We start from the raw sequence: 57671 nt of genomic DNA on the forward strand, positions 1-57671 counted from the left end.
ATTAAAGGAGGTAATATGATGGTACTAATAATTTCAAAATGTATGGCTCTTTTTTCTTTATTGAACTAACGGGGCAGTTTAGTTGAAGAAGAAAAACGAATAATGCTTATTTGAACCAAATTATTCATTAAAGAAAGGTGAGAAAAAATGTTTGTAAAAGCAAAAAGAGATTTTAGGGCGAATAAATTAGATGTTAAAGAAGGCACACTTTTTTTGGTTGAAGAAGAAGAAGGTGTAATGGTTAATGAACAATTTTTTTGCTCAGTAGGTAGTCCAAATTTCTATGCCTATTTTGAAATAGTTGCATAAAATCTGATGTGTAATTCAAATAATATATCTAATATATGTCTTCATTCGATTCAATTGTGAAGAAATGTACTTAAGCTAACGGGTGCTTTACTTGAAGACCATTGAGTTGCATAAGCAGCTCTTTTTTTTCTTTATTGAACTAACGGGGCAGGTTATTTTAATAATAAATGCCAGTTCGGATATACTATTTTTCATTAAAATTAATTAGAATCGAGGTAGTAAATTGGTAGTTCCAGTTCGTTTATTCATTGCCTTAATACTTTTAATTAGTTATCCAATGATAATAGTAGCTAAAGAAATTAAGTATAATCACAATAGCATTACTATTCCAGAAATAAAGAAAAAAGTTGACTTTACTATTTTAACTCCTAAAAAAATTCCAGATGATTGGACATTAGATACAAAAACATCTCCTTGGATAATGCTACATTATATCAATAGTAAGGATACAAAGCTGATGGTTGCGATTCATTTGAGAATAGCACATCCATTATCCGAGGAAGATTTTCCGTATTCTCAGCAAGTTGATATAAACGGAAATAAGGGTTATTTCCAGGATTGGACAGAAAATGGAGAAGTGGATAATAAGGGAGACACCATTACTGGTGGTTTACTTAGATGGACACAAGATGGAACGTATGTAGAAATGAATAGTTCAAGATTACCGAAAGAAAAAATGTTAGAAATTGCAAGATCTATGAATTAATGTTCTTCAACTATAGGCGTCTTTACTTCAATAAGGAGTAGAGACTTTTTCTTATTGAACTAACGGGGCAGGTTAGTTGAAGAGTGTTGTTTAACTTGTGTTCAACAATCGGGCCAAATTGTTGAATAAGGGGTCTAGCCAGATTTATACCGATTCTCAATGGTAAACAAAGAAATATCCCCAAAACGACGCTTTGGCTGCATTTTTTCAATTAACGAAGTGGGCGTTACAACTAAAGTTAAATTAATCATTTTATATCTAAAATAAACATGCCATCCTTTGCAGGATGGCTCTTTCTTTGACATCGCTTTGTTCATGATTAAGGTATAGTAATAATAATTTTCCCTAAGATACCACGATTTTCAGCATGTCGATGAGCTTCAACAATTCGCTCCATTGGATAGATTGAATTGATGACAGGAACTATATCACCATTATCGACCAACTGTGCAAGGTGTGTAAGGTTTTTACGATTGGGAAACGCAATTACCAAGCGAGTTCGATGCTGTCCGTGCCGTGTAGAAAGAGCAACGCTGATTAGTTTTGAAACACTAATTGCAATTGTGAGCAATTTTCCATCTGGTTTAAGCTTCTTTCTAAAAGCATCCTGCTCGGTTCCTACGGTATCAAAGATGATGTCAAACAATTCGAGTTCTTCAGGTGATGTTTTGCGATAGTCGAATACTTTATCTGCACCATAGTTCATTTATTCGTTCATTGTGGCTTTTGAACCGAGTACAGTAACATGGGCTCCAAGTGCTTTTGCAATCTGTACAGCAAAAATACCGACACCACCTGCTCCGCGTATAAGGACTCGATCACTAGCTTTTAATTTCCCTTTATCTACTAAAGTAACTAGAGCGGTGGTTCCTGCACACGAAAATGCAGCAGCTTCTGTAGGAGATATTTGAGAAGGCATTAATGAGAACTTGTTTGCATCTATAACAACATATTGAGCTGCAGCATTGGTACTCGTTGTAGTATTTCCCACACCATGTCATAATCTTAGATATATTATCAAACGCATATCAAACCGAGCTGGAATAAAAAAGAGTATACATCCCCATCAACTACGCCATAGCTATGCAACGCATATGATTAATAACGGTGCGCCAATTGATGTCATTCAAAGTTTACTTGGGCATGAAAAGTGTGAGCCTACAAAGATATATGCTCAGCTAAGCGGAAAACTAAGATAGGATTATTACAGTAAATACTTTTGAAATTAAACTTTTAGTGATTTAAGACACCCATGTAAAAGTGCGTGTCTTTCTGTTATAGGGACAAATTATTAAATAACATTCTTCTGTAAGAGATTCCTAAACGAGAGTTTGGTGACATTGCTTTTACATCCAATAGATTTCAGAAAAATTTATTAACCTTCGGAAACAGCAGTTGAATTGTAAAACCACGCTTATATTTTGACTCAACCTCAATTTCAACTTGCAAATCGTCACATAATTTTTTCACTAAAAACAATCCAATCCCTGTAGATTGCTTTTGATTGCTAATTTCTCCTGTAAATCCTTTATCAAATATAAATGGCAAATCTGATTGCAAGACGCCTACTCCATTATCAGCTACTTTAACGTAATATCTGTCTTTGGCATGTTCAAAACCTGTTTCTAGCCAAATCAAACTTTCACTCTCACTATCTACATTTCGATATTTAATTGCATTTACAAGCAACTGGATCAAAATAAAATGAAGCGCTCTTTCATCAGATACAACGGGTATATCCTTTATCTCCGTATGTACACTTACATGCTGCTCTTCCAATAACGATTGTAGCTCTAGTAATACATCTTCAAAGCATTCCTCAATAGAGACCTTTTTCAAGCTATAGTCAACATGCACAGCTTGTAGCTTTGCATAAAATAATATGCGTTCTACGTGATCATGAATCGTTATGTTTGCATGATCTAGCCGTTGATAAACCAGCGGGGACATTTCGTCTTTCCTATTTTGTAATATAAAATGAAGTAACGATAGTGGTGTTTTAATTTCATGCACCCAGCTTTCGATAAAGGTTTCATATTCTTTTGACTGGTACTTTGCATCTTGTAATTCATCATATAGATGACGTAATTGATTAGCCAAATCATGCAGTGGTTCCTTATGTGTGTCACCTAAAACTTGTAGCAACTTAGCCTCATGCTCAGCGGAAGGCTCTTTTGAAAATTGATAAAACGTGTTTCTTTGCTTTCGTTGTTTTTTCCATGTAAAAAGCACACCAATCAAAATGGTTACAAAAGTAAAAATGAGCATCTTCAAAACTAAAAGTTTAAAGGTCTCTGGATACGCAACCCACGCTAAAAAAATAAAAAAACCGCTATTTACACATAAGAGTAAAATCCACTGACGCGATTGCTGTAAAATATGGAGCCAATCTAATCGCCTCAAGGGGTTTCACTCCTTATTAATTGATAGCCAACGCCTCTGACCGTTTTAATATGATGTGACATACCTACTTTATACAATGTTTTACGAAGTCTAGTCATGTTTACTTGTAGTATATTTTCGTCCACAAATTCACTACTTCCCCACAATTCATAGAAAAGCTGCTCCTTTTCCACAACTGCCGGTGCATGTTGTATTAAAAGCTTCATAATTGCGCCTTCATTTTCAGATAATGAAAGTGAATTATGACCAATATATAATTCATTCGACTTCAAATCTAATTGGAAATTTCTCCAATTTAAAAACATCGGCATTTTGGCATATAGCTGTTGTAGCTTTTGTACTCTTGCAATGAGTCGTTTCGGATGACAGGGCTTTGTTAAAAAGTCATCGGCTCCTAACTCTAATGCATGCAACTCATCTCGTATCTGATTACGAGCAGTTAAAATTAGAATCGGACCAATTCCTTTCATTTTTAAAGTATGACAAATTTGAAAACCCGATAAGTTAGGTAAATTTAAATCTAACAAGACTAATCCGGGCTTGGCAGCGATGATTTCTTCAATAGGTGTATCAAAAGAAGAGATACTCACTACAGAGTACCCCTCCTTTTCTAAAATATTTTGTAATTCTTCGCGTAGGAAAATGTCATCCTCTACAATGACAATATTCGCCATGCCATCACCTCTACTCAATTTCTTTTAACTTTCGAATTTCTACATCACTTTTTCGTTGTATCATTCGAATATAGCCAACTTCATTTAAAATAAATAATAGCACCACTAAACCAATGACGATACCATTTTTAAGACTGAAAACAGTTGTAGGCATGGCAGTTAATAAAGACCAAATACCAAAAATTCCACTAACAAATGCAACCGAAATAGCTAAGATGAAGTATAGCCAAATTTGCTTGCGTGCTGATATACAAATTGATTCCACATCTGCACCGAGCATCGCTAACGTTTGATAGCGACTATGCGTATTTCTTTGCTGCATTAAAAAGTTTAAGCCTAGCACCGTATTGGCGATAATTAAAAACATCACACCTAAATAAAACGTTGTATAACTGCCTGCTACCGTGTAAAATAGCTGTCTGCCCATACTTCCAAGATAGCTCTCATACTGCAAGTCTGTCGAATTAAGCACTTGATCGACTTCAAGCATCGCCTGCATAAGCCCTTTTTCTTCAATGAACTCGTCTTTTAACGTCATATTCCAAAGCCAAGTTTCATCAGCGACAAAATATTGCTCGAATAATGAATCCGGCACAATTAATGAATACATTAACGTAATGGCTCTATCCGCCACAATCTGATCCGAATATAACGTCGGCAATAATGTGTATTCATTTTCAGCTATTTCTACAGTCGGACACTTTTTCAATATATCTTTTAATATATCATAACTAGCGCCTGTATCGTCACTTGTATACATGGCCACCTCATTATCAGCTAACTGAATCGGCTTCTTTCCAGCTGCCTCAAGCATCGCATTATAGCTCGATAATGAAATAAAATACGGCGTATTCTGCAGCGATAAATTGTTTAATAAGATCTCTTTTGGCTCTGAATCATCTTGACTCGATACGGTTTCTATTAAGCCCATCCATGCAAAATGATAATTTAATACTGGCTCATCTTCAGGTGGGTAGAAATTATTTAACGCCATCCCATAATAACTATCAACGTAAGGTGCTAGCTCATCGGATTTAATCAAAGGCTTAATTTCATCTTCATTACCATTAAACGTATAATCAACCGTTCGATTAGATACAGCGCTATTCGTTAACGCTGTCGACGTACCAAACGCGAAGCAAACCATCGCCATTAAAATTAGTAATGATGATATTGCTAGTGAACTCCATTGATGCAATACATTTTCCTGTAGCTGTCTCGCCGTAAACATCGACAAACCTGTTGAAGAGCTGCCTTTTCGCTTCACATAAACACCAATCAAACTTCCTAAGCCACGGAATAAAATAAATGTCCCACACACACCAACAAGCAAAATCAGCGCAAATACGCGATAATCAAAATTTCGTAAATATAAAATTGACATGCCGTAAGCGATGCATAAAAAAATCGTCCCGAATAATAAAGCCACTCCAGACAGTAAGCTCACGGCGCCCCATTTAGTCGTCATTGTACTTTGCGATTTTTCCTTTTCCTCATGAAGTAATTCAATTGGCTCTTTGCGGCTCATCGTAAAGCTTAAAATAAGCATGGCTAGTAGTTGCACAAGGAAGAAGCCACATATCGTCAAGCTAATGCCTGTCCATGAAATACGGAATGCATGGCCTATAATCCCCATGCCAACTAAACGTGATGTCGTTAAATTAATAAGCTCTGTTAAAAACAATGAAATCGGCAGACCAATACACAGGGCCACAATGCCATTCCAAATCGTTTCACCCATGATCATGAGAAACAGCTTACTTTGCTTCATCCCCATCATTAAGTACAAGCCAAACTCATGACTGCGTTGCTGCAGCTGGTAGCGATTCGCAAAATACACGAGGAAAAACACGAACACTAATGAAACTTCATAAAGCACTGGAATTAATAACAACAATCGCTCTACCGCATCACTTTCAATCGTCTTCAAATACAGCATCACATCTTGCTCACCTAACGACAAGATCACATAAAACGCCACAATTGATACGATGAGCGATGCGAAATACACACCGTTTTCCTTCCGCGTTTTGCGACTATTGTGTTTCACAAATTCAAAGAACATTACTACTACCTCCAGCAAGCTGCGCCATCACCATAACGATTCGCGCATAAAACGCCTCCTGCGATTCGCCCGGTACATTTCTACGCAGTTCATGGAAAATGATACCGTCCTGGATAAACAAAATTCTTGAGCAATAGCTAGCCGCATTCGCATCATGGGTCACCATTAAAATAGTAGACTCCTGTTGTTGATTATGTTCAGATAGCTTCTCCATTAAAATCTTGGCGTTTTTCGTATCTAACGCACCAGTCGGCTCATCCGCTAACACAATGCAAGGATTTGAAATAAGCGCTCTCGCTGCTGCAACCCGTTGCTTTTGACCGCCAGACAATTGTGACGGAAATTTATTCAACAGTTCTTCTATACCAAATAGTTTCGATAATTGCAGCAACGCTTGTTCCTGCTCCTTTAAATTAATCCCATGAATCGCTAACGGCAGCATGATATTTTCCTTCGCCGTTAGATTATCAATTAGTTCAAATTGCTGAAATAAATACCCTATTTGATCGCCTCTATATGCAGCGAGTTGGGATCCTTTGAAGGACGAAATATTTTGCCCGTCTAGAAATATTTTTCCTGATGTAGGCTTCATCATTGTGGCGATTACATTTAGTAGCGTAGTCTTACCTGAACCACTAGCACCCATAATGCCAAGAAACTCGCCTGGTAAAACATCAAAAGTTACGCCTTTTAATGCCATTGTTTCATTTTGTCCCTCACCAAAAACTTTACGTACTTCCTTCACTTCGAGTAATTTATTCGAAGCATTCATCTGTTTAGCCTCCCGTTTTTATTCATAGGAATACCTTACTACAAAAAATCGGAAAATTATTCTTACAGTTGTTGTAAGATTCGAAAGAACTCTATATTTCCTTATAACTTTAGGCGACTTAAAGGAGAGAATGCTTTATAGACAGGGCTAGAAAAGGAGAATCATGTACTTACCGATTACATCTACAATTAAAATCATAGATGTAATCTTAGATGAAACATCAAAAATTATTCCACCTGATTATTTATAATAAAGTTTGATTAAAATCATCGCGCCTCTATAGATTAATTAGAGGTGAGATGATTTTTTATTGGATATTTATGTTAATATCACTATAAAGATTGTGAAGCGATGTACTTAAACTAACGGGGCAGTTTAGTTGAACAAGATTACATTAGAATATTGAAGTTTCACCAATATATAAAGGGTAGGTGTAGTTCATATGGCATTTGAGAATGTAGTTTATCCAGCATTTATTAAGCAAGAAGAAGGAAGTTTCGGCATTTATTTCCCAACATTACTTCCAGATTACGGGTGGGAGGATTACTTAGTCTCGGGCCCATCGAAAAAGGAAGCCATTCAAAATGCAAAGAAGGCTTTAGCTTATTTGTTAGCAGGTGCTCTATATGATAATGAAGATTTACCAAATCAGGCACCCATTCCTACTAATCTTGTGACGGAAGAGACGGAACTTGTTTTTATTAAAACATCTTATAGCAATTATGCGAGGGAAATTGAGGAGCATTTACCTGGCCGACATTGGCATATCACTTTTAACAGGGATTGGGGAAGTGATTTTCAAGCAGTTGCATATAAGAATACGCAAGGATTTTGGGATGTAGAGGTAGATGGTGATTTACCTATTGAAATGGAACAGGAGAGGTTGTTACAACTTTGTCCTACATATCCTGTAATTTGTACAGTACGACGTCGAGTTGAGGCGGAAGAAGCGTTCGATAGTTTTATACTCAGAGTAAAAGAGATGTACAAGCAATTGTAAATATTCATCATATTGCTTCAAAAACAGAAACGTAACAATTAGAGAAGAAATATTGAGAAAATAAATAATATCGGTGAAATTCTTTAGGGGACATATTGCCATAAAAGTACAGTCGTTTTATAAGATTGTGAAAAATTGTACTTCAACTAACGGGTGCTTTAGTAGAAGAGGTGCTTTAGTTCAATAAGAAGTAGAGCCTTTTCTTATTGAACTAACGTAGCAGTATAGTTGAACAAGAAATTTGTTACCTCACGTGTCGAAGAATCATCTCACGTATCAACACCTTAAATTCATACCGCTAACTCTTTAGTCAGAATATACTGTTGAAGCATTAAATAGAATTTTTTAACGAAGTTTGACTTAGTAAATCAAAGGGGAGTTCATATGAAATTTACAAAGACCTTATTTGTTTCATTGGCAATGATTTTACTTGTTATTACTGGGTGTTCTAATGGAAAAGAAGACTTAGGAGAATATATAAAAGTTCAAAAAAGTATTGGTGATGAAAATAAATATGAAGACTTCAAAGAAATTACTGATAATAAACAAGTTCAAAGGGTGAAAGATATTATATTAGATAGGGATGAATGGAAAAACGTCAAAGTAGATATGGAACGTCTTGCTGATTACAAGTTTTGGTTTCAATTTAAAAATCCTAAAATACAGGCTAAAACAGTGTTATATGAAATTTGGGTAAGTCCAAATAAAGATAAAGTAGAGGTTGTAAGGGGGGATGATCAGTATGTTCAATTAAACGAGGAAGATTCTACTGATTTATTTGAAATATTTACAGGTGGAAAGTTTTCTGATTTGTGATTGGATAATACGGATCCTTATTCAACTAACGGGTGCTTTACTTCAATAAGGAGTGGAGCATTTTTTTGAACTAACGAGGCAGGTTAGTTTAATAATGTTGTTGTAGTTAATAGGAAAAAGATTCTTTAGCAGGTTACCAAAAACTAATTCATATTTTAGAAACAAGAAAAAACCATTTTGATAAGTTATTTATCAAGATGGTTTTTTAATTTTCATTATATAATTAAAAGTCAACGTTTTTACGACGTTGATCCATATTAGTTAATATTTTTTGACTATCTGCATTGGCCATATTTGTAATATCATTATGACCGAGTTAATCACGAAGAAGGTGAATGTCGCCACCATTGCGAATGAAGATTTCCTTAAACTAAATTATTTATGACAAGTAATTTAAAAAGTTTATTTTTTAAATTATGGGGAATATTAAAAAGCGAGAAGTTAAATACAGAAAGGAAGATATAAATGAAACACTTGAAAATGGCATTAGGAGTACCACTTTTATTTGGGATGTTGTATGGTTGTAGTTCTAACAAGGCAACAGATGAAACGGGTAATACAACTGTTAAACAAGAAGAAACGGATACTAATACGAATACCGACACGAATACCGATACAAATACAAACACGGACACTAACAAAGATATGAATAACAATGGACAAGCAGGGACAACTCAAAATTTACCTTATAATTTTGCTGAGTTTTCGTTAGATGTTGATTATTCACCGACAGAATCTTATGAAGTTGATTACGAATATGAAACTACAGGTGTGGAAGTTGAGCTAGATGATGACCGCAATAATATAAAGCTTAGAGGCGACGAAGCTTTGGCTAAGTTAGAGCCTATGTTTAAGAAGCTTAAATTTGATGCATCTACAGCAAATGATGAAGTAATCGATCATGTAATTTCTGTCTTTGGCATAGACAAAAACTATACTTCGTTTGAACTTGAAGTCAAATTCGCAGATGGAACAGAGAAGGAATATAAGAAAACAAAATAAGCTAAATTAGAAATGTCTCACGTTTATTGTACTTGTGAGGCATTTTTTTGTGGGAATATGGGTGCCGAGCTCAATTTTGAGTGCATAACGAATTTATTAGTCATAAAAGGAAGTGTCTCCTGTATACTAGTTAGAGGAAATATTATACATAGAGAAACTTGATAAAGGGGTGAATAAATGGAGATTTTAGCGATTCTACCGGTTTTGTTATTTTACATATTACCAATTGTATTTATTATTTGGTTTGCAGTGAACATGGTGAAATTACAAAAAGAAAAAAATGAAATTTTGAGAACTATTGCGAAAAGATTAGATAATAAAGAGATATAGTGGTGTCGAGGGCTCCTTTTAAAGTGAACTTCTAATTTAAATCATATATCCTGTTTCTAAGGAGCATACAACAGAAAACAAAAGAGCCAATTCATTCTAATTGAGCTCTTTTTGTATAATGCAAAATTCAAACGAAACGAATTTCTTGAAGTATCGAGAAAGTAGGAATCTATGATGTTACCTTACTTATATATAGTACTTTTGGTCGTATTTATCTTTTTTGTAATTCATAACATGGAGAGAAGAATAGGAGGAATCAAGTTTCTTATAATAATCGCATCATTGTTTTTAAATATACTTAGTTTAATAATATTAGATATATTAACATTGGAAAATAATAGGGGAGGTATGTCTGGTAATGGAAATCCTGCTATTTTAGTCTACCCTTTTTTTCTTCCATTGCTCTTGATTTTTCTTTGCACATGGGTTGCTATAGTGTATAAGGACTTTGCTCTTAAATCGTTATCAATGGTAAATAAATATTTACTCGCTGGTTTAAGCTTGTTAATCGTCGGATTAATTTTCGGTGAAACTTTTATGAATAATGCTTTAAAGCCACTAGAAAATACACCGTACCATCCATTTAAAGGAGAATACGGATCAGTGATCAACATATATACAAACGCGATTTTTTTCAATGGTATTACGTTTGGTGTCTTAGTATTAGCGTTATTTGTAGGGATATTACTTTGGGTTAAAATGCTTGTACTTGCAAGAAATACTAAGGTTAGAAATAAAAATGTTTAGAATATTAGAGTTCCTACCTGTGTTTAAAATAATGCCACAATAGCCAAAAGCTCCTTGCAATTTTTTTTAGCAAGGAGCTTTTTCTCGAAATTATCCATATTTATTAACTAAATGAAATATCTACTCTTCAGAATTTATTAGTACTTGTTTTTTCGATTTATTACGAGACCACACTACTACTGGAATCAGTAAAAGAGAGAGAGTACTTCCTACAAAGGAAAGTGTAGCATAACTAGAACTTGCTACGACGATACCTGACATTACTCCGGCAGATGCTCCAGATAAGGCAATTAAAACATCTACTGTCCCTTGTGTTTTTGCACGAGTAGTAATAGTAGTTGCATCTACAATAAGTGCTGTCCCACTAATAAAGCCGAAGTTCCAACCCATTCCAAGCAAAACTAGCGCAAGGATTAGGAACGGCAACGAATCTCCAGGTGCAAGAGCTGCTACTGCACCAGATGCTAGCAGTGTGATAGCAGCAGCAATGGCCATCGTGATACGTCCCATTTTATCTACTAGTATACCCGTTATGAGAGAGGGGAGATACATAGATCCAATATGAAAGCCAATTACCAAACCTATTGCATTTAACCCGTGACCATGGTGCCCCATATGTACTGGAGTCATAGTCATTATTGCTACCATGACTACTTGTGTTAAAACCATTATTGTAGCTCCAACTATTATGCCTCGCTTATTCGCTGCTTGAACCGTAGAATCTGTATTTAAATTATTACTAATATTAGTTTCTTTAGCTTCTGCAATTGCTTTTGCTACGATGAAAGGATCTGGACGAAGAAAAATCAGTAGTACTAAGCCTGCTAGTATAAAGGCCGCTGCACCAAGTATAAATGGGCCAGCTAATGGTGGAATACCTAAGGAGATGGCCACACCTCCCATTACGCCTACTAAATTTGGTCCAGCAACCGCACCTAATGTTGTTGACACCATGGCTATACTGACCGCAGTTGCTCGTTGAGAAGAATTTGCTAAATCTGTACCTGCATAGCGTGCTTGTAAGTTAGTCGCTGTGCCTGCACCATAAATAAGTAATGAAGCAAAGAGCAGAATGATGTTATTTGTAGTAGCAGCTAGTATTACCCCTAATGCCCCAACGCCTCCAGCTAAAAAGCCAGTTGTGAGACCCATACGGCGTCCAAACCGTTGAGTTAAGCGACCTACAATTAGAGCTGCACTTGCTGAACCTAAAGTTAGGAATGCTACAGGCAATCCTGCAAAACTATCTGTCCCCAGCATATCTTGAACTAAAAGTGCTCCAACAGTTACTCCCGCAGCTAAACCAGCACCACCAAATATTTGTGACATAACAATAATGAATAATGTTCTCTTATACAATTTTCGCTGTTTTTCTGGAGAATCAATATAACTTTGTAACCACGAAGCTTGGGTTTTTAATGCTTTGGAATCGTTATCTTCAATAGCCAATACAAGTCCGCCTTTCAATAAATAGAAATTAATTCACATGTTTAGTTGCGAATTCATATTTTTTTCGCAGTCTTCTTTCAATACACTTCGACTATATAAGATATTCTTCGGATTTAACAATATACAAAGCTTCTTATTTTTAAATAGGGTTATTTAACCACTCTAGTGTTCTTCTAGTTTATAGGTGATAGAGGAATTAATCAATAATTCAGTAAAATTTTAGAGTTCAATCAATTAAAAAATAATCCTTTGAATAAGAATAATGCGGTACACCATATAAAGATACTTGAGCATTTATTGAAAAGATTCATTAGTGTACCTGAGCTATCAAGTTTTTTCATCGTTGCACCTGCTAATGTAAGACCGAAAAACCAACACCATGACACTGCAATACAAGTAACCGTAAAGATAATTTGTTCCATGCCAGTGTATCGTAAAGCACTTGTTCCAATTACACCTACTGTATCTAAAATAGCATGTGGATTTAACAGCGACACAGATAATGCAAAGATGATTTGTTTCTTCATCGGTAAGCTTTTTCCTGTCTCAACTGATGCCGGTTTAGAAGTCCAAATTGAATACCCCATATAAAATAAAAAAATGATTCCAACACTCATTAACCCTAAGCGTAACCATTCAAATTGCAATACGATGGCAGATAAGCCAAACACCGCAAGTACAATAAGCAAAGTATCACAAAGTGAAGCAGCAATAGTTGCTGGAAGTGCCTTCAATAAATTTGGTTGCGAAGCACCTTGCGAGAAAATAAAAACGTTTTGTACACCTAAAGGTAAAATAAGTCCAAATGCTAGTAAAAATCCATGTAATATAGCTTCCATATCAAAAAACTCCCTTCCATTACAACTTTACCTATGTTACAACTAAAGGAAAACATCCAATTGGTTGGTTTTTAATCCAACCAATTTTGCGAGAGGAGAAGATCATTTTGCAATGGAAACCAAAACGACATTCACAACTATCCCTTCATAGCCAAATCGTTGATTGGATAACTTCTCTTATACAACAAGGTGAATGGACGATAGGGATGAAGCTACCACCTCAAAGAAAGTTAGCTGAAATGTTGGATGTGAACCGTAGTACAATTATTCAAGTATTGGATGAGTTAAAGGCTGATGGGTTACTTGAAACAAAAAGAGGTGGGGGTACTTTTGTGGCTAATAATAGCTGGAATGTCCTACTAAATAAATCACAGCCCAATTGGCAAAAGCATATTCAAACGAGTATTCATAAGCCTAATTACCATACAATTCAACTAATCAATGAATATGAGCAAGATGCATCTATGATACGGTTAGGTACTGGAGAACTGTCTCCTGAATTATTGCCAACCAATTTACTAGAAGAATCACTACAATCCATGTCACTTAATGCTCGTGATATAGGTTATTCAGAACCGAAAGGGAGTAAAAGGCTGAGATTAGTTTTAAGAGATTGCTTGCGTAAACAAGGTATTCATACATCTCCTGAAAGTATTTTAATCGTTTCAGGTGCGTTACAAGCACTTCAATTAATTTCAGTAGGTTTACTTGAACAGCAATCCATTATTTTTCAAGAGCATCCTTCATATTTAAATTCTGTTCACCCATTTCAATCTGCTGGAATGCAGATGGTGTCTGTACAAAGCAATGAACGATTAGAAGAAACATTAAAAGCTTTAAAAGGAAAAAGACAATCTCTTTTCTATACTGTCCCAACATTACATAACCCTACTGGAAAAATAATGTCAGTGGATGAACGCCATCGATTATTGGACATCTGTAGTACGTTGCAAATACCAATTATCGAAGATAATGTATATCAAGAATTATTATTTGAAGAATCTGTACCCTCTTTGAAATCATTTGATCAGTCAGGACAAGTTTTGTATTTGGGCAGTGTATCAAAGACTTTAAGTCCGGGGCTCCGAATTGGCTGGGTCGTCGCGCCTGAACCGGTTATCAATCGACTCGCTGATATTAAAATGCAAACTGACTACGGCTCCAGTGCTTTTTCGCAAGAAATCGTCGCACTCTGGTTAGAGACTGGTTTATATGATCAACATCTTGGACAATTGCGCCAACAATTACAACAGCGTTCTTCATTTGTTGAAGGGATATTAGAAAAAGATTTTAATGAAGTGGCAACATGGGAGAAGCCAAAAGGGGGCTTTTATATTTGGCTGAGATTTAATGACCCTATAGTTAATAAAGCATTGTTTTTAAAACTTATAAAGCAAAAGGTTCTTATCAATCCTGGCTACATATATGATCCTAATGATATGTATCATATACGCTTGTCTTATGCATATGCTTCATTGGCTGAATTACAAGAGGGGCTTGCTATATTGTTATCCAGTATTAAGTTACATTAAAGTCAATTAACACAGGAGTCTATGGGATAAAGTTATTACTCAAAAAGTGAAAATGTACTTAGGAATAAATAAGATTTAAAAAGCAATCTCATCCTGAGGTTGCTTTTTTGTATCACTTAATGATATATTACTTTTAGATATATCATTAAGTGATACATATGGAGGTGCTAAGTTGAAGTCACTTGAACAATTAACAGATCCAGTATTTTATATTATGGCAGCATTAGCAAAACCAAAGCATGGCTATGCAGTGATGAGCTTAGTGGAGGAAACAACGAATGGCGCATTTGTCATTGGACCTGCAACTTTATATACGATTATTAAGAAATTATTAGCCGAAGAATTGATAGTGTTACATGACGCATCAGATTCTCGCCGTAAGGTATATGTACTTACGGAAAAAGGGAGAACCGTTTTAGAAAAAGATATTGAACGACGCAAAATAATGCTTACGTTAGCGGAAAAAGAACTTACAAAGGGGGACTAAGTATGACGAAAATGAAATATATGATGTCTGGGGGATTAGCGTTTTCCGAGCAAAAAGATATGCAAAAGTTACAGAAGAATGCACAAAAAGGATGGCATCTAAATAGTTTTGCAACACTTGGTTACAATTTAGAAAAAAAGGAAGCAGAGGATGTACAGTATAGTATTGATTATCGTAAGTTAGAAAAAGGTGAAGAAGAGGAATATTTTGAATTATTTTCTACAGCCGGTTGGACACATGTTTGTTCAAGTTATGAAATGCACATTTTCAAAGCTTCACCTAATATAAAACCAATCTACACTGACGTAGAATCTAATATTGATAAAATTGAACGATTAGCTAGACCAGTTAATATTTCTACCATTTTTGTTGCACTAATTGCTATGTTATTTTGGGTAATCATGACTTTTACAAATAGTCCGTTTCAGCAAATAGGTACCTGGTTATTTATTTGTTCATATGTATTACTGATGCCGATGCTTGGGATGCTAGTTGTTCTCCAATATCGTAAGTGGATTAAAAAGTGTTAAATGCAAGATCTTATCTTTAAATATTATAATAGTTGTCAAGACGATAAACACCCCAGTGGTTGGAGATTAAATCTAACCATTGGGGTGTTTGTTATTACCAAATATAATAGAAAATAATTCTCATTTATACATGCTATCCCATTACTAATTTATGTTGTAGAGCAGAGGTTAAACTTCACCTTTTAACTGCATCATTAGTGAGGATTGGATATGTAATAAATTAATAATTCGACGAGCCATCTCGGAAGGGGATGCATCGTAGTCGTTACGAATCCATTCGAGAATAAAACCGCAAATGCCATAAGAGCGATATTGAATAAAATAGTCGTCATTAATTTCAAGATACTTGTCGCTGACAAATGACATTCGCTCTTGGAAGATGTATTGTAATTTGCCAAGTAATAATTCTCGAATATTCGGAATGCGATCTTCCATAACAATTAAGTCATAATAATCGCGATTGTCGACGATATATTGAAATACATCTGTCCCATCTGGTCTCATAAGAGTTAAATCGAGCAATGGATTGTCGCGAGTTGGCTTACAAAACTCGTACTCAAAGTCAATCATTTCAAGATGGATTAAATCTTTTGCCAGCTCCTCCTTGCCGTCATAATGCACATAAAACGTTGTGCGATTATAATTGGCTTCTTCTACAATATCCTTTACTTTTACTTGTGAATAACCTTTTTCTTTAACGAGTTTTTTAAACGTTTGACGCATTGTTTCTTTCGTTCTTTCAACACGTCGATCTTCTTTTTTTGTCATATACTTTCTCCTTTTTAGACATTTTAAAAAAACTGTTGAATAGATATACAAAAAAACTTTTGTGTTGAAAACCTGTACATAAAAGATTTTTTGGTGATTGATAGAGATAGGTTATTAGTTATACACTCAACACGAGTCAGTGTTATGACTTTTCACGCTTAACATGAGAATAACATACAACATAAAAAAAGTGAGGTTGAATATATGGAAATTCAAGCTATGGTAACAACAACTGAAAAAGACTTTGTAAAACAAACTTTATTATTAGACGATCCAAGAGCAGATGAAGTGCTTGTGAAAATCGTCGCTTCTGGTGTATGTCACACAGATGCAACTGTATTAGATGGTACGCTTCCTGTACCGCGCCCAGCTGTATTAGGGCATGAAGGTTCAGGTATCGTTGTAAAAGTTGGATCGAATGTTTCAACTGTTCAAGAGGGAGACCACGTTGTACTAGGGTTCGCATATTGTGGACATTGTGATAACTGTTTGGATGGTAATGCAGGTGGATGTGAAGACATGATACCGTTAAACTTCTCTGGTCGGAATAAACATAATTTAACACCAATTCACACACATGACCATCAAGATGTATCGCAATTTTTCGGACAATCATCGTTCGGTACGTATGCAACAGTTGATGAGAAAAACGTTGTCAAAGTTGATAAAGATGCAGATTTACGTTACTTGGGCCCACTAGGTTGCGGTTTAATGACTGGTAGTGGTACTGTATTAAACTCTCTTGCACCGGCACCAGGTACAAGCCTTGTTGTATTCGGTACAGGCGCTGTAGGTTTAAGTGGTTTATTGGCTGCTAAAATTGCAGGTTGCGATCCAATTATTGCTGTTGATATTCACGATAGTCGACTTGAACTTGCAAAAGAATTAGGTGCAACACATGTTATCAACAGCATAAAAGAAAATCCAGTTGAAAAAATTAAGGAAATTACAGATGGAAAAGGCGCACATTACTCATTCGAAACAACTGGTGTACCAGAAGTAACACTTGCTGCACTTCATTGCTTACGCGTAAAAGGTACTTGCGCAACGGTTGCAGTAGGTAAACGCGACTTAACATTTAATGTAACAAACGATTTAATGTTAAATGCTTTAACTTTAAAAGGTGTAATCGAAGGGGATGCTGTACCACAATTATTTATCCCGAAACTGGTTAAATTCTTTAAAAATGGTCACTTCCCAATGGATAAACTAGTTAAATTCTATGATTTAGAACAAGTAGAGCAAGCATTTGAAGATTCTAAAAATGGCTCTACAATTAAACCAATTTTAATTTTAGATAAAGAATATAAAGCTTAATTAGTGAGGAGCGATTGGCATGTTCAATTATAAAGAACTAACAAAAAGCTATATTAACGGCAAATGGGTTAGAGGCGAGAGCGAAAAACAATATACGTTAACAAACCCATATGACGACTCAGAACTATCAACATTCCCAATTGCTTCAAAAGAGCAAGTTCAATACACGTATGAAGTAGCAGATAAAGCTTATATTGCATGGGCAAAAGATGCTGTAAAACGTCGCGAAGTACTAGAAAAAGTACTTGCCTTCTTCACAGATAACGAAGAAGAAATCGTTCGAGTACTGGCTGAAGAATCTGGCTCAACATACGTTAAAGGGAAAGTGGAAGTGGGCTTAACAATTGCCTGCATTCAAGAAGCGTTCAAGTATGTTGATTCATTAGGCGGGCGTGAATTACCAGAAGTATTGCCTGGTAAAGTCAACAAAGCTTATCGCAAACCATTAGGTGTTATTTCATCCATTTCACCATTCAATTTCTCACTTTATTTATCAATGCGTACTATTGTACCTGCGCTTATGCTTGGTAATAGTGTTGTGCATAAAGGCGACATTCAAACAGCTTTAACAGGTGGTACAATCATAGCAAAAGCGTTTGATGAAGCGGGCATTCCTGCTGGAGTATTTAACGTTATCTTAACAAAATCATATGAGATTGGCGATTTAATGATTGAACATCCAACTGTTAAATTAATTAGCTTTACAGGGTCTACACCAATGGGTTGTCATATCGGTCAAGTAGCTGGCGGTCTATTAAAACGCGTTGCATTAGAGCTTGGCGGTAATGCACCGTTTGTCGTGTTAAAAGACGCGGATGTTGATCAAGCAGTAAAAGCAGCAATCTTCGGAAAATTTTTACACCAAGGTCAAATTTGTATGATGATTAATCGTATTATCGTTCACGAATCACTGTACGATAAATTCGTAGAAAAATTTATCGTACATGCAAAAGGTTTACCATATGGAGACCCAAGTGATAAGTCAGTAGTAATCGGTCCGCTAATCAACCATTCACAACTTGAAAATGCATTGGGCTTTATTGAAGAAGCGAAAAAAGATGGCATTGAAGTACTATTAGAAGGCGAACGCGTCGGTAACATTTTAACACCAACAATCTTCGGGAACGTATCTCCTAATAGTAAGCTTGCACATACAGAACTGTTTTCACCAATTGCTTCTATTATTAAAGTATCTTCTGATGAAGAAGCAATTGAAGCTGCAAACAATACAGAATTTGGCCTAAGTTCTGCTATCTTCACATCAGACTTAGTAAAAGGTGAAGAGTTAGCTGCAGGTCTCGAATTCGGCATGACTCATGTCAACGATCAAACGGTAAATGCTATTGAAAGTTCACCATTTGGTGGTGTGAAAAACTCAGGTATGGGTCGCTTCGGTAATCCATGGGTAGTAGAAGAATTTACAGAAACAAAGTGGGTATCTGTACAAACAATAGATCGTGAATTTCCATTTTAAGATTAGCTAGCTGAAAAGTGATTCGATCACGTCATTAATTCGTAAGATGATCTGAAAGCTTTAAATCATAATATGAAACATCTATCTAAAGTTAAGATTTATAAAAAGCATTAGATGTTTCAAAATGATTGTATGAATCAAAAAAGAATTAGATAAAAAAAACAAGAATGTTGTTAAATCAACATTCTTGTTTTTAATGTTACTTTGAATACGATTAAATATTCCATCAGTTTTTTTGTTGTACAAGTATTTCAATTTTAATGAAATTCCTTGCAATGTATTGCTGAATGATAAGAAATAATGCGCCAATCGTCCAGTAAAGTGGCAATACTGCTGGGCTGCTGAAGCTAAATACGGTAATCATAATAGGGGAGAGTAAACCCATAAAACGCATTTGTTTTTGTTGTGTTTCATTCATATCTCTAATTGATAATTTAAACTGAATATAATAAAGTAAGCCTGCTATAAGTGTCATTACAATATCTGGAGTCCCTAAGTTAAACCAAAGAAAGCTCTGTGAGGAAAGAGTTTGATCTCCTCTAATGGCATAATATAACGCCATTAATATTGGAGTCTGAATTAATAATGGTAAGCAGCCAATATTCAGAGGATTGACATTATGCTTCTTATATAATCCAAATATCTCTTGCTGAAGTTGTGCTTTTTCTTCAGCATTGTTAGTGTTTTTAATTTTATTTTGTAAAGCATCCATTTCAGGTTTTAAATTATGCATCTTTTGTTGCATTATTTTTTGACTTTTATAATTTTTGAGCATTAAAGGTAAGAGCAAAAAACGAATGATCATGGTAATAGCAATGATGGCAAGTCCATAGCTACCACCAAAGTGTTTTGCAAAAAAATGAATAATATTAATGAATGGTGCAACAAAATGGTCATGCATAAATTCAGAGTTGCTAGTTCCGCTATTACCTTCAGAACAGCCTGTTAAAACTATTAATGTTAATAAAACAAAATATAAACGCCAAAACTTAATTTTCAATTATAGTCCTCCTTTTGATTTACAAAATGCTTATAAATCAAAAGGCATGTTCTTCTGTATTATCTTGATCCGTACAAATACATTTAACTAGCCAATGTAAGATTGGAGGGAGCCATTTAACAATGACTTGTGAAGTATTAGATTTCATGTCCAGTACTAAATCGTCGGTACTTTGATGCCAAGAACAATTATCGTCTAAATGTATATAGAGCAGCATAGAACTAACAAGTATAGGAATAATTAAATACATAAAATCTATGTAATTCATAAAATACATCCAATCACTTATCAGACCGATTAGTATCTCCATCTCCACATGTATCCCTCCCTCGTAGTATTGTTTGGTTAATTGTTTAACGAATTCACCATTTTATATTATTATAGATAGATTGTGCATATTCTAATGAAATAATATACTTTATCAACTGAAAAATCTAGTAAATGCCATTGTTAATCTGTTATCTAAATTAAGATTTATTCAAATACTTACTACATTGAGAAAATTGATCAAGGTAATAATAAATTGGTAAATTGATTTCAGTTTAGTTCTTCTAGTTTAATTTAATAAGGAATTAAGATACAGTTATATAGAGGTGATAGCGATGATAGTAGTAAGTTCATGTTTGGCAGGATTAAATGTAAGATATAACGGTACACACAGTTTAGATCATAAAATTCATAAACTAATAGAAAATAAAAAGGCTGTTACTGTATGTCCTGAACTGTTAGGTGGTTTCTTAACACCAAGAGAACCTGCGGAAATAATAGGTGGCAATGGGGAAGATGTACTGGAGGGCTAAAGTAATTGAAAAATCAGGTAGAGATGTTACGGAATTATACATAAAAGGTGCTGTTGCTACACTTAAAAAGGTGCAGGAGCTAAATGCAACTATGATTGTCCTCAAAGAATACAGCCCATCATGTGGTAGTTCAATGATTTATAATGGACAATTTGAAAATGAAAAAATTGTCGGAAACGGTGTTACGACTGCTTTACTAAAAAGAAATGGATTACAAGTTATTTCAGAAGAACAGTTTTCTAAAGTTAAACTTGAAGGAATTACTAGCTAACATAAATTAAGAAGTCATTTGATAAGTAGGAGAAAATAATGAAGAATCTAGAACAGGTTTGGGACAAAAGATTCCAACAATATTTGAAAGAACTTTTTAAATACCTACGATTTGTCTTTGCTACAAGTTATATAGCTGTAATTATTGCTGGAAGCTTTGCTGTTGCTTATTATATGAAATGGTTACAGGTGGTTCCGTATGATTTCCCTTCTGAGTGGCTAGTATCTACTATTTGTGGGGTATTGTTGTCATTTAGTAGTCCGGTAACATTAATTCGTGAACCTGACCAGGTCTATTTTTTACAACTAGAGTCTAGAATGGATAGCTACTTTAGAAAAGCGTTGAAATGGACATACTGGTCGCAAATTTTCGCTGTACTAGTCATATATTGTGCTGCAATTCCTCTTTTACTTAAAGTAGAAAGTCCATCCTTATGGAAAATCTTATTGGGATTATGTGCAGTATTAATTTTAAAATATATTAATGTTCAAATTGAGTTTTCAAATCACCGAAAGAAGCAGGGGAGACATCGCTTTATTGATCGCTTACTTCGGATGTCTATTTCAATTATTATCTTGAAGTTGGCAATCGAGGGAGAAATCATTTTCTTCTTCATTTTTATTGTCATATTCGTAGTATATGAGATACAGGATAGAAAGGAAGCTATATTAGAACCTATTCCGTTTGACTATTTTTCAAAAATCGAAAGTGCTAGAATGGCTCGATTTTATCGATTTGTGAGTTATTTTACAGATGTACCTTTTTTAAAAGAAAATATTAGTCGAAGAGCATGGCTCGATTTTGCGACTAAGCTTATACGTTACGATCAAAAAAATTCTTCTCTTTATTTAATAGTTCGTACTTTTATGAGAACAGATGAGTCCGTTTATTTATGGTTAAGGTTAACGATTATTTCAGCTTTTATAGCAGCCTTTGTAAACGTACCTTTTGTTGTATGGGTGATTGTAAGTGCCTTGTCATTTGCAACGATATATCAAATTAAACATATGTTCATTTCACCGAGGGGTGTTAGAATGAATGCTTTTTATCCGATCCCAGATAGTAATCAACAAATAGCCGTCAACAAGCTATTGCGTGCATTGATGCTCTTACAAGGTAGTATTGTTTTGTTAAGCAGCTCTGTACAATCAGCTTCATTAATAATTTTCATTCTTATAATTATTATTGGGGAAATGACAATTCGCTTTACTGGAACGAAATAACCCTGTAAACCATAAGTAATAATCTTAGTCGAGTAAATAAGTATGCATAAAAAGAGGTCAATTCAATTCTAAGAATTGATCTCTTTTTCTATTTTGTACTTCGTAAGATTATTATTCTGTAATTGTATAGGGTTATCATAAAACTAGGTAATCTAATTGTCACATGAGGGCATACCTGGAACGGAACCACTAGTAGGAGATAGTTTCTTTTGGCTACATTGTTCTTTAAGGATTCTTGTTAAAAGTTGTTGAATTTCTTTTGATTCAGGTGTTTCATATATAGGATTGGAAAGGTTTATCTCCTCGAGCGGATCTCTTGTTAAATTATATAGCTCAAATTGATCAGGAACAGGTGTTGTTTTGGTAGTAGTAATACAAACATCAGCTTCAGTGTTATCAGAATTTAGGACTTTACTTTCCTGATGCGTAATATTGTCCTCTACACCTGGTTTACTCCAAAATTTAGGATTATCAAAGTAACGAGAAAACTTCCAAATCTCCTTTGTATTATTTTCACCTGTATATAGTTTAATAATTACGGTTTCAATATGATTAGGCTGAATAACTGAATCATATTGTTTACCTATTAAACTAACTTGGTTCAACCCTTTTGTAACATCATCATCCGTCATAAAGTAAATAGGTTCATGGGTACGAGGGAAATTATTCTTTCCTAGCAGTAAAGGAGTTAAGTCTCGTCCTACGAATGGATGCACTTCTGTATGTTCTTTTTTGAGTTTTTCTTGAATTTGTTTTACATCAATGTTTGCAAGCCCAAGTATGGTTGGAATAATGTCCAAATGACTCGTTAACATATCTGTTTTTCTATATTGAGAGAAATGCTTTGGACTATGAATAATAAGGGGAACATGTATAGATTCCTCATATGCGTTATACCATTTTTGAAATAATCCTCCATGAGCTCCGACTAAACTTCCGTGGTCAGCTGTAAAAACAACAATCGTATTTTCATAAAATATAGACTTTTTGAGAGCGTTAAATACTTTTATCATTTCTTGATCTACCTTTTTTTGAAGCGAAAAATAGAGTTGTCGGTAAAAGAGAGAATTAGCAGTAGGTTGAAAGGCTTTTTGAAATATGTCACGGTAGCTTCTTTGTGCAGTTGGTTTAGTGAATAGAGATTCTTGTGCTGTAGGGGCTGGTGGTATATAAGGTACAGAAGGATCAATTTCAAAATTAAATGTTGGTAGAAATTCACTTAAAAGACCATATAAAGTGATATCATGTGGATTTACGAAAGATGAAACAATGAGCCACGGTTTGTAATTTTGTACTTTAGCTTCTTCCTCAAGAGAATGAATTAAGTCAACTACCTCTGCAGAATAGACTTCATCACGCCCGTCTAAGCCAACAGCTGCAGATGAGCCAGAATTACGTGGATTTGAACCATGTGGCTCAGGGCCAATCCAACCGTTAAAACCATATGCATTTAAACGATTGGCATTTTTATAAATTTGCTGTTGTTGATTTGGTACACCAGTTGCTGAGTTATAGCTTGGTAATGCATTATGTGTGCCTGGAATTAAAACATCTTCATCAGAGATATGCCATTTACCTTTCCAAAATGTAGGATAGCCGGCTGCGCGAAAGTAGTCACCTAAAGTCGGTACTGTATTATGATCAAGCCAGAATACATCCGAGTCAAAAGCTCCTTTTGCAATGCCTGTTGTTTGTGTGACACCATGCAGTGATGGATATTGTCCTGTGAATAGTGTAGCTCTGCTAGGAGAACAAGCCGAACTACCAATATAATGATTTAAAAAGGTCATACCATTATCAAGAAGTGATTCTTGCGCTTTCAAGTTATTTTTACGCCATTCTTTTAATTCTCCATTTTCATAAACGGTTGGAAATCGTTCTTCATCTACAATAATGAAAAGAAAATTTGGCTGTCTATTATGTGGCAGGCAACGATCATCTGATTTCCTAGATTTGCGCAACTTATTATTTCCCCCTTAATTTTATAAGAGATATATGTCGTTATAATATGTAAGGAACTGTTGAATGATTGCAATTTTTACTTTTTGAAAATCTAAAAATACTATTCAAAGGGTATAATGAATCGATTTTTAAAAAAACATATATGAAAATTATAAAGAGCCCAATTCTTATGTGAGAATTGGGCTCTTTTCTATAAGTTAGTAATTTGTACGATTATTATTTTGTTGTTGTGTATGAATCGCTAGTAGACGTTGTTTTAATTCGCCTTCCATACGAGCAATTTCAATTTCAGCTGCTTTTCGTTTTTGACGTCCATCTGCTTGGATTTGTAATGTTTCTTCGATTGTTTGAAGAAGGTTTTCTTGTGTTTTTTTCAAAGTATCGATTTCAATGAGACCGCGTTCGTTTTCTTTTGCAGTTTCAATCGTATTTACTTTGAGCATTTCAGAGTTTTTTAGTAATAAGTCATTCGTTGTTTTGGTAACTTGTTTTTGTGCTTCTACGGCTCTGCGCTGATTGTTTAAAGTAAGAGCGATGGCAATTTGGTTTTTCCATAAAGGGATAGCTGTCATTATCGAAGCTTGAATTTTCTCTGCTAACGTCTGGTTCGTTTGTTGAATCATCCGGATTTGTGGCGCAGATTGAATTGTAATTTGACGAGATAGTTGTAAGTCGTAAATACGTTTTTCAAGACGATCCACGAATTGTGCCAAATCATTTACTTCTTGTACAAGCATTTGGTCATTAGCAAATTCTGCTTTTTGACGTAATTCAGGTAATAGCTTGGCTGTGATTTCGTCTCGTTTAAGTTCAGCTGCAGCGATGTAAACATTCAATGCTTCGAAATACGTTTTGTTTTGCTCATATAGTTTATCAAGCATTTGCACATCTTCAACTAAACCGCGTTTAGAATGTTCCAATTGAATGCCTATACGGTCAATTTGTGTGCTAAGTTTTTGATATTTTGTCATCATTTCCTGGATCGGACGAGCAATTTTACCGAAAAGTTTGCGAAGACCTGACTTTTTATCTTGAGAAAGTTCTTCAGGATCGATTTCAGATAGTTTATCCATTAAATCTTTTAAGACATCACCTACTGGACCAATATCTTTACGTTGTACATGGTCAAGCATTTGATGAGAAAAGCGTGAAAGTTCATTTTGAGCATTAGCACCATAAGTTAAAATGGATTCATAGTTGCCAACTGGAATTTGCGAAGCAAGTTGTTTCGCTTTCTCTTTATCCTCATCCGATAATCTGTCAATTTGTTTGACGGGCATGTCCGGATCAGGGGAAGTGGATGGTGCTTTCGCTAGTTCTGGTTGCATATCAAACGGATTGCTAAGTAGGTCGTCCATTGATTTAACTGGTTCCGGTGAAGAGGGATTATTCGTCATATAAATTCTCCTTTCGAGCTATCAAAGGTTTGTTTTTTTGCGTTGAGATCTGAGCAAAATCTAGTTCCATTTTTAACTCTTCTATATCAGATGCTAAGACAGCTCGTAGATCTTCTTGCATTGTATGATTTAAGTCTTCTAATGTATCACGTGTTTGCTGAAGAGCAATATGAACATCTATGTCTTTAATCGGTTGCGTTGAGAGTAGGGCATATTTCTCAGTCAATTCAGCAGCTGATTCTAGATGGGCATAAAAGAAATCTTCGGCTTGATAAAATTTCTTAGGGTTTGTCCGTACGATTTGGAAAATCCGTTTTGCTAATCGATTCATTTCAAATAGTTGTTTAAAGGCAGAGATAGAGCGAACCTTTGTGTAGTGTCGATTTAAGTTTTTAATTTGAGCTTCTGCTAACATCATTTGTTCTTTAATGTGACGATATTCTGAGCGAGTTATGCCTACCATTTTCAATTGCTTTCTTACTTGAACTTTTTTGACAATATAGGCTGTTGTAAAATAAGTGATTAAAGCTAAGCCAGAACATTCAAGAAAATTCAGTTTAAAAGCAAATAGAAATACAAACCACATGAATAAAGAAAAAGGAATTGTGATTGCATATCTTGCTAGAAAGTGTCGGAAATTGAGCATTATAAATTCCTCCTTAAACACCCTAATATTATGTACGAAATAGATACAAGAAAGTTTCACTTTATCGTACAAAAAAGAGTCGGTCTAATCATTATCCGACTAAGTGATTTTATATAGTTTTAACGACAGTGAAAACCCTTAATAAATATAGTTTTTTCTCTTTTCGCTATTTCATATAATTTCAATTAACCGTATTCAAACTAAGTCAAAATCGTAGTCAAAAAAATGGTCAGTTATTAAGAAATTGAGCATAACCAGCTTTTTCGGTAACGTGTGCGTAAATGTTTATAGTTGTTTGGGTATTGATGCCCTAAACGTTCTTTTCTTTCATACTTGTCCCAGCTTCAAATAGTAAGCTGCAATGAGTATGTCTTAAACCATGTGGTGAAATTTTTCTAATTCATATTTATTTTGAACTAGAAGTATCCACTTTTGAGGCATAGCAAGTTGAAGATATTCATTATTTTTATTACTGAAAATCAGTTGATTAGTTTTTAAAGTGTTGTAGCCTAATTTAAAGTAGTCTTGTTATTGTTTCTTTTTCCACACTTCCAAGATTAACATAGTCTTTTCGTCCATTCCAATTGTGCGGATGGATTTTTTTGTTTTAGTTGTTTTAACGAAAAGGCGACCGTTTTCACCACGTGTTAATGTTTTATTAATTCTAATTTCATTTGTTTTAAAGTTAATATCGTTCCAAGTAAGGGATAAGGCTTCACCACGTCTCATTCCACTAAAAGCTAGTAAACGAAAAAGCACATATGCTTTGTGATTCGTTCCTTTTTCAAGGTAATTTAAAAATTGAACTAGTTGTTCTTTATTGTAATAATTTTCGTTTTTCTCTTCTTTTTCAATTGGTTCAATTATGCGTTTGGGCATTTCTACCAGCTTTATTGGGTTATTTAGAATGTATCCACGCTTTATTGCAAAATAAAATACCCTTGAAGCATATCTTTTAACAATGTCATAACGCTGAAATTCATTGAACCACTCATTAACATGTTTTTGACAAACATCCACGGTAATCTTTTCTATCTTATACCTACCTATAGCAGGTAATACATGCCTTCTAAAAATTCTTTCTACTCTTATAAATGTACTTTCGGAGACAGAATTTTTATACTGTTCAACCCATAGATCGTAAACATCTTGGTAGGTTTCAGCAATAGTTTTTCGGAAAGTACCTTTAAAACGGGTTCGAGTACAATGGAAAGTCTGGATTTGCCTGGTATATTTCAGGATATGATAAAGAAGGTTTGAAGAAGATTCTTAACCAGTTTATTAAAGTGCATACTCTTCTATCGTTTTATGAACCAAACAGGGTATCGGAAATATGTGAATATAAGGTATTAAAATGGCGTTCTAAGAAAGAAAAGCCGAAGTTAATAAAAGAATCTATCGATGTCTCGAAATATTACGATGAATTAGGACTGACAAAACATTAATCAGTAGACCACTCTTGATCGGGTGGTCTTTTGTTATGTAACGTAATTTTATGTACATACACGACTTAATATCTACATATATTGGCAATTTGCTGAATGATTTGGGAGTAGTTTTGTAGTAACATTGGTTATATAAATTATTTGTGGGAGGTTTAAAATGCCTGATTTATTGCTTGTACTTTTTTTATTAAACTTATCTTTATTTCTTTTGCACGAAATGGATGCAATAAGGCGTTCTGAGTGGAGATTGTTTATCGTACTAAAAGATATGGAAGATTCAAAAGCTTATAAAGCATTCACATTTATTCACCTTTTTCTTTATGTAATAATACTCTCTTTACTTTTCAGCGATTATCAGACAATTGTATTTTGGTTTCTAGATATATTTTTCATCATCCATGCAATCCTGCACTTATTTTTTGAAAAACACCCTCGAAATGGATTTAAAAATACATTTTCAAGATTAATTATTTATCCAATGGGGATTCTTGCGGTAATACATTTATTATTTTTAATTAATACGTAACATTAATGGTATAGATAATTTACAAAGTCACATCTAATTGACGTGGCTTTTTCTTATGCACTCATACAAGCACATGAAATGAAGATTCTTAATAATAGTATGAATTTGCTTCTTCTATAACGTTAGTACTAGGGTGAAATATTGTGTATTTTTACATAGGCAATCCACATTAAGAGGAAATGTGCGCTAATCTAGAGAATATATTAAAGTAAGGTCGTGAATATAAAAGAGGGGATTAATTTTCAATGTTTACCAAGTAAACAACCCCTATAGGAGGAACAAAGAAATCCCTACATCAGGGTTATACAATCTAGTCCTTCATCAAAACAAGAATCAGCTTAGTGGTAAGTAAAATAAAATTTAGCGACAAACCCAAAATAACCACAAAAAAGCACTGGCGATTGGGGACGGGACTGACCCCTGTATTTAAGACAGGAATCAAAAAAGCATTTATCCAACCAGTTGTCGGTATTGTACCGGCGACTGGTTGTTTAGTTTCGCTTGTATTCGAATATAGTTATAATACGTTATATAGTCTTTGACAGTTTGTTCTACGATTGCCGTCGTAGTGCTCCTCAAATTGTCTAAATAGAACGTTTCAGACTTTAATGCAGAATGAAACGATTCGATAGGGGCATTATCAGCGGGCGTACCTTTACGGGACATGCTCATGATAATGCCTTTTCCTTTGACAGCTTGTTGATATCGATAAGATGTGTATACCGAACCTTGGTCACTATGAAGTGTAAACCCTTCGGGTAAAGTATCTAATTGGGATAAGGTATTAAACACGAAATCAGTATCTTGGCAATCACCAATCGAATAGGCGATAATTTCTCCATTATATAAATCTTGAATACTTGAAAGATACAATTGTTTCTGACCAAAAGGCAAGTAAGTAATATCGGTAACGAGCCTTTGTAAAGGTGCAGTTGCCTCAAAACTACGGTTCAGTATATTATCTGCAATGTGGTATGGTTGTCCAGTTTGTTTACGTTTTTTTACTTTTACTCGACATTGCCAACCATATTTTTGCATTATACGTTGCACGACTTTATGATTCACTCGTATTTCTTGATGTAAGAGTGCAGTAATTTTTCGATAACCATATCGAAATTTATGTTCACGACAGAGTTCACCAATACGTCGCTCAATTACATGGCAAGATCCTGCATCAGTAGATGCTTGTTTCCAACAATAATAGGTAGATCGTGTAACCCCTAAGTGTGTACATATAGCTTTCACACTCATTATTTCTTTTAAAGTCTCCACTAACTGTACAACTACTTCTCCAACCACTTCCTCTCCAATTCTTCGTACTTTTTTAAGACCTCAATCTGTTGTTTTAAATAACGGTTTTCCACTTCTAATTTTGTTTGTTCATTCTCATATTCAGGACCTTTATCAAAGGTATATTGTTTACCTACCGGTTGTTCAAATCGATGTATTTCTCCGTTTTTATACCAACGCATCCCTGTTTTCACTTGTGTTTTATGCCGTATATTTAATTCAATTAAGATTTGTTTCACTGGTATACCAGCTAATCGCATCTCAATAGCCTACATTTTCACTTCGTATGGATAACTCACTCTTGTTCCCATAAAAAAACACCTCCTAATTGAATTTTAGGTATCTAAACCCGAATTCAATCGAAGATGCTTTTTTTATTTGTCTATGCCTTTGGGGTCAGTCCCATTAAACCAGTGCTTTTATCTATAAATCCTGCCCCCGACAACGCTATTATGGGTAAACCGTAGTCAAACCCGTATTCAGTGGATTTTGTAAAAGTGTAGAAAGTCTTGTAAACGTTGATATTACAACACTTCTTTAAAATAGTAGTCGGTTTAATCAATATCCGACTCCATAGAAGTATACCTTTTAAATCATTATGTAATTCAACACGGAAACTATTATTTTCCGATAGTGGATTAACACCACGTTGTAACATATTGAAAAAATAGGTAGTCTGCTCATTAGTGCCCCTATAATAACTTCAATTTGCAAACGTTCATTTATTTAGCAGTTACCCTTCAAGCCGATGAGAATAGATTTTTGTTTAATGAAAAATCGATATCCGTTATTCCGAGCATTGCAAGTAAATACAAATGCGCTTGCTTTTTCATTCTATTGATTCCAAAAAATTTAGAAGTGGTAAGCCGGTATTTACTATATTGACGGCTTATCTATATTTATATTATATGATTGAGCGTTCTTTTTCCAATTTTTCAATGAGTTCATTAATATATTGGAGTACTTGTTGAGATGAGCTTTCAACCTCTATTAATGCTAATTCAGCATCGGAGATTTTACCTGCGTTATAGGAAACAGCAGCTCGTTTTGCAGCTTCATGAACTTTTTGGTGATGTGAGTCTAACTCTATATAGGCCCTTTCTTTCCCGAACCTATCGCGTGCTTTTTCAGATGAGTACCATTTCCCTAGTCTGCAATCTCTATGTGAAGATACTTCATTTTTTTCGATTCTCTCTAGCCCTAAGAACATATTATAGACGCGCCATTTCCATAGAATGTGATCAGCTTTTGATAATTGTAATAGGGCATTACTTGATAGCTGTACATTATTATTTTCTACAATACTTAATCTGAAATGATTAATCTCAGCACCTAGTTGATGGATACCAGCTGATGTTGCTTGTCCTAATTCGCGAATATCATCTTGCAAATCAGAAATTTGTACCATACGATGAGAGACTTCATCTATTGCAGCAGCTTGTTGTTCTGATATTGCAGCTGTATTTGTTACATCTACATTAATCTCTTCGATAGCTTCTACGATTGAGGAAAGAAGGGGAAGAGAATCTTTTGCCTCATTTGTTGCTTCTTTTATAATAGTCGTTGTTTGGGAAATCGATGTTGCTACATTACTTGAATAACTTTTCAGATGTTGTACGTTTGAAGAGACTTCTCCTAATGCTGATACAGTGTTTTCAGCGAGCTTACGAACTTCTTGAGCAACAACAGCAAAGCCTTTTCCGTGTTCACCTGCACGTGCTGCTTCTATAGAAGCATTTAGAGCAAGAAGATTTGTTTGATCAGCAATCTCTTTTATTAAAGTTACTACATTCTCGATATCATTGACTCGTTTTTGTAATTCACTGAATGATTCTACAATCGAAGTGAAGGTTTCTTCCGTTTTGAAGATTTCATTTAATGCTAAGTCAATGGTGTTTTTACTATTTGTTGCATATTTGACAGAGTCAGCTGTTTTTTCAGAAATACGGGCGGATGTTTTAGCTACTTCAGTAATGGAAGCAGTAATCTGTTCTGTTGCAGCCGTGGATGATTGAATTTCTTCGTTTTGACGATCCAAACTATATACAAGGTCTTTCATATACATAATTTGTGAGTTCGTATCCATTAAAGCTGAAACTTCACTAACTGCATGTTCAATCATTCTTTCTGTTGCTACCTCAAATAATAGTTCTTGATCGATATTCACAGCACCTTGAAATGAACGCATCAAGTCGAATGCTTTGGCAGGTTTGTACCCAAAGTTATACAATATGTGTGTAGTCACATAAAAAGCAAATTGATTGAAGATAACAATGGTTTTACCTGGTTCAAGTTTATGATGCCTAAATAAGTAGAAGAAACGAACAGTTTCATCTACGTACTTTTCATCTCTAGGATGTAAAAAGAATGCATTTAAGTATTTTTCTATATATTGATTAGAAATTGGATTATGTTTATTTGGCGCAATTTCTTCTAAGTATTTTGTGAAAATATCACGCATGGAAGGTGTACATTCCATTAATTTTGAATACAGCTCTTTTAAGTTTTCTTCATCTCTTTTATGGAAATTATTAAATGCTAATGTATCTTTAAACCTCCCAACGGTATTGATATCAGTTCCTCTTTGGAGAAGCTGAGCCATTTCTAATTTGGGTCTAATAGTAGCAAACATCCGTATCCCCCTATGTTAAAATGTTGTATTTTTATAGTAATTTTAGCACATTAACAGTAGGGAATAAAGGCACAAAAGAAGGTTTCGGTAGAATATTCAAAATACAAATAAAAGGATTTGAAAAATATGTATAAAATAATTTATATGAAAGCGGATTATGAGCCGTGGTGGCAATTTGAAGGTTGGGAAGAACATATTATTGAAGAAAATGTATTTGAAATTAAAGAAGAAGCAGAGCATTATTTGATTAAGACTTTACAAATTTTCAAAGAAAAGTATGATCACGACGCTAGTAAAAAAGAACGATTCTGGGCATTTTGGTCTGATGATGAAGTTGGGTTTTGTGAAGCTTGTGATGAAGATATCCAAACTTATCACGGTATTATTTGGTTAGATGAGAAAAATCAACCTTAAATATAAGAATATTTACCAAAAATCATGAACATTCATTGACAAAACTTCCAGCTGTACGTATAATTATCTTAACAATTGAAATTGATTAACCGCAACTCGCATTCACATATTCCATGAAGTGATCGGCAGTAGTTCGGTACTTTATGGAATATGTGAATTTTTGATTTCGGTCATTAATTGCATATTGTCTACATTTATTTTTTTGGAGGTTTTCTCACATGAAACAAGGTACAGTAAAATGGTTTAACTCAGAAAAAGGCTTCGGTTTTATCGAAGTTGAAGGCGAAAACGACGTATTCGTACACTTCAGCGCTATCCAAGGTGATGGCTTCAAAACTCTTGACGAAGGTCAAAAAGTTGAGTTTGAAGTAGTTGAAGGTAACCGCGGACCACAAGCAGCTAACGTTACTAAACTTTAATATTAGCTAATAAAAAGGAATATCTTTCGGGATATTCCTTTTTTCAGTTCTTCTTTATGTAGATAGTATGTATTCTTTGAAAAATATGTAATGGAAAAGCTTCTGTTGCTAGTATAAGTTTAAATGAGTGAAATAATACATTATTGCAAATTATTTTTGGAATAAGATTTCTAAGGATGTTAATAGTACCGTAGAAGCGATAGTCTATATTAAATCGTACTTAACATGTTATACTAATTTAATCAAATAGGAGGTGGCGTTATGATTAATAAAATTGGACAAGTAATGCTATATGTAAATGATGTTGAGGCAGTTGCAACTTTTTGGGAGGATAAATTAAACTTTGTTGTTCGACAAAAAAGCAACGAACCATTATCGGTAGAACTTGCACCTACTGAAGACAGTGAGACTAGTTTTGTTTTACATGATAAAGAATTTATAGCTAAGATGAGTCCGGAATTGCATTTAGGTACACCATCTATTTTGCTTTATACAAATGATCTTGAAAAAGACTATCAAATTTTACAAGAAAAAGGCGTAAAAGTAGGAGCAATCGTTGAATTACCTCATGGAAAAGTCTTTAACTTTGCAGATGTTGAAGAGAATTACTTTGCTGTAATTGAACCGAAATAATTCCTAACTAAACGCCATTTATACAATAGAGATGTGTACACTAAAAATAGTGAAATCATATCACTAGTAGTCAGGATTCACGATTTTATCACATCATCAGAATTATTGTCATGGAAGCGATAAATCTTGTCTTCTGATAATCTATAAAGACCAAAAACACATATTAGCTAATATGTGTTTTTTCTTTTTATGGACTTGTTAATAAGAGCTTAAACAAAGTTATCAGTATTTAATGGAACAAGATAAATAAAACAAGCCAAAATAATTTCGTGACCCAGCTCGTTCATATGAAAAATTTTATTCAATACATACATTTTTATTATTGTTTCTAGGTCTATTTCTTGTTAGGGTAATTTTTTCAATACAGCACGTACAGGACTTCCATCTGCTTCAACCAATGGGAGTGGGAGGGCTGCCAACTCATAATTACCTGGTCCAATACCATCTAATATAAGCCCCTCCAAAATGTGAATATTATGACCAGCAAGTTCATGATGGGCAGACAATTCTTTACTTTCAAGTGGATCTACTGAAGGTAAATCAAGGCCAATAAGACGAACACCAAGTTCTGAAAGATATGCCGCTAATTCTGGTTGGATATGAGGAATGGTTTGTGGAAAAACGCTTCGATTCTTCCATGCATCTGTGCGAATTAACAGTCGTGTCACGCCTTGTAAATCAAAATTGGATAATTCATTGACGCCAATGCTAGTTTTGTTTGGTAAATGGATGACTTGTGCATTCCCTATATATAAATCGAGATCCAGATCAATTACTCTTTTTCCGTCGTTATCAAAATGAAAAGGTGCATCGATATGAGTACCCGTGTGTAGACTCATATTGATTTGACCTACATTGACAGATCCACTGTCATTTTTACTCCAGTTGATTTTGTATGAAAATGGAGTATCTCCTGGCCATACTGCAACGTTTTTATCAAGACGTTGTGAAATATCAATCCATAAACCCATGTATCTTACCTCCATCTCTTTTGGCTATTATTCTCTTTGACGTTCTTTTAAAAGAAAAATCTACTTTATTTCTTTTTATAACTTTGTTCTTAAACTCCATAGTTCTGGGAAAAATTGTTGATCCAGTACTCTTTTTAAATATGTAACACCTGATGATCCACCGGTACCTTGTTTATGACCAATAATTCTTTCTACTGTACTTACATGATTAAAGCGCCATAATTGCTGTTGATTGCCAATGTCTACTAACTTCTCAGCCAATTCATATAAGTCCCAATATTGCTCGACATCGCGATAAACTGTCAGCCATGCCTCTTCGACACTAGTATTTGGTTCATATTTTTGTGAAAAATCCCTGCTAATAGCTTCTTGGTCAATAGGTAACCCACGTGCCACAAGGGCATTAATCGCAGCGTCATAAATACTTGGCTCATGAAGGGCCTGCAGCATTTGCTCAGATAGTTCTTTCTGATGTTGATAGACTGATAGCATATGGACGTTTTTGTTTCCTAATGCAAATTCAATTAAACGATTTTGATAAGATTGAAATCCAGAAGATTGGCCGAGTTTATCCCTAAATTCCATGTATTCAGAAGGTGTCAAAGTTGAGAGGACACTCCATGATTGAATCAATTGCTGTTGAATTCTCGAAACGCGCGATAACATTTTAAATGATGGTTCCAGCTTATTTTGGCGTATACACTCAGTAGCAGCTGCCAACTCATGTAAAATGAGCTTCATCCATAACTCACTTGTTTGATGGATAATGATGAAAAGCATTTCATCGTGATGGTCGGAAAGTCTATACTGACTTGATAAAATTTTATCAAGGTGGAGATAATCTCCGTAAGACATCGATTTTTGAAAATCAGTTTGAATTTCTTTCTCTAGCCCAGTTATTGTTTGTTCGTTGTTATCCTTATTCTTCATTCTGCGATCCCCTCACTTTTCATATATAAATCGCTTCCCAACATTCTATTCTATTTTTTTTCATCTATAGAATCTTCCGCTACAATAATCAGCATTTCTTCTTTTCAAATAAAATAGGGGACAAGTAAAAATAGTAACGGAAGAATCCCGAATTGAAGCATGACTTAGAAATTTGTAAACTGTCCTTTGATGGATATCACGTTATGCAATAACTTCTCGTTCATTCTTGAATTTTTCATATTTTTTTTCAGACATGATATTCTTGAGTATTTGTATCACTTTCCAAACTTCTGCGTAGGAAGTATATAATGCAACTGGAGCAAGACGAATGATGTTAGGTGCTCGGAAATCTGGAATGACACCGTTTTCTTTCAATGCCTTACAAATGCGGGCAGCTTCTTTATGCTCAAGGCTCACATGACCTCCGCGACGTATGTCTTCTCTAGGAGTTCCAATGAAAAACCCCATGTTTTCCAACTCAAATTCCACTAAATCTATTAAATATTGATTGATTGTTAGAGATTTTTCTCGAATATTCTCAATTCCTGCTTCTAAAAAAATATCTAAAGACCCAATCAAGGGTGCACAACTTAAAACATGAGGAGTTCCAATTTGGTACGCGCCTGCAGATTCTGCTTGTGTTAATGTATGTTCCATATCGAATTGTTTATCTTTTTTGGACCCGAACCATCCAGCCAATCCAGGCATCGTGCCAAAATGTTTTCGATTCACATATAAGCCCCCAACTGCACCAGGGCCGCCATTTAAGTGTTTATAATTGCACCAATACGCAAAGTCAACACCCCATTCACTGAATAAATGTGGGATTGCACCAATAGAATGACATCCATCAAATCCGATCATGATTCCTCTTTTATGTGCTTCCTCAGTTAAACGCTTCAAATCCAATATTTGACCACTGCGATAAAGAACTGTAGGTAAAATGATCAGAGCGATGTCATCGGTCATTGCTTCGATAATGTCACCCTCATCGAGAAATCGGCCATCGCGACTTTTTACACGAATGAGATTGGTTTGCGGATCGTATCCATGGATAGAGAGTTGACTTTGAAGAGCATAAATATCAGTAGGAAAAGTTAGTTCATCTGCTAAAATTTTTGTGCGTATTCCTTCCGGCTTATAAAAAGTAGCTACAAGTTGATGCAGATTTACAGTTGTAGAGCCGGTTACAATGACTTCCTCGTGAGATGCGCCCACTAATTGTGCAATCTTCTCAGCCAATTTCTCTGCCATGTAAAACCAAGGGTGATTCCCTTGATTCCATCCGTCAATCCCGTACTTTTTCCAATCCTCTAAAGATTCCAAAAGAGTGCGCTCAGCTCTTTTCGAAAGAAGTCCCAATGAGTTTCCATCCATATAGATAGAATCTGGCTTTAAATAAAACTCTTCTCGAAAACTTTTAAGGATATCTTTCTCATCCAGTTGTTTTGCGTAATCCAAAGTGTATTTTGAAACCATAATGATCCTCCTAAATTGGTTTGCCTGAATATTCCAGAGAATCGTACCAAAGAATATGACACAATGTCAATAAGGTAATTCAGAAAATTATTAATATTAAATTATTTGAATATTTTTTCCAACAAATGTTTTTTATTTTGAAAAATTTAATTTATGCTAGAAATAAGGGGGAATAGGAATGGATAATAGTAAAGTAGGGGATAAACGACATTTGCGCTCACTCATGACACGCCATAAGTTATTAGAGGTTGCAAAGGAAATTTTTCTTGAAGAAGGATTTCAAGCTGCGGTTATTTCTCAAATGATTAAAAAGGCAAACATCGGTTATGGAACTGCTTATGTTCATTTTAAAGGAAAAGAAGATCTTTTAATTGTATTAATGGAGAATATCATGGAGCAATTTTATGAAATTGCAGAAACTTCTTTCTTTCCAAAATCAAAAGACGAAGCAAATCATATCATAAACAAACAAGCAAATGCATTTTTGAAAATGGCAGAAGCTGAGCGTAATATGATGCAAGTTTTTGAACAAGCTATTGGAATATCAACGGTTATATCAGATAAATGGAAAGCAATTCGGATGAAGTTCATTCAGCGAATATCAAAGGATGTCGTATATGCACAGCAAAATGGACTGGCAAGAGCTGAACTAAACCATGAGCTTGTAGCAAAAGGGTGGTTTTTCACAAATGAAATGTATCTTTGGGAAATTGTTCGTAACGAACATCAAAGTTCTATCGAAGAAATTGCTCAAACCATCACGTCAGTTTACTTCGAAGGTTTGTATTTGTAATTATATTGATAATGCTATATTTTGTAGTTCGAAAAAATCCATTATTATACACACTTTTATTGAATAGGGGAGGGCTAATAATTGTTCCTTTTTGCCGCAGTTATCATTTTGTTAGGTATTTATTTTTCAGTGATTTTCACTAAGAATCAATCTTTAAAAAAGAAATATATTATTTGGGGATTAGTTACAATGTTCATTTTCACACCATTTGTAGGATGGTTTATTAGCATGTCTGTAGCAATAGCTGTTGGTGATGGATTCGCTGGTGTCGGTATGATGATGCTCCTCTTACCAATATTTTTTATTACAGGGTTAATTCTTACATTGATTGGTGTTTTCAAAAAGAGCGTTGTTACTCAGCAAATAGATTAATGATATTTTATTTAAAGTTGTAAAGAGTTTAAACGGTGTATTTTACAGTGCTTTTTATATATTAGCCCTGTTTGACTTAATTGTTCTTTATAATCAAATTCTCAATTACTCTTTAATTTCGAGTAGAGAATAATCTAAAATCGTTTCTGTTTTAAGTTTATACGTAAGACTTAAAGTGCTTTAATTGATCTGTCGAAAGAATCGTACCATCAATTGTAGAATGCTCGGATGGCCCAAAATGGTCCTTATTATGAGGGTAAAAAATATAGACGACATTTGGTTCATCCGAAAAAATAACTCTTACCCAATCACTTGGAAGACCTGCAAAGTGCCATTTACATTCAATAGATTGTATAATTTACTTCTGATAAGACATATCTTCTATCAAATAGTTTTCGATTCTTTTTTCATATAGTTGCTTTTTGATTAGGACTGTACAAATTGGAGCAAGAAACGCAATGATTAACGCAACTATCAAAAACTTTTTCATTTGATACCTCCATAAATAAATTCTTCCTAATTATTTTTAAGAACAGCTTTTCCGCCTTCTCTTTATTGATATTATTTCTACAAGCATTCTCGAAAACCTTTTTCTGCGTTCATTGTTCCTAATGGTTAAAAAGTGATAATAGACGTTCTTTATCTATAAGTCATAATTTATTGAAAATTTCAACTATACCATCTTAATTTGTGTATTATGGATATAAGAGGAAGTATAAATGCGATTGACTATTAATTTTGACAAAGAGGTGATTATTATAAAAGTACAATTAAAACCCGTAACGAGAGAAAATTGGGAAGAAGCATTGAGGTTAAGTGTTAAAAATGGACAGACGAATTTTGTGCCATCAGTTGCTGTCTCTCTTGCAAAAGTATATATCAAACCAGATGGAGATTCCGTTGAATATATACCATTCGCAATTTATGATAATGAGCAAATGGTCGGCTTCATAATGCATGCTTATGAAGAAAATACGACGGATATGTATTGGATAAACGGTTTTATAGTGGATAACAAATTTCAACGTCGAGGATATGGTAAAGCAGCATTAAATGAGATAGTTCAGTGGATAGCAAATCGATTTGATATTTGTAAGGAGATACGTTTAACAGTCCATAAAGAAAATACAAATGCACGACATTTATATGAACAATACGGTTTTTTGCTTACAGGAGAAGTGTATGATGATGAGGATGTTATGTATCTACCTATTAAATAGATATAATATATAAAATAATAAGGTGGTTAGAACTATTGGTGAATAAAAAAGGCGTTATTGTAATGACGCTCATTTCTGCAATCCTTTTTTGTTCTTTACTAGTCGTAAGTTCACTTACACCTATCTCTGATCTGGGCCCGAATGCCAATAAATTTGGCTCGGTAGGTATGTGGTTAGGCATGGTGATGATATTGTTCTGCTATCTATTACCTGTAATTCTATTATTAGCAGGAATAAATTCGATGAAGTTTTTTATGGCAATACTTTGTGGCTTTGGCATTTTAATATTTACGGCTACAATGGGAACAGTTTTAATCTTAGGATTTGTTCAAAATATCGTTCCTGAAATTTTTGGCGTAGTAGCGATCTGTTTAGCTGCAATAATTGTTAATATTAGCTGGTTTTTTGTAGCTTTTCGCCCCTCGAAAATCCGATTAGTTGTATCCAATGACTAGGAGCTATTAGCTAACAGAGGTGGGATGAAATTATTATGAAAATTTCAATAATATGAATAAAGAGTATTTTTTGAATGATTTATTTCAAAACATACTCTTTATTTTTTAGATTGCTAGTATATACATAGTAATAAAATTGAAAAGGATGTCAAAGCCACTCTAAAATTTCAATTCGATTTCCAAAAGGATCGTTTATATAAATTCTATTTGCTCCTGGTAAATCTTCATCAATGATGAATTTGATATCGTTTTTGGATAAATGAGATTTTAAATCTTCAATATTTTCTATCTCAAAAGCTGGATGTGCCTTTTTGGCGGGAGTAAATGGTTCTTCAATCCCAATATGAATTTGATAGTTAGCAAATTCAAACCAAACGCCACCTCTTTTTCTTAAAAGCTCTGGTTTTTCAATTTCTCGAAAGCCTAGAATATCACCAAAAAATCTTTTCGCTTCGTCTTCGGAACCTTTAGGAGCAGCTAGTTGAATATGAGCAATCGATTTGAATACAAATGACATAGTAAAACCTCCTTGTGTTGTTACATTTCCATTTTATCTCAAATTATGCGATAAGGAAATATGATTAAAATTATGAATATCCATAATAATAACTTATGTTGTTTTTTTAAAAAATTTCCCAAGGAGTCAATAGAAGCTAGGAATGTATTATTTAAGAGAGTAGAAAGTAAAGATTTGATGCTTACGGGGATTGGGGATTATTGAAAAATCCAAGGGTAATCTTAGCTTATTTAAATGGTACTGATCAAAAATATGCGTATAAAACATATTATGAGGACCAAGAAAGATAACTAAAATCGACTGGAAACAAATGTAGAGTATCTTCATCGTCAAAATATATATTGATAGGGAAGTCATGTAGTTTTGCGTGGATATCTTAATACTTTAAATAATACTTATCAAATGTGGAATGAACCTCTCTATTACTAGCATATGATATAAATAATATGTTACGAGGAGGAAGAGATATGAAGAAATCACTGGTCATTATGGGGAATGGGAATACATACGTTGTTGATGAATCTCCCGACGAGTTTTATGAAAATTATTTAAGTGAAACAGTAGAAAGCTATGCATACCTTGATTTAGATGACTTTACAACGGTTGCGATTGCACATATCTCTGAAATTGTCGGTATAGAAGAGTAATAATTTTAGCCACATCAACTAGGTGTGGCTTTTTATTTTGAGTTTCTTTAGAAAATGGTCTTCTATAACAATTAGTAAATTCTTACTTTAGCTTGTATAATACATATATAGTTCTTGAATTATTTAATAAATTTAAATTTTAATAACTAAAATTATCTAAGGGATGATTGTGATGGAAAAATCTTTTGAAGATGCTATAAAGAATTTAATGGAGGAAATGTTTGATATTCAAAATAAATCAAATGAATTTATGAAGGTACTTACGCATGATGAAAACCTCTCAGAGAATTTAATCCTCTTATTATTAAGACTAAAATTATTCAAACATATGAAAATTACTGAAATCTCAGAAGCATTCATGCTAACCCCTGGTGCAGCAACGAATATGTGTGATAAACTTGAAAACTTAGATTATGTAGAAAGAATAAGGATAAAAGATGATAGAAGAGTTGTAAGGGTTTCTCTTACTAAAAAAGGGGAAGAAAGAGTTGCAGCAATTTTTTCTAAATTCTCAAAAGAAAAGATAGAGGAAATCTCAAGTACTTTTGTAGAGATAAATAAGCTATTTAAAAAAATCGAATATTAATAAATCAAAAAAACAGATTATTTCTAATCTGTTTTTTATTTTTCGGAAATTGGATTTTTCTTTCACTAAAACCACGTTGAATGGAATCGGCAATGTGTAGTCCTTTTTAAAAATAGTTAGGTATCTCATAATTTATAGAGTCAATATCATTTTCTTTTGAATAATACATACAAATACTATCCTTATATTTCTGTTTTGAAGGTTGTAATTCAATAAAATTTAATTTTTTATAAAAGTCAGTATTAATATCACTAAATAGGAAGTAATTATTACAATTATCATTTTTCTCTAATTCGTTAATTACTTCTTTTATTAGAATTGAAGCGTATCCATTATGTCTTAAATGTAAGGGCGTTGCAATTGAACCAATTCCTCTCACAATTAAATTTTCTGAGGGGTTCAATTCATATACGATTAGAGAACTTAATAATTCTTTTGTATCTGTTTCTTCTATAACGTACCATTTTCCTCTCTTGTACTTACTCGAATCATTACACATAGTTACATATTCTTTAGGCGTCAAATCGCCTCCCCAAACATCATAGCCCATCATATAAACTACTTTCATATCCAGACTTGTTGCTTCTCTAGTTATTTTCAAAGTACTCCTCCTAGTATGTGCTAATTCAATTCTTTTCGCTATTTAAGTAGCAAATATAGCTATTCTTATTCAACTAACCTGCTCTTATAGTGTAAATAAAATAATATAATCCTTTATAATAATCAAAGTTTAAAATAAAAATTAACAATCTTTATACGTGTATAGAAAACAGGGATAAAAAGACACATTCTTTTTGTCCTAGTGTAAATAATCTTGGAGAACTATTTATAAGTCGTGTAAGCCCTAAGTTATTTTGGAATTTCTTTGTAAGCTAATTTCAAAATAATATCTCTGTGTTGAGGGTATTTTAGCAAAAGTTCGTTTTGTGAAAACAATTCGAAGTCTTGGAATTCAAAACCTGGAGAAACCATGCACCCAACTAAAGAGCATACGTCTTCCCCCCTAACAGAAGATCCAAAGATTGAATGTTTAGGAACTAAAGCTTGAGGAACTTCTCCTTTTTCAATATTTAATCCTAATTTAATCTCTTCATATTCTCCATTTTCATGAATGATATGTATTGTTAAAGGGCTTCCACCGTGATAGTACCATAATTCATCAGATTTCAAACGATGGAAATGGGAAATATCATTTGATGTTAATAGAAAATAAATACTCGTATAAAGCTTTCGTTCACCTTCAAAAGTTACTTGTAACTCTTTGTCAGAAGTGCGTTCCTCAGATTGAAAAGTTTCTTTGTAGTATCCACCTTCTGGATGCGGAATAAGTCCAAGTTTTGAAACCCAAGATTGTAATTCACTTAGTTTGATCATTTTATATAGCCATCCTTTCAATTCAATATCTAAATATTACATCATTTCTTAAACTCATAGTTAAACTTTTTATTTAAAAAATTTGACAATTAGTATTATTATTACATATTATATTTAATATATATTTTAGTAATTAAAATATTTTGTTTTTGAAATTAAAATGACTGTTATTAATTCTGGAGAAGGGGAAGAGTATGAAAAAAACAAAATGGATAATCGGGGTGTTGATTTTGATAATAGCTGGCTCTTTTGTTTCATCGAATATGAGTAAAAAAGATGTTGAGTACAAGAGTGATTTAGAAAACGTGAAGAGGATTTATGTTGATGCTGATATTTCAAACATTGTTATTGTCACTGGTGAGCCAATGATGAATGTTAAATATACAGGTCAAAAATCTTTAGTTGGACGTCCTAGCATGGATATTGTTTATGAGAAGGATCAAGCCGTTATTAAGGTAAAGGCAATTCCAAAAAAGTGGATGACTATAGTGCCTGGTTCAACAAAAAGAGGGGAATTAGTATTGAATATTCCTTCTAGATTATTAGAACATGTGCAAATAAATACGCAAAATGGCAATATAACTGCAAAAAATGTAAGTGAAATTAATCAATTAAGCCTTAGTTCAAGTGTAGGGAATATTAAGGTAGACTCTTTTATAGGGGAAGGCTTAAATATTGAAGCAAAAAACGGATCTATTAAAATAGGATCTGTGGATGGAACAGTTAATATAAAGAATCAGATAGGCACACTAAAAGGCTTGATTATTACTCATATTAAGGGTAGGAACAAGATAAAATTGTCAAACGGCAATGTCCACATAACGCTGCCTAGGGAGTTAAATATGAATGAAATTAGCTTTAATATTGCAACTAAGAATGGGAAGATAACAACAGAAAATGACAAATTATTAAACGAAAACATTATAAAGAAAGGGGCAGGAAATCGAATAGTAAATAACATTAAGTCAGATAACGAATTAGATATTTCTGTTTCAGTAGGTCATATAAAAATTAACTAAATGATTAAAGCTAATTGAATGAAAGAGTTGTAGATATACAAGACTGTCTAAATATACCGTATAATATGGATGTACTCTTGTATTAATCGATTAAAAGAAGTCATATCACTATTTAGTTTTTGCCCACTATAGAGGAATAGGTAGTGATATAACAAATGAAGTAACAGAGAGTACATCAATGTTTCTTATGAATTTAATTTGAGTGAAGCGTCCTAGTTAGGTCGGTATTGTTTAATGGAGGTAGCTATATGAAATACGAAATTATTTTGTTCGATGTTGATGATACACTATTCGACTTTAGTAAGTCGGAAAAGAATGCCTTACATAAGACTTTTGTGGAGTTCGGATTACCTACGGGATTGGTAGATTATGAAGCCACCTACAAAGAGATTAGCATGATGTTATGGAGAGATTTGGAACAAGGACTTATCACTTTACCAAAACTGGGAGTTGAAAGATTTAAGAGGTTGTTCCATACACATGAGCTTGAAATTCATGCTGATAAGTTCAGTAGTGTTTATCTTGGATACTTGGGCAAAGAAATACACCCTATACAGGGAGCTGTTGAAGTATGTGATAAACTTTCTGGTTGTAGGCTGTCTATTATTACAAATGGCTTTAAAGATGTACAGATATCAAGAATAGGGGGCTCTCCTCTCAGCAACACTTTTGAGCATATCTTTATTTCTGAAGAAATTGGATTCCAGAAACCTGAAAAAGGTATTTTTGATTATGCGTTTTCTAAGCTACAGATTACAGATAAAGAAAAAGTGTTGATTGTGGGTGATTCTTTAACCTCTGATATTCAAGGAGGAATAAATTACGGGATTGATACGTGTTGGTTCAATCCTCATTTTAAAGAAAATAAAATAGGAATTAAGCCGACGTATGAAATACATGAGTTGGCGGATCTTTTAAATATTGTATAGAAGTTGAGATATTTAGATATATGTTCCAGCGCTATAAATACAGGTTATATTATAAGAGTGGACATGAAAAACTACACCCCCAATTGTTAGACGCCAACTAACAATTAGAGGTGTAGTTTTTTTAACCTCATTCTAAATTCAAGACGAGTAAAAGCTTGGAAGCTTTCTATTTTTTATCTATGATTTCATTGAAAATTTGTCCTTCTTCATGTAATTTAATTATTTTTAGTCGACTGGTGTTTTTGATAAATATGGTTTTATATTGTTCTACACCGTTTTTATCAATTAGAGAAAGAACACGCTTACCTTCGTTATCTGTTACAGTTTGAAAGTTATAATCTTTATTATCAATTTGCTCAATAATATAGTTATATTCAGGTAATGAAGTCCATTCCTCATGATTTGTATTTTCTTTTGATTGTTCATGTTGAACTTCTTGTCCGCCCTCGCTTTGCGCCGATTGCTCATTTTTTTCTGTAACCTCGTTATTGTTTTTATCTGCGCCACTACTGTTACAAGCTGTTGCTGTTAACATTGTTGCAACAGCAATTAATGTAATAATTGTTTTGTACATTTTTTTCATCATCTCCTAATTATCTAATTCACTTTAATGCTAATAACAAAACCTTGTTATCTCTAGGGAAATGGTATAAAACTGGTTCAAGGCCTATATATTCACTCATTGATAAGGCATTTGAAATATTAACAAAAGGAAAAAAGCTTTTGATACATTCTGATTAAGGTTGGCATTACCCAATGAAGCAATACCCTTATGCCTTGAAAGAATGAAATATTACACAGAGTATGTCCCAAAAGGGTAACTATTACGAATACGCAGTAATTGAAAACTTCTTTGGTATTATGAAATCGGAATTCCTGTATTAGACTTTGAAAGTGTAGAGTATTTCACGAGAGAACTAGTAGATTACTACAATCAAAAACCAATTAAGGCAAAATTAAAAGGCCTGAGCCCGGTACAATACCGGGTTCAGACCTTACAAGATGTCTAATAAAATAACCTGTCTAACTTTAAAAAAGATTATTTTAAACCTTCTTTTTCTTTCCACTCTAAATATTCATCATAAGTTAATTGCTTATCTAAAATTGAACCGTCTTCACGGATTTCAATTACGCGGTTAGCAATTGTTTGGATGAACTGATGGTCATGAGAAGTGAAGATCATAGCGCCTTTGAAGCGAATTAAACCTTCATTTAGTGCTTGGATTGACTCAAGGTCAAGGTGGTTAGTAGGCTCATCAAGTAAAATAACGTTTGCAGAAGCAAGCATCATTTTAGAAAGCATACAACGAACTTTTTCGCCCCCTGATAATACAGAAGGAGATTTTTTCACTTCTTCACCAGAGAATAGCATACGACCTAAAAATCCACGTAAGAAGCTTTCAGTTTCGTCTTCTGGTGAATATTGACGTAACCATTCTACTAATGATCTCTCATTGCCACCGAAGTATTTATCATGATCATTTTCGAAGTAGCTTTGAGATGTAGTAACACCCCATTTGTATGTTCCAGCATCTGCTTCTTTTTGTTCCATTAAGATATCAAGAAGAGCAGTTTTTGCTTGCGGGCTACCTAATAAAATGATTTTATCTTCTTTGTTCATAGAGAAGCGAATATCTTTAAATAGAGTTTCGCCATCGTGACTTGCTGTTAGACCATCAACAATTAACACGTCATTACCGATTTCACGACCAGTTTGGAAGTTGATGAATGGATATTTACGGCTAGATGGTTTAATGTCATCAAGCTCGATTTTATCCAACATTTTTTTACGAGAAGTTGCTTGGCTTGATTTAGAAGCGTTCGCAGAGAAACGAGCAACGAATGCTTGTAGCTCTTTAATCTTCTCTTCTTTTTTCTTGTTTTGGTCTGACATCATTTTTTGTGCTAATTGGCTAGACTCATACCAGAAATCATAGTTACCAACATATAATTGGATTTTAGAGAAATCCAGGTCAGCGATATGTGTACATACTTTGTTTAAGAAGTGACGGTCATGGGATACAACAATAACCGTATTTTCAAAGTTGATTAAAAATTCTTCTAACCATTGAATAGCTTTTAAGTCAAGGTGGTTGGTAGGCTCATCCAGTAATAGAACATCAGGCTTACCAAATAGAGCTTGTGCTAATAACACTTTAACTTTGTCTGAACCTTCTAGGTCAGCCATAAGCATATAGTGAAGTTCGTCACCAATCCCTAAACCGTTTAATAATGTTGCAGCTTCAGATTCAGCTTCCCACCCATTAAGGTCAGCAAACTCACCTTCTAATTCAGCAGCACGCATGCCATCTTCATCAGAAAATTCTTCTTTTGCGTAGATTGCGTCTTTCTCAGCTTTTACTTCCCAAAGACGTTTGTTCCCCATAACAACTGTATCTAAAACGTTAAATTCATCGTATTCGAAGTGATTTTGCTTTAATACAGAAAGGCGTTCATCTTTACCCATTGATACGTGGCCATCTTGTGCCTCAATATCACCAGATAGAATTTTTAAGAATGTTGATTTACCAGCACCGTTTGCTCCGATTAGTCCGTAACAGTTACCCGGTGTGAATTTAATATTTACGTCGTCAAATAATTTACGGTCGCCATAGCGAAGACCTACATTACTTACTTGAATCATGTAAGTTCCTCCTTTTTTCACAATGCTTCTAGTATATCATGGAACGCTATACAAGGCAGTAAATAAAACTCTAAAAGTGTATAAATTTACGTATATTATATGCTTTTTAGTCAAAACCACTGAATTCTGTATCTTATTGGTAATGAAAATACTATGAATGGTCATTCTTAGTGCATCTTTTGTAAAAATTTTGATATAGAAAAAATTAAACTTTAGATTATACTCATTTTTTGAATCTCATAGAAATAGAATTAATAAGATGTAAATCAAAGAAAAGGTGGGATTCCTATGAAAGGGAAAGTCGCGGTGATGACAGAGCCTGAGCAACTTATCTTTGAAGAATATGATTTACCAAAAGCTGGACAAGGTAGCGTTTTAGTGAAAGTGATTCGGACTAATGTATGTGGTTCTGAACTACACATTTGGAGAGGACAACATCCAACAAAAAAATCTGGTGTGATGGGTCATGAGATGGTGGGAGAGATTGTGGAGCTTGGTGAAAATGTCACCACTGATTTTGCTGGAAATCCAGTGAAAGTTGGTGACAGGATTGCAGCGGCTTACTTCTTAACTTGCCGCAAGTGTAATCATTGTCAGCAAGGATTGTTTAACTTATGCGAAAATGCATACGAATTTTGGAGTAAGGATGCTCATGAATATCCTCATTTCCATGGTTCGTTTGCAACACATTATTATATTCATCCAAATCAATATTTTTATAAAGTACCAGAAAATGTTTCAGATGCATCTGCAGCCAGTGCCAATTGTGCACTATCGCAAGTTTATTTTGGGGTTGAGAAAGCTGGTATTAAGTATGGCGATACAGTCGTCATACAAGGAGCTGGAGGACTCGGCTTGAATGCATCCGCTGTTGCAAAATCATTAGGGGCGATAGTAATTGTGATCGATGCCGTTGATAGTCGTCTTGCACTAGCGAAGAGGTTTGGGGCAGATTATACAATTTCTTTTGCAGAATATCCTTCAGTAGCAGATCGCGTAGCTCGACTATTAGCTTTAACGAATAATAGAGGAGCGGATATTGCGATGGAGTTAACGGGTGTTCCTGCTGCATTTAATGAGGGGATCCATTTATTAAAAGCAGGGGGTAAGTACATTAGTATTGGTAATATCTCACCTGGAAAGTTGACTGAGTTTGACCCAGGGCTAATGACGCGAAAAAATATTCAGATTTTAGGAGTTATTCGATACAATCCATGGTATTTGCAAAAAGCACTCGCGTTTTTAAGTGACAAAAGCGATGTATACCCATTCGATGACATGCTAGCTTGTGATTATACGTTAGCAGATATTGCAAAAGCACTTGATACTTCTGCAACTCGTGAAATAACACGAGCTTCAATTTTAGTCAATGAAGGAGTGTAATTATGAATCCCATTCTAACTGAAATTTTAGGAGATAACGGACAGATTTTAAACATAACTTTAAATCGACCGAAAATGCTCAATGCTTTTAATACAAAAATGGCTGAGTATTTGTTGTCACTTTTAAAAGTTGTATCAACTGATTCGTCCATTAGGGTTGTACTTTTAACTTCTTCAAATAATGATGCATTTTGCACTGGAGCAGATTTGAAGGAACGTCAAGGACTTTCTGATGAGGCTTGGAAAGTACAGCATGAATTATTTGAGCAAATGTTTTATGCGCTTGAGGATCTACCACAGCCAACAATTGCCGTAGTAAATGGCTATGCTTTGGCTGGTGGTTTTGAATTAGCGCTTAATTGCGATTTACTCATTGCAGCAAAAACTTCGAAATTTGGTTTACCGGAAGTGACGCGTGGCATAATGCCTGGATGTGGTGGTTCTCGCCTTTTACCGAAACGAGTGCCATTACATAAAGCGAAACAATGGTTGTTTACAGGTGAAATCTTTGGAGTAGAAGAAGCAAGTGATGCTGGTCTACTTAATGCGGTCGTCCCACCGGAGGAATTGTTCCAAACAGCACTAAGACTTGCAAATAAAATTGCAAAAAATGCTCCTTTGGGTGTGCAAGGTTGCAAGAAGAGTGCAAATACGTTAGGAGCGCTATCAAGTAGTGAAGCGCGAAAACGAGAAATAGAGATATATAATCTAGCGGTTAATTCAAATGATCGACTTGAAGGTGTGCTTGCATTTAATGAGAAAAGGGCGCCGATTTTTACAGGGAAGTGAGGGTGATTTACGTTGTTATTAGCAGATGAAAAAGTGGCGTTTTTAGAAGAACTCCGTCAAAGTGTACGTGCTGTTTGTAAAGCATTTTCCGATACGTATTGGCGAGAAATTGATGAACATCAAGCATATCCAACCGAATTTGTGAAAGCGCTAACTGATGCAGGCTTTTTAGCAGCGCTCATTCCCGAAGAATATGGGGGTTCGGGCCTTGGTATTACAGAAGCCTCCGTTATTCTAGAAGAAATCAATCGTTCCGGAGGAAACTCCGGAGCGTGCCATGCCCAAATGTATACAATGGGAACCATTTTACGTCATGGTTCGGATAATCAAAAACGTATGTATTTGCCGAAAATTGCTGATGGAAGTTTACGTCTACAAGCATTTGGGGTGACAGAACCAAATACAGGTACGGATACTACAAATTTAAAAACTACAGCCGTGCGACAAGGCGATCACTATATTGTGAATGGTCAGAAGGTGTTTATATCTCGTACGGAACATTCAGATTTAATGATTTTACTCGTGCGTACAACCCCTGTTGAACAAGTAACTAAGAAGAGTGAGGGTTTGTCCGTGCTGTTAGTTGATTTACGGGAGGCAGTTGGAAATGGCCTTGAAATTCGGCCGATTAAGACGATGATGAATCATTCAACGACTGAGTTGTTTATCGAAAATTTAAAAGTGCCTGTAGAAAACTTAATTGGAGAAGAAGGGAAGGGCTTTCGGTACATTCTAGATGGTATGAATGCAGAACGTATATTAATAGCCTCAGAATGTATAGGTGACGGTCGCTGGTTTATTGAACGTGCTACAAACTATGCGAATGATCGTGTCATTTTTAATCGCCCTATCAGTCAAAACCAAGGTATTCAGTTTCCGATTGCTAGAGCATTTATCAATATTGAGGCGGCCGATCTCATGCGTGTTAAAGCAGCTCAACTTTTTGATGAGGGAAAATCATGTGGGGCAGAGGCGAATATGTCAAAGCTACTTGCAGCGGATGCGTCTTGGGAAGCGGCCAATGTCACATTACAAACACATGGTGGTTATGGCTTCGCTACGGAGTACGATATTGAACGTAAATTTAAAGAGACGCGATTATATCAGGTAGCACCTATTTCGACAAACCTTATTTTATCGTTTGTAGGGGAGCATGTTTTGAAAATGCCGAAATCTTACTAAGTGATGTTTTGAAATAGGAAAGTGTAACTGGAAGGGTGGTGAATTGAATGTTGCCATTACAAGGAATGCGAGTCATTGATGTCACGACGAACATTTCAGGTCCTAGCTTGACGATGATTCTAGCTGATCTTGGTGCGGAAGTTATTAAGATTGAACGTCCAGGTATTGGTGATGAAGCACGCAAAATGGCCCCACTTGTAAAAGAGGATGGAACATTTTTCTTGAATATTAATCGCAATAAAAAGTCAGTTGTATTAAATCTGCAATTACAAGAAGCAAAAGAAGTAATGTATGAACTAATACGTGATGCCGATATTTTTGTTGAAAATTATCGATTAGGAAAAGCCGATAAGTTAGGGCTTGGCTATGATACTTTGAAATCTTTAAATCAGGGTTTAATTTATTGTTCATTGACAGCATATGGTCAGAAGGGGCCCTCCAAACATAAACCAGGTTACGATGCTATTTTACAAGCCGAAACAGGTTTAATGAGTATGACAGGGAGCGATAAATTAGCACGTGTACCTGTATCGATTTTAGATCAAGGGAGTGCCGTGTGGGGTGCACTTGGAATTTTAGCAGCTCTTTTGCAGCGTAAAGAAAATGGACAAGGACAAAAAGTTGAAACTTCACTTTTTGAAACAGGAGTCTACTGGGTAGGTTATCATCTACTATCAACAATGTTAACTGGGCAAAATCCAGAAAAATTAGGTTCTAATCATGCTTCCTTCGCACCGTATGGGGCTTTTCAAACAGCAGATGTGCCGATCATGATAGGCATTTCTAATGATCGATTATTTGAAAAGCTCTGCGAAGTGGTAGAGAAGCAGCATTGGCTTAAAGATGAGCGTTTTACTTCAAACATATCGCGTGTTCAAAATCGTGGACTGCTCAATGAAAAACTAGCGGATATACTGCGAACAAAAAAAGCACACGACTGGCTCGCCGCTCTAGAGGAGCAAGGTGTACCTAGTGCTGTGATTCAGCAAATGACTGATGTAGCAATGCACCCACAAACATTGAGTAACAAAATGCTCATAGATGCCGAGCACCCAAACAATGGAAACATCCGCTTAACCCGCTTACCGATTACACTGTCATCAGTGGATTTGAAAGTCAGAAATACACCCCCAGTTCTAGGGGAGCATACAGTTGAAGTGCTGAAAGCTTTGGGAAAAAGCGAGGTAGAAATTGAACGTTTAATGAACATGCAAGCTTTGCAAAATTAACGCCAGATTTCTTTTTTTCGAATGTAGCTCTAAATAATTGATCAATTGGAGGAATGACTATGTGTAAATCGAAAGTGTATGTTTTAGACACAGGTTCGATGAAGATGGATAAAAACTATATGATTGCTATGCATAACCCAGCGAGTGTTGATAATCCTTCTCCCCCTGCAGAGTTTGTAGAGTTCCCAGTTTATGCTGTATTAATTGATCATCCTGAAGGGAAAATTCTGTTTGATACAGGTTGTAATCCTGATGGGATGGGAGAAGAGGGACGCTGGCCACAAGGTGTACAAAAGCTGTTCCCAGTTTTCCAAAGTGAGGAATGCTACTTAATCAATCGTTTAGAACAACTAAAGGTACGTCCAGAGGATATTAAATATGTTGTCGCATCTCATCTGCATTTAGATCATGCCGGTTGCTTAGAGCTATTTACGAATGCCGAAATCATTGTCCATGATTCTGAGTTATCTAATGTTATGAAAACATTTGCTATGACACGTGATATGGGTGCTTATATATGGGGTGATGTAGAAGCATGGATAAAAAATCAGCTTCGCTGGCGCACAATTCAGCCACATGAAAAAGAAGTGGAGCTTGTGAAAGGTATCAAAATCTTAAACTTTGGTCCAGGACATGCGTATGGCATGCTTGGTTTGCATATTGAGTTGCCAGGTACAGGTAATCTTTTGCTTGCTTCAGATGCTTTATATACAGCAGAGAGCTTAGGACCACCCGTCAAGCCACCAGGTATTATTTATGATTCTGTGGGCTATAGTAGCTCAGCAGAGCGTATCCGAAAGCTTGCTGAACAAAATAATTCAACGATTTGGTTTGGTCATGATGCAAATCAGTTTAACTCATTTATTAAATCAACCGAAGGCTATTACGAGTAACTCTATAACAACCCTAAGGCCACTATTGTCTTAGGGTATTTTTATAAAATACAGAGGAGGATTAAAAAATGATTGAATCATGTTCTTTTATTAGAGGTGTTGAAATTAAAGGTGATTTACGTGAAGAAATTGAAGTGCGTAATCCTTATAATAATGAGCTAATTGGAATAGTCAGTTGTGCTACGACTAGCGATGTGAAACTTGCAGTTGAAGTAGCTCATGAAATATACCAACAAAAAATGAAATCAATGCCAGCACATGAACGCAGCGCTATTTTACGCCGAGCTGCGGATCTACTCGAAATACAAGCACCAGATTTTGCGAAGACGTTAGCACAAGAAGCAGGCAAGCCGATTGTAGAAGCAAGAGGTGAAGTTGCTAGAGCTATTCAAGTATTACGCTTTGCTTCTGAAGGGGCAAAAAATTTAAACGGGGAACAAATTGTCTTAGATAATGCACTTGGTGGTGAAGGGCAAATAGGTATAGCAAAACGGGTACCAATTGGAGTTATTGCAGCAATTACACCATTCAATTTCCCGTTAAATATGTCCCTTCATAAAGTTGCACCTGCCATCGCAGCAGGTAATACTATCGTGTTAAAACCAGCAGAAAAAACGCCATTATCAGCTATAAAGTTATATAAATTATTTGAACAAGCTGGTTTACCAAAGGGGGCGTTTAATTTATTAAATGGTCCTGGAGAACAATTAGTAGAAACATTAGTAACACATCCACTTGTTAAAAAGGTGACATTCACAGGTAGTAGTACCGTTGGGTGGCAAATACAAGAGATGGCGAAAGGGAAAAAAATTACGTTAGAACTTGGCTCCAATGCACCTAATATCGTATTTGAAGATGCAGATATCGATCATGCAGTCAATGCGATTGCAATGGGGGGCTTCACATTTGCAGGGCAGGCATGTGTTTCAGCACAACGTATTTTTGTTCATCAGACAGTGTATAAGGAATTTATAAAAAAGATTGTTGAAAAAGTATCTAATTTGAAAATGGGAGATCCACTTGATGAATCAACAGAACTTGGACCGATGATTACAGAAGAGGCAGCAAAACGTGCAGAAGACTGGGTAGATGAAGCAGTTGCACAAGGAGCAGTTGTACTGACTGGTGGGAAGCGTCATGGGACAATGATGCAAGCAACCATTCTAGATCATGTTCGATTTGATATGAAAGTAGTTTGTGCCGAAGTATTTGCACCAATAATTTCTATCATACCATTTACTAAAGAAGAAGATGTCATCAACTGGGCGAATGATTCAGAATTCGGCTTACAGGCTGGTATCTTTACAAATAATATTAATCGTGCACTTCGTGTAGCAGATCAATTGGAAACCGGTGGAGTATGGATAAATGAAGTTTCTGTCAAGCGCTATGATCATATTCCATATGGCGGTGTAAAAAAGAGTGGCGTTGGCAAGGAAGGTATTCAATATTCGATTGAAGGTATGACAGAGTTGAAGTTTATCGGTATCAATATCTTAACGTAAAGGGGAGGTTACCAATGAAAGTAAAATCAGCTATTTTACGTGCATCTGGTGTTCAAAAACCATATGCAAAAAGTCGACCAATTCATATTGAAACTGTAGAGCTAGATTCACCAGAAGTAGGAGAAGTGCTTGTTCAAATTAAAGCAGCAAGTCTTTGTCACTCGGACTTATCCGTTATTGACGGTAGTCGCCCACGACCTCTTCCAATGGCACTTGGACATGAAGCGGCAGGTATTGTTGTCGAAGTAGGCGCAGGTGTGACAGCATTCTCACCTGGCGATAAAGTGGTTTGTGTTTTTGTACCAAGTTGTGGACACTGCATTCCATGTTCTGAAGGTCGTCCGGCACTTTGTGAACCAGGCGCTGTTTCAAATGGAGCAGGGACATTAATTAGTGGAGGCATTCGCATTCATACTGAAACAGAGGATGTCAATCACCATGTAGGTGTCTCTGCTTTTTCTGAATACGCAGTAGTATCAGAGAATTCTTTGGTGAAAATTGATGAAGATTTGCCATTTGAAAAACTCGCGTTGTTTGGTTGTGCGGTTATTACTGGTGTAGGTGCGGTCGTGAATACGGCAAATGTGAAGCTCGGTAGTACGGTAGCTGTTATCGGCCTTGGAGGTATTGGCTTAAGCGCATTGCTTGGTGCAATTGCGGCAGGTGCTAGCGAAGTGATTGCGATTGATATTAATGAGAAAAAGCTAGTGCAAGCAAAAGAACTGGGTGCTACGGCTGTCTTTAATTCAAGGGACTTAGATGTCGTTGAACAAGTCAAAAAGTATACGAACGGTGGTGTCGATTATGCATTTGAAACAGCTGGAGCAGTAGCAGCTTTGGATGTTGCATATGCTGTAACAAAGCGCGGCGGTATAACGACAACAACGGGTTTACCACATCCAGAACATCAATTTTCTTTTCCTTACGTGACATTAACAGCAGAAGAAAAGACGTTAAAGGGATCGTATGTAGGTAGTTGTGTGCCAAAACGTGATATTTCACGTTATATTGAGCTTATGAAACAAGGACGTTTGCCTGTAGATGAGCTAATGTCGAACATTATTACCCTCGAAGATATTAACGAAGGCTTTGATTTACTAGCAACTGGGAATTCATCACGCATTATTATTAAAATGGATTAGGAGGCAAATGTGTGGGGTTTAGCAATCAAATCGCAAACTACATTGTGGGTTTATCATATGAGCAGTTACCGAAGGAAGTCGTTACATTTACAAAACGGTGTATCCTAGATTATTACGCATCTGCTCTTAAAGGACGAGACGGGGTACCAATTCAAATGATTCACGAACTCATTCGTGAAATGGGTGGTGTACAGCAAGCAACAACAGTTACTAATGTTAAAAATTCAGTGTTGAATGTAGCATTATTAAATGGTGCGGCAAGTCATATTATTGAACTTGATGATATTCATAAGGCATCTATAGTACATGCTGCAACAGTTGTAATGCCAGCCGCAGTCGCAGTTGCTGAGTGGAAAAGGCTTTCTGGGAAAGATCTCATCACAGCGATTGTCGCAGGGTATGAAGTGGCATATCGAATTGGGGAAACAGTGTCACCATCACATTATTTTTACTTCCATAATACAGCTACATGTGGAACTTTTGGTGCTACAGCGGCAGTTGCGAAGCTACTGAAGTTAAATGAAAATCAAATTGTCGACGCGTTAGGTAGTGCTGGTACACAAGCAGCTGGTCTTTGGGAATTTATTGAAGATGGGGCAATGTCTAAGCAACTTCATCCAGGGAAAGCGGCAATGCACGGTGTTTTAAGTTGTTTACTTGCACAAAAAGGATTTACTGGCGCGAAGAAAATTTTAGAAGGAAACCGAGGCTTTTTTGAAGCTATGAGTGAACAGCATGATGTGACCAAGATGACAGAAGGTTTTGGTGATAGCTTTAAAATTATTGAAAACTCATTTAAAATACATGCTTCTTGCCGTCATACACATCATGTAATGGATTTACTAATTGAATACCATAAAGGACATAACGTGAATTTAAAAGAGATAAAGAAAATCGTAATCTCAACTTATAAAGTAGCATTGGATATAACGGATAATCCATCACCTGAAACGATTTATGCTGCAAAATTTAGTATTCAGTTTTGTGCGGCCCTTGCGCTAATAACTGGTAGCGGAGGTTATCATGCATTTACAGAACAAATATTGCACGATCCTACAATTCGCGCAATAGTAGAAAAAATTGAAGTTCAAGTAGATAAAAAAGTAGATGCTGCATATCCGAAAGAATGGGGTACAAATGTGTCGATACATTTTAATGATGGTTCGATTTATAAAGCTAAAACGAGCTATCCAGTTGGAGATCCAGAAAATCCAGTGTCTACAGATGCATTAGTTGAAAAATTTATGACTCTTACAAACGATTTACCTTTCGAACAAAGAGTGCAAATCGTAAAAACAATCCTTAATTTAGAACAATATACCGTAAAAGAACTAGTAGCTACGGTGCATCGGAAGATTGAAGCCGTAACTTAAATAAACAAAAACCCAAAATAGTGGATACTATTTTGGGTTCGTTTTCTTCTATTTTAAATCTTCAATCGAATCAATATCTACATATTTAGGAACTACAATACCATTTTTTGTTCCTTTTAAGTTTGGTCCTAAATTAACTAAATCTTTTTTGTATGATTCATAATAATCTTTGTGTGTACTTGGTAACCATGCTGCCACCATTGCATCAACACTTCCGTTTGCAACACCTGCAAACATCGGGCCAACCTCAACTTGGCTCAATTTTACTTTATAGCCGTTTTGCTCAAGTACTTTCGCAATGACATTTGTACTAGCAATTTCAGTGTCCCAAGCAACATAAACGAGTTTGATCTCTTCGCCAT

Annotated in this window: 61 protein-coding genes and 3 pseudogenes (1 of these 64 running past the window's edge); 37 read left to right on the forward strand and 27 right to left on the reverse strand. The window is 35.0% G+C overall.

Annotated elements, in window-relative coordinates; all coding sequences use genetic code 11:
- Window positions 1–147 precede the first annotated feature (147 nt).
- Window positions 148–309 (forward strand): hypothetical protein, encoded by a 162-nt coding sequence (locus AMD00_RS23040; RefSeq protein WP_157059138.1) that lies wholly within the window; start codon window positions 148–150, stop codon window positions 307–309.
- 223 nt (window positions 310–532) lie between these two features.
- Entirely contained in the window at window positions 533–1015 is a 483-nt protein-coding gene (locus tag AMD00_RS00005) for a DUF4367 domain-containing protein (protein WP_053415065.1), read from the forward strand.
- A gap of 319 nt (window positions 1016–1334) precedes the next feature.
- Here AMD00_RS00005 and AMD00_RS00010 read toward each other — a convergent pair whose 3' ends face one another.
- On the reverse strand, window positions 1335–1721 hold the full coding sequence (locus AMD00_RS00010) for a zinc-binding dehydrogenase (RefSeq protein WP_053415066.1): 387 nt from the start codon (window positions 1719–1721) through the stop codon (window positions 1335–1337).
- Window positions 1722–2006, reverse strand: a complete 285-nt coding sequence (locus AMD00_RS00015; protein WP_053415067.1) for an MDR/zinc-dependent alcohol dehydrogenase-like family protein — start codon at window positions 2004–2006, stop codon at window positions 1722–1724.
- Between AMD00_RS00015 and AMD00_RS22615 the strand changes: the two genes are divergently transcribed.
- Window positions 1981–2214: a tyrosine-type recombinase/integrase gene (locus tag AMD00_RS22615; protein ID WP_083446047.1), complete on the forward strand. Its 234-nt coding sequence runs from the start codon at window positions 1981–1983 to the stop codon at window positions 2212–2214. The two genes, AMD00_RS00015 and AMD00_RS22615, sit on opposite strands and share 26 nt — an antisense overlap.
- Window positions 2215–2377: 163 nt before the next feature.
- Here the strand turns inward: AMD00_RS22615 and AMD00_RS00020 are convergent, their stop codons facing one another.
- From AMD00_RS00020 to AMD00_RS00035, 4 genes are read right to left on the reverse strand one after another with little or no spacing between them, the layout of a single operon-like run.
- Window positions 2378–3418, reverse strand: coding sequence for a sensor histidine kinase (locus tag AMD00_RS00020; protein WP_053415068.1), 1041 nt, complete (start codon window positions 3416–3418; stop codon window positions 2378–2380).
- A complete protein-coding gene (locus AMD00_RS00025; RefSeq protein WP_245639408.1) occupies window positions 3415–4110 on the reverse strand; it encodes a response regulator transcription factor in 696 nt (231 codons plus the stop codon). The genes AMD00_RS00020 and AMD00_RS00025 overlap by 4 nt, the downstream gene beginning before the upstream one ends.
- Window positions 4103–6157 carry an ABC transporter permease gene (locus AMD00_RS00030; protein WP_053415070.1) on the reverse strand — a complete coding sequence of 685 codons (2055 nt, stop codon included), beginning with the start codon at window positions 6155–6157 and terminating at the stop codon, window positions 4103–4105. The genes AMD00_RS00025 and AMD00_RS00030 overlap by 8 nt, the downstream gene beginning before the upstream one ends.
- Window positions 6147–6929, reverse strand: coding sequence for an ABC transporter ATP-binding protein (locus AMD00_RS00035; RefSeq protein WP_053415071.1), 783 nt, complete (start codon window positions 6927–6929; stop codon window positions 6147–6149). The genes AMD00_RS00030 and AMD00_RS00035 overlap by 11 nt, the downstream gene beginning before the upstream one ends.
- Window positions 6930–7371: 442 nt before the next feature.
- On the opposite strand from AMD00_RS00035, the gene AMD00_RS00040 reads away from it, so the two are divergent.
- The 5 genes from AMD00_RS00040 (at window position 7372) to AMD00_RS23645 (ending at window position 10824) form a co-directional block, all read left to right on the forward strand.
- Window positions 7372–7929 (forward strand): hypothetical protein, encoded by a 558-nt coding sequence (locus tag AMD00_RS00040; protein ID WP_053415072.1) that lies wholly within the window; start codon window positions 7372–7374, stop codon window positions 7927–7929.
- A 384-nt stretch (window positions 7930–8313) separates the two neighbouring features.
- A complete protein-coding gene (locus AMD00_RS00045; RefSeq protein WP_053415073.1) occupies window positions 8314–8745 on the forward strand; it encodes a hypothetical protein in 432 nt (143 codons plus the stop codon).
- A gap of 465 nt (window positions 8746–9210) precedes the next feature.
- Window positions 9211–9747, forward strand: coding sequence for a YusW family protein (locus tag AMD00_RS00050; RefSeq protein ID WP_053415074.1), 537 nt, complete (start codon window positions 9211–9213; stop codon window positions 9745–9747).
- A gap of 177 nt (window positions 9748–9924) precedes the next feature.
- Window positions 9925–10077 carry a hypothetical protein gene (locus tag AMD00_RS23350; protein WP_169786281.1) on the forward strand — a complete coding sequence of 51 codons (153 nt, stop codon included), beginning with the start codon at window positions 9925–9927 and terminating at the stop codon, window positions 10075–10077.
- Window positions 10078–10545: 468 nt separating this feature from the next.
- Window positions 10546–10824, forward strand: coding sequence for a hypothetical protein (locus AMD00_RS23645; RefSeq protein WP_211258592.1), 279 nt, complete (start codon window positions 10546–10548; stop codon window positions 10822–10824).
- Between the two features lie 120 nt (window positions 10825–10944).
- Here AMD00_RS23645 and AMD00_RS00060 read toward each other — a convergent pair whose 3' ends face one another.
- Complete coding sequence (locus tag AMD00_RS00060) at window positions 10945–12273, reverse strand: MFS transporter (protein ID WP_053415076.1); 1329 nt, start codon at window positions 12271–12273, stop codon at window positions 10945–10947.
- 230 nt (window positions 12274–12503) lie between these two features.
- Window positions 12504–13112, reverse strand: coding sequence for a LysE/ArgO family amino acid transporter (locus AMD00_RS00065; protein WP_053415077.1), 609 nt, complete (start codon window positions 13110–13112; stop codon window positions 12504–12506).
- Window positions 13113–13219: 107 nt separating this feature from the next.
- Between AMD00_RS00065 and AMD00_RS00070 the strand changes: the two genes are divergently transcribed.
- The 3 genes from AMD00_RS00070 (at window position 13220) to AMD00_RS00080 (ending at window position 15661) form a co-directional block, all read left to right on the forward strand.
- Window positions 13220–14644, forward strand: a complete 1425-nt coding sequence (locus tag AMD00_RS00070; protein WP_053415078.1) for an aminotransferase-like domain-containing protein — start codon at window positions 13220–13222, stop codon at window positions 14642–14644.
- 172 nt (window positions 14645–14816) lie between these two features.
- Window positions 14817–15131 (forward strand): PadR family transcriptional regulator, encoded by a 315-nt coding sequence (locus tag AMD00_RS00075; RefSeq protein WP_053415079.1) that lies wholly within the window; start codon window positions 14817–14819, stop codon window positions 15129–15131.
- A gap of 2 nt (window positions 15132–15133) precedes the next feature.
- Window positions 15134–15661: a DUF2812 domain-containing protein gene (locus tag AMD00_RS00080; RefSeq protein ID WP_157059140.1), complete on the forward strand. Its 528-nt coding sequence runs from the start codon at window positions 15134–15136 to the stop codon at window positions 15659–15661.
- 168 nt (window positions 15662–15829) lie between these two features.
- Here AMD00_RS00080 and AMD00_RS00085 read toward each other — a convergent pair whose 3' ends face one another.
- Window positions 15830–16429, reverse strand: a complete 600-nt coding sequence (locus AMD00_RS00085) for a TetR/AcrR family transcriptional regulator (RefSeq protein WP_053415080.1) — start codon at window positions 16427–16429, stop codon at window positions 15830–15832.
- A 204-nt stretch (window positions 16430–16633) separates the two neighbouring features.
- On the opposite strand from AMD00_RS00085, the gene AMD00_RS00090 reads away from it, so the two are divergent.
- Complete coding sequence (locus tag AMD00_RS00090; protein ID WP_053415081.1) at window positions 16634–17746, forward strand: NAD(P)-dependent alcohol dehydrogenase; 1113 nt, start codon at window positions 16634–16636, stop codon at window positions 17744–17746.
- Window positions 17747–17765: 19 nt separating this feature from the next.
- A complete protein-coding gene (locus AMD00_RS00095) occupies window positions 17766–19220 on the forward strand; it encodes an aldehyde dehydrogenase family protein (RefSeq protein WP_053415082.1) in 1455 nt (484 codons plus the stop codon).
- 226 nt (window positions 19221–19446) lie between these two features.
- Here the strand turns inward: AMD00_RS00095 and yidC are convergent, their stop codons facing one another.
- A complete protein-coding gene (yidC, locus tag AMD00_RS00100; RefSeq protein WP_053415083.1) occupies window positions 19447–20220 on the reverse strand; it encodes a membrane protein insertase YidC in 774 nt (257 codons plus the stop codon).
- Window positions 20221–20257: 37 nt separating this feature from the next.
- The gene (locus AMD00_RS00105; RefSeq protein WP_053415084.1) at window positions 20258–20536 is read right to left on the reverse strand and encodes a hypothetical protein; all 279 of its coding nucleotides are present in this window, start codon (window positions 20534–20536) and stop codon (window positions 20258–20260) included.
- A 286-nt stretch (window positions 20537–20822) separates the two neighbouring features.
- Here AMD00_RS00105 and AMD00_RS00110 point away from each other — a divergent pair.
- Window positions 20823–21291, forward strand: a pseudogene (locus AMD00_RS00110) (DUF523 domain-containing protein).
- Between the two features lie 38 nt (window positions 21292–21329).
- On the forward strand, window positions 21330–22514 hold the full coding sequence (locus AMD00_RS00115) for an ABC transporter permease (RefSeq protein ID WP_053415085.1): 1185 nt from the start codon (window positions 21330–21332) through the stop codon (window positions 22512–22514).
- 152 nt (window positions 22515–22666) lie between these two features.
- On the opposite strand, the gene AMD00_RS00120 is transcribed toward AMD00_RS00115, so the two are convergent.
- The 4 genes from AMD00_RS00120 to AMD00_RS00135 all read right to left on the reverse strand — a co-directional run bounded on the left by AMD00_RS00120 (window position 22667) and on the right by AMD00_RS00135 (window position 27761).
- Window positions 22667–24475, reverse strand: a complete 1809-nt coding sequence (locus AMD00_RS00120; protein ID WP_245639409.1) for a sulfatase-like hydrolase/transferase — start codon at window positions 24473–24475, stop codon at window positions 22667–22669.
- 198 nt (window positions 24476–24673) lie between these two features.
- On the reverse strand, window positions 24674–25873 hold the full coding sequence (locus AMD00_RS00125) for a toxic anion resistance protein (RefSeq protein WP_053415086.1): 1200 nt from the start codon (window positions 25871–25873) through the stop codon (window positions 24674–24676).
- Window positions 25863–26519: a 5-bromo-4-chloroindolyl phosphate hydrolysis family protein gene (locus tag AMD00_RS00130; protein ID WP_053415087.1), complete on the reverse strand. Its 657-nt coding sequence runs from the start codon at window positions 26517–26519 to the stop codon at window positions 25863–25865. The genes AMD00_RS00125 and AMD00_RS00130 overlap by 11 nt, the downstream gene beginning before the upstream one ends.
- Before the next feature lie 528 nt (window positions 26520–27047).
- A complete protein-coding gene (locus tag AMD00_RS00135) occupies window positions 27048–27761 on the reverse strand; it encodes a tyrosine-type recombinase/integrase (RefSeq protein WP_322787039.1) in 714 nt (237 codons plus the stop codon).
- Between the two features lie 360 nt (window positions 27762–28121).
- Here AMD00_RS00135 and AMD00_RS00140 point away from each other — a divergent pair, with 360 nt between their 5' ends.
- Complete coding sequence (locus AMD00_RS00140) at window positions 28122–28490, forward strand: DUF6713 family protein (protein WP_053415089.1); 369 nt, start codon at window positions 28122–28124, stop codon at window positions 28488–28490.
- A 450-nt stretch (window positions 28491–28940) separates the two neighbouring features.
- On the opposite strand, the gene AMD00_RS00145 is transcribed toward AMD00_RS00140, so the two are convergent.
- Window positions 28941–30040, reverse strand: a protein-coding gene (locus AMD00_RS00145) for an IS3 family transposase (protein WP_245639410.1) whose coding sequence is annotated in 2 segments (ribosomal slippage) — window positions 28941–29821 and window positions 29821–30040 — 1101 coding nt in all. Because the reading frame shifts where the segments join, the coding sequence is not laid out codon by codon here.
- A gap of 644 nt (window positions 30041–30684) precedes the next feature.
- Window positions 30685–32412: a globin-coupled sensor protein gene (locus AMD00_RS00160; protein WP_053415092.1), complete on the reverse strand. Its 1728-nt coding sequence runs from the start codon at window positions 32410–32412 to the stop codon at window positions 30685–30687.
- 126 nt (window positions 32413–32538) lie between these two features.
- Here AMD00_RS00160 and AMD00_RS00165 point away from each other — a divergent pair, with 126 nt between their 5' ends.
- From AMD00_RS00165 to AMD00_RS00175, 3 genes are all read left to right on the forward strand, one after another.
- On the forward strand, window positions 32539–32826 hold the full coding sequence (locus AMD00_RS00165) for a DUF1033 family protein (RefSeq protein WP_053415093.1): 288 nt from the start codon (window positions 32539–32541) through the stop codon (window positions 32824–32826).
- Window positions 32827–33044: 218 nt separating this feature from the next.
- Window positions 33045–33245, forward strand: coding sequence for a cold-shock protein (locus tag AMD00_RS00170; RefSeq protein ID WP_038189357.1), 201 nt, complete (start codon window positions 33045–33047; stop codon window positions 33243–33245).
- 261 nt (window positions 33246–33506) lie between these two features.
- Window positions 33507–33878, forward strand: a complete 372-nt coding sequence (locus tag AMD00_RS00175; RefSeq protein ID WP_053415094.1) for a VOC family protein — start codon at window positions 33507–33509, stop codon at window positions 33876–33878.
- 344 nt (window positions 33879–34222) lie between these two features.
- On the opposite strand, the gene kynB is transcribed toward AMD00_RS00175, so the two are convergent.
- The 3 genes from kynB to kynU form a co-directional block, all read right to left on the reverse strand.
- On the reverse strand, window positions 34223–34849 hold the full coding sequence (gene kynB, locus AMD00_RS00180) for an arylformamidase (protein ID WP_053415095.1): 627 nt from the start codon (window positions 34847–34849) through the stop codon (window positions 34223–34225).
- A 75-nt stretch (window positions 34850–34924) separates the two neighbouring features.
- Complete coding sequence (gene kynA / locus AMD00_RS00185) at window positions 34925–35779, reverse strand: tryptophan 2,3-dioxygenase (protein WP_053415096.1); 855 nt, start codon at window positions 35777–35779, stop codon at window positions 34925–34927.
- A 201-nt stretch (window positions 35780–35980) separates the two neighbouring features.
- Window positions 35981–37258 carry a kynureninase gene (gene kynU / locus AMD00_RS00190; protein WP_053415097.1) on the reverse strand — a complete coding sequence of 426 codons (1278 nt, stop codon included), beginning with the start codon at window positions 37256–37258 and terminating at the stop codon, window positions 35981–35983.
- A 178-nt stretch (window positions 37259–37436) separates the two neighbouring features.
- Here kynU and AMD00_RS00195 point away from each other — a divergent pair, with 178 nt between their 5' ends.
- Complete coding sequence (locus tag AMD00_RS00195; protein WP_053415098.1) at window positions 37437–38051, forward strand: TetR/AcrR family transcriptional regulator; 615 nt, start codon at window positions 37437–37439, stop codon at window positions 38049–38051.
- An 81-nt stretch (window positions 38052–38132) separates the two neighbouring features.
- Window positions 38133–38423, forward strand: a complete 291-nt coding sequence (locus AMD00_RS00200) for a hypothetical protein (protein WP_053415099.1) — start codon at window positions 38133–38135, stop codon at window positions 38421–38423.
- Window positions 38424–38781: 358 nt separating this feature from the next.
- On the opposite strand, the gene AMD00_RS24075 is transcribed toward AMD00_RS00200, so the two are convergent.
- Window positions 38782–38913, reverse strand: a complete 132-nt coding sequence (locus AMD00_RS24075) for a hypothetical protein (protein WP_281173017.1) — start codon at window positions 38911–38913, stop codon at window positions 38782–38784.
- A 268-nt stretch (window positions 38914–39181) separates the two neighbouring features.
- On the opposite strand from AMD00_RS24075, the gene AMD00_RS00205 reads away from it, so the two are divergent.
- Both AMD00_RS00205 and AMD00_RS00210 read left to right on the forward strand, forming a co-directional pair.
- Window positions 39182–39643 carry a GNAT family N-acetyltransferase gene (locus tag AMD00_RS00205; RefSeq protein WP_053416728.1) on the forward strand — a complete coding sequence of 154 codons (462 nt, stop codon included), beginning with the start codon at window positions 39182–39184 and terminating at the stop codon, window positions 39641–39643.
- Window positions 39644–39681: 38 nt separating this feature from the next.
- Entirely contained in the window at window positions 39682–40098 is a 417-nt protein-coding gene (locus tag AMD00_RS00210) for a DUF5391 family protein (RefSeq protein ID WP_245639469.1), read from the forward strand.
- Between the two features lie 148 nt (window positions 40099–40246).
- Here AMD00_RS00210 and AMD00_RS00215 read toward each other — a convergent pair whose 3' ends face one another.
- Complete coding sequence (locus AMD00_RS00215) at window positions 40247–40615, reverse strand: VOC family protein (RefSeq protein WP_053415101.1); 369 nt, start codon at window positions 40613–40615, stop codon at window positions 40247–40249.
- Between the two features lie 170 nt (window positions 40616–40785).
- Between AMD00_RS00215 and AMD00_RS22620 the strand changes: the two are divergent.
- From AMD00_RS22620 to AMD00_RS00225, 3 genes and pseudogenes are all read left to right on the forward strand, one after another.
- A pseudogene (locus AMD00_RS22620) lies at window positions 40786–40905 on the forward strand (glycosyl transferase family 2); the annotation flags it as partial.
- Window positions 40906–41082: 177 nt separating this feature from the next.
- The gene (locus tag AMD00_RS00220; RefSeq protein WP_038189333.1) at window positions 41083–41262 is read left to right on the forward strand and encodes a hypothetical protein; all 180 of its coding nucleotides are present in this window, start codon (window positions 41083–41085) and stop codon (window positions 41260–41262) included.
- A 172-nt stretch (window positions 41263–41434) separates the two neighbouring features.
- Window positions 41435–41848, forward strand: a complete 414-nt coding sequence (locus tag AMD00_RS00225) for a MarR family winged helix-turn-helix transcriptional regulator (protein WP_053415102.1) — start codon at window positions 41435–41437, stop codon at window positions 41846–41848.
- 106 nt (window positions 41849–41954) lie between these two features.
- Here the strand turns inward: AMD00_RS00225 and AMD00_RS00230 are convergent, their stop codons facing one another.
- A complete protein-coding gene (locus AMD00_RS00230; protein ID WP_053415103.1) occupies window positions 41955–42449 on the reverse strand; it encodes an N-acetyltransferase in 495 nt (164 codons plus the stop codon).
- A 248-nt stretch (window positions 42450–42697) separates the two neighbouring features.
- On the reverse strand, window positions 42698–43222 hold the full coding sequence (locus tag AMD00_RS00235) for a cupin domain-containing protein (RefSeq protein ID WP_157059142.1): 525 nt from the start codon (window positions 43220–43222) through the stop codon (window positions 42698–42700).
- A gap of 194 nt (window positions 43223–43416) precedes the next feature.
- Here AMD00_RS00235 and AMD00_RS00240 point away from each other — a divergent pair, with 194 nt between their 5' ends.
- The gene (locus AMD00_RS00240; RefSeq protein ID WP_053415104.1) at window positions 43417–44241 is read left to right on the forward strand and encodes a DUF4097 family beta strand repeat-containing protein; all 825 of its coding nucleotides are present in this window, start codon (window positions 43417–43419) and stop codon (window positions 44239–44241) included.
- A 248-nt stretch (window positions 44242–44489) separates the two neighbouring features.
- Window positions 44490–45170, forward strand: coding sequence for a YjjG family noncanonical pyrimidine nucleotidase (locus tag AMD00_RS00245; RefSeq protein ID WP_053415105.1), 681 nt, complete (start codon window positions 44490–44492; stop codon window positions 45168–45170).
- A 166-nt stretch (window positions 45171–45336) separates the two neighbouring features.
- Here the strand turns inward: AMD00_RS00245 and AMD00_RS00250 are convergent, their stop codons facing one another.
- Window positions 45337–45744 carry a hypothetical protein gene (locus tag AMD00_RS00250; protein WP_083446048.1) on the reverse strand — a complete coding sequence of 136 codons (408 nt, stop codon included), beginning with the start codon at window positions 45742–45744 and terminating at the stop codon, window positions 45337–45339.
- 74 nt (window positions 45745–45818) lie between these two features.
- Between AMD00_RS00250 and AMD00_RS23750 the strand changes: the two are divergent.
- Window positions 45819–46180 (forward strand): annotated as a pseudogene (locus AMD00_RS23750) (IS3 family transposase); the annotation flags it as partial.
- A gap of 29 nt (window positions 46181–46209) precedes the next feature.
- Here AMD00_RS23750 and AMD00_RS00255 read toward each other — a convergent pair.
- Window positions 46210–47814, reverse strand: coding sequence for an ABC-F family ATP-binding cassette domain-containing protein (locus AMD00_RS00255; RefSeq protein ID WP_053415107.1), 1605 nt, complete (start codon window positions 47812–47814; stop codon window positions 46210–46212).
- A gap of 288 nt (window positions 47815–48102) precedes the next feature.
- On the opposite strand from AMD00_RS00255, the gene AMD00_RS00260 reads away from it, so the two are divergent.
- The 8 genes from AMD00_RS00260 (at window position 48103) to AMD00_RS00295 (ending at window position 57309) form a co-directional block, all read left to right on the forward strand.
- Window positions 48103–49197, forward strand: coding sequence for a zinc-binding dehydrogenase (locus tag AMD00_RS00260; protein WP_083446049.1), 1095 nt, complete (start codon window positions 48103–48105; stop codon window positions 49195–49197).
- Window positions 49198–49199: 2 nt separating this feature from the next.
- On the forward strand, window positions 49200–49985 hold the full coding sequence (locus tag AMD00_RS00265) for an enoyl-CoA hydratase/isomerase family protein (RefSeq protein ID WP_053415108.1): 786 nt from the start codon (window positions 49200–49202) through the stop codon (window positions 49983–49985).
- Between the two features lie 12 nt (window positions 49986–49997).
- The gene (locus AMD00_RS00270; protein WP_053415109.1) at window positions 49998–51167 is read left to right on the forward strand and encodes an acyl-CoA dehydrogenase family protein; all 1170 of its coding nucleotides are present in this window, start codon (window positions 49998–50000) and stop codon (window positions 51165–51167) included.
- A gap of 47 nt (window positions 51168–51214) precedes the next feature.
- The gene (locus AMD00_RS00275; protein ID WP_053415110.1) at window positions 51215–52396 is read left to right on the forward strand and encodes a CaiB/BaiF CoA transferase family protein; all 1182 of its coding nucleotides are present in this window, start codon (window positions 51215–51217) and stop codon (window positions 52394–52396) included.
- Between the two features lie 59 nt (window positions 52397–52455).
- The gene (gene ahlS / locus AMD00_RS00280) at window positions 52456–53289 is read left to right on the forward strand and encodes an AhlS family quorum-quenching N-acyl homoserine lactonase (protein WP_053415111.1); all 834 of its coding nucleotides are present in this window, start codon (window positions 52456–52458) and stop codon (window positions 53287–53289) included.
- Between the two features lie 68 nt (window positions 53290–53357).
- Window positions 53358–54794, forward strand: coding sequence for an aldehyde dehydrogenase family protein (locus AMD00_RS00285; RefSeq protein WP_053415112.1), 1437 nt, complete (start codon window positions 53358–53360; stop codon window positions 54792–54794).
- 14 nt (window positions 54795–54808) lie between these two features.
- Window positions 54809–55936, forward strand: coding sequence for a zinc-dependent alcohol dehydrogenase family protein (locus AMD00_RS00290; protein WP_053415113.1), 1128 nt, complete (start codon window positions 54809–54811; stop codon window positions 55934–55936).
- A gap of 11 nt (window positions 55937–55947) precedes the next feature.
- Window positions 55948–57309, forward strand: coding sequence for an MmgE/PrpD family protein (locus tag AMD00_RS00295; protein ID WP_053415114.1), 1362 nt, complete (start codon window positions 55948–55950; stop codon window positions 57307–57309).
- Between the two features lie 48 nt (window positions 57310–57357).
- Here AMD00_RS00295 and AMD00_RS24080 read toward each other — a convergent pair whose 3' ends face one another.
- A protein-coding gene (locus tag AMD00_RS24080; RefSeq protein ID WP_053415115.1) for a glycine betaine ABC transporter substrate-binding protein crosses the window boundary here: on the reverse strand, window positions 57358–57671 show its end. 1414 nt of this gene lie beyond the right edge of the window; the window shows 314 of its 1728 coding nt (coding positions 1415–1728); its start codon lies off the right edge, out of view — the gene reads right to left on this strand; the stop codon is at window positions 57358–57360.

It is taken from the genome of Viridibacillus arvi (assembly GCF_001274945.1).
In the GTDB taxonomy this organism is placed as follows: Bacteria; Bacillota; Bacilli; order Bacillales_A; family Planococcaceae; genus Viridibacillus; species Viridibacillus arvi.

Coding starts and splice junctions, on each gene's coding strand:
- AMD00_RS23040 (WP_157059138.1), top strand. CDS start 148: ATGTTTGTAAAAGCAAAAAGAGATTTTAGGGCGAATAAATTAGATGTT.
- AMD00_RS00010 (WP_053415066.1), bottom strand. CDS start 1,721: ATGAACTATGGTGCAGATAAAGTATTCGACTATCGCAAAACATCACCT.
- AMD00_RS00030 (WP_053415070.1), bottom strand. CDS start 6,157: ATGTTCTTTGAATTTGTGAAACACAATAGTCGCAAAACGCGGAAGGAA.
- AMD00_RS00035 (WP_053415071.1), bottom strand. CDS start 6,929: ATGAATGCTTCGAATAAATTACTCGAAGTGAAGGAAGTACGTAAAGTT.
- AMD00_RS00040 (WP_053415072.1), top strand. CDS start 7,372: ATGGCATTTGAGAATGTAGTTTATCCAGCATTTATTAAGCAAGAAGAA.
- AMD00_RS00045 (WP_053415073.1), top strand. CDS start 8,314: ATGAAATTTACAAAGACCTTATTTGTTTCATTGGCAATGATTTTACTT.
- AMD00_RS00050 (WP_053415074.1), top strand. CDS start 9,211: ATGAAACACTTGAAAATGGCATTAGGAGTACCACTTTTATTTGGGATG.
- AMD00_RS23350 (WP_169786281.1), top strand. CDS start 9,925: ATGGAGATTTTAGCGATTCTACCGGTTTTGTTATTTTACATATTACCA.
- AMD00_RS23645 (WP_211258592.1), top strand. CDS start 10,546: ATGGTAAATAAATATTTACTCGCTGGTTTAAGCTTGTTAATCGTCGGA.
- AMD00_RS00065 (WP_053415077.1), bottom strand. CDS start 13,112: ATGGAAGCTATATTACATGGATTTTTACTAGCATTTGGACTTATTTTA.
- AMD00_RS00080 (WP_157059140.1), top strand. CDS start 15,134: ATGACGAAAATGAAATATATGATGTCTGGGGGATTAGCGTTTTCCGAG.
- AMD00_RS00085 (WP_053415080.1), bottom strand. CDS start 16,429: ATGACAAAAAAAGAAGATCGACGTGTTGAAAGAACGAAAGAAACAATG.
- AMD00_RS00090 (WP_053415081.1), top strand. CDS start 16,634: ATGGAAATTCAAGCTATGGTAACAACAACTGAAAAAGACTTTGTAAAA.
- AMD00_RS00095 (WP_053415082.1), top strand. CDS start 17,766: ATGTTCAATTATAAAGAACTAACAAAAAGCTATATTAACGGCAAATGG.
- AMD00_RS00115 (WP_053415085.1), top strand. CDS start 21,330: ATGAAGAATCTAGAACAGGTTTGGGACAAAAGATTCCAACAATATTTG.
- AMD00_RS00125 (WP_053415086.1), bottom strand. CDS start 25,873: ATGACGAATAATCCCTCTTCACCGGAACCAGTTAAATCAATGGACGAC.
- AMD00_RS00130 (WP_053415087.1), bottom strand. CDS start 26,519: ATGCTCAATTTCCGACACTTTCTAGCAAGATATGCAATCACAATTCCT.
- AMD00_RS00140 (WP_053415089.1), top strand. CDS start 28,122: ATGCCTGATTTATTGCTTGTACTTTTTTTATTAAACTTATCTTTATTT.
- AMD00_RS00160 (WP_053415092.1), bottom strand. CDS start 32,412: ATGTTTGCTACTATTAGACCCAAATTAGAAATGGCTCAGCTTCTCCAA.
- AMD00_RS00165 (WP_053415093.1), top strand. CDS start 32,539: ATGTATAAAATAATTTATATGAAAGCGGATTATGAGCCGTGGTGGCAA.
- AMD00_RS00170 (WP_038189357.1), top strand. CDS start 33,045: ATGAAACAAGGTACAGTAAAATGGTTTAACTCAGAAAAAGGCTTCGGT.
- AMD00_RS00175 (WP_053415094.1), top strand. CDS start 33,507: ATGATTAATAAAATTGGACAAGTAATGCTATATGTAAATGATGTTGAG.
- kynB (WP_053415095.1), bottom strand. CDS start 34,849: ATGGGTTTATGGATTGATATTTCACAACGTCTTGATAAAAACGTTGCA.
- kynA (WP_053415096.1), bottom strand. CDS start 35,779: ATGAAGAATAAGGATAACAACGAACAAACAATAACTGGGCTAGAGAAA.
- kynU (WP_053415097.1), bottom strand. CDS start 37,258: ATGGTTTCAAAATACACTTTGGATTACGCAAAACAACTGGATGAGAAA.
- AMD00_RS00195 (WP_053415098.1), top strand. CDS start 37,437: ATGGATAATAGTAAAGTAGGGGATAAACGACATTTGCGCTCACTCATG.
- AMD00_RS24075 (WP_281173017.1), bottom strand. CDS start 38,913: ATGAAAAAGTTTTTGATAGTTGCGTTAATCATTGCGTTTCTTGCTCCA.
- AMD00_RS00215 (WP_053415101.1), bottom strand. CDS start 40,615: ATGTCATTTGTATTCAAATCGATTGCTCATATTCAACTAGCTGCTCCT.
- AMD00_RS00220 (WP_038189333.1), top strand. CDS start 41,083: ATGAAGAAATCACTGGTCATTATGGGGAATGGGAATACATACGTTGTT.
- AMD00_RS00225 (WP_053415102.1), top strand. CDS start 41,435: ATGGAAAAATCTTTTGAAGATGCTATAAAGAATTTAATGGAGGAAATG.
- AMD00_RS00235 (WP_157059142.1), bottom strand. CDS start 43,222: ATGATCAAACTAAGTGAATTACAATCTTGGGTTTCAAAACTTGGACTT.
- AMD00_RS00240 (WP_053415104.1), top strand. CDS start 43,417: ATGAAAAAAACAAAATGGATAATCGGGGTGTTGATTTTGATAATAGCT.
- AMD00_RS00245 (WP_053415105.1), top strand. CDS start 44,490: ATGAAATACGAAATTATTTTGTTCGATGTTGATGATACACTATTCGAC.
- AMD00_RS00250 (WP_083446048.1), bottom strand. CDS start 45,744: ATGTACAAAACAATTATTACATTAATTGCTGTTGCAACAATGTTAACA.
- AMD00_RS00255 (WP_053415107.1), bottom strand. CDS start 47,814: ATGATTCAAGTAAGTAATGTAGGTCTTCGCTATGGCGACCGTAAATTA.
- AMD00_RS00260 (WP_083446049.1), top strand. CDS start 48,103: ATGAAAGGGAAAGTCGCGGTGATGACAGAGCCTGAGCAACTTATCTTT.
- AMD00_RS00265 (WP_053415108.1), top strand. CDS start 49,200: ATGAATCCCATTCTAACTGAAATTTTAGGAGATAACGGACAGATTTTA.
- AMD00_RS00275 (WP_053415110.1), top strand. CDS start 51,215: ATGTTGCCATTACAAGGAATGCGAGTCATTGATGTCACGACGAACATT.
- ahlS (WP_053415111.1), top strand. CDS start 52,456: ATGTGTAAATCGAAAGTGTATGTTTTAGACACAGGTTCGATGAAGATG.
- AMD00_RS00285 (WP_053415112.1), top strand. CDS start 53,358: ATGATTGAATCATGTTCTTTTATTAGAGGTGTTGAAATTAAAGGTGAT.
- AMD00_RS00290 (WP_053415113.1), top strand. CDS start 54,809: ATGAAAGTAAAATCAGCTATTTTACGTGCATCTGGTGTTCAAAAACCA.